The 57,671-nt window shown below is 52.9% G+C and carries 54 protein-coding genes (2 of these 54 only partly in view); 8 read left to right on the forward strand and 46 right to left on the reverse strand.

All coding sequences use genetic code 11. The annotated features are described in order from the left end of the window. The 12 genes from AB1I67_RS17505 to AB1I67_RS17560 all read right to left on the reverse strand — a co-directional run. Nucleotides 1-1,339, reverse strand: the 5' portion of a protein-coding gene (locus AB1I67_RS17505) for a hypothetical protein (RefSeq protein WP_367031268.1). Its footprint begins 47 nt before the window's first position; 1,339 of the gene's 1,386 nt are visible here — the first part of the coding sequence; it begins with the start codon at nt 1,337-1,339; the stop codon falls past the left edge of the window. Then, nucleotides 1,336-2,382: a phage tail protein gene (locus tag AB1I67_RS17510; protein WP_367031270.1), complete on the reverse strand. Its 1,047-nt coding sequence runs from the start codon at nt 2,380-2,382 to the stop codon at nt 1,336-1,338. Before AB1I67_RS17510 ends, AB1I67_RS17505 begins: the two co-directional genes overlap by 4 nt. Next, entirely contained in the window at nt 2,382-4,196 is a 1,815-nt protein-coding gene (locus AB1I67_RS17515) for a baseplate J/gp47 family protein (protein ID WP_367031271.1), read from the reverse strand. Before AB1I67_RS17515 ends, AB1I67_RS17510 begins: the two co-directional genes overlap by 1 nt. Then, the gene (locus tag AB1I67_RS17520; protein ID WP_367031272.1) at nt 4,172-5,389 is read right to left on the reverse strand and encodes a baseplate J/gp47 family protein; all 1,218 of its coding nucleotides are present in this window, start codon (nt 5,387-5,389) and stop codon (nt 4,172-4,174) included. The genes AB1I67_RS17515 and AB1I67_RS17520 overlap by 25 nt, the downstream gene beginning before the upstream one ends. Nucleotides 5,390-5,391: 2 nt before the next feature. After that, the gene (locus AB1I67_RS17525; RefSeq protein WP_367031273.1) at nt 5,392-5,805 is read right to left on the reverse strand and encodes a GPW/gp25 family protein; all 414 of its coding nucleotides are present in this window, start codon (nt 5,803-5,805) and stop codon (nt 5,392-5,394) included. Between the two features lie 33 nt (nt 5,806-5,838). After that, entirely contained in the window at nt 5,839-6,696 is an 858-nt protein-coding gene (locus AB1I67_RS17530; RefSeq protein ID WP_367032639.1) for a phage baseplate assembly protein V, read from the reverse strand. A 74-nt stretch (nt 6,697-6,770) separates the two neighbouring features. Then, a complete protein-coding gene (locus AB1I67_RS17535) occupies nt 6,771-7,805 on the reverse strand; it encodes a hypothetical protein (RefSeq protein ID WP_367031274.1) in 1,035 nt (344 codons plus the stop codon). Nucleotides 7,806-7,829: 24 nt separating this feature from the next. Next, nucleotides 7,830-8,498 (reverse strand): hypothetical protein, encoded by a 669-nt coding sequence (locus tag AB1I67_RS17540; protein WP_367031276.1) that lies wholly within the window; start codon nt 8,496-8,498, stop codon nt 7,830-7,832. A gap of 7 nt (nt 8,499-8,505) precedes the next feature. After that, nucleotides 8,506-8,922 (reverse strand): phage tail protein, encoded by a 417-nt coding sequence (locus AB1I67_RS17545; RefSeq protein ID WP_367031277.1) that lies wholly within the window; start codon nt 8,920-8,922, stop codon nt 8,506-8,508. Nucleotides 8,923-8,941: 19 nt separating this feature from the next. Continuing rightward, the gene (locus AB1I67_RS17550) at nt 8,942-9,373 is read right to left on the reverse strand and encodes a phage tail protein (RefSeq protein WP_367031279.1); all 432 of its coding nucleotides are present in this window, start codon (nt 9,371-9,373) and stop codon (nt 8,942-8,944) included. Between the two features lie 45 nt (nt 9,374-9,418). Further along, the gene (locus AB1I67_RS17555; protein ID WP_367031281.1) at nt 9,419-11,146 is read right to left on the reverse strand and encodes a phage tail sheath subtilisin-like domain-containing protein; all 1,728 of its coding nucleotides are present in this window, start codon (nt 11,144-11,146) and stop codon (nt 9,419-9,421) included. Between the two features lie 34 nt (nt 11,147-11,180). After that, entirely contained in the window at nt 11,181-11,582 is a 402-nt protein-coding gene (locus tag AB1I67_RS17560) for a DUF4157 domain-containing protein (RefSeq protein ID WP_367031282.1), read from the reverse strand. A 268-nt stretch (nt 11,583-11,850) separates the two neighbouring features. Here AB1I67_RS17560 and AB1I67_RS17565 point away from each other — a divergent pair, with 268 nt between their 5' ends. Then, on the forward strand, nt 11,851-12,573 hold the full coding sequence (locus AB1I67_RS17565) for a LytTR family DNA-binding domain-containing protein (RefSeq protein ID WP_367031284.1): 723 nt from the start codon (nt 11,851-11,853) through the stop codon (nt 12,571-12,573). Here the strand turns inward: AB1I67_RS17565 and AB1I67_RS17570 are convergent. The 11 genes from AB1I67_RS17570 to AB1I67_RS17620 form a co-directional block, all read right to left on the reverse strand. Beyond that, nucleotides 12,568-13,908, reverse strand: a complete 1,341-nt coding sequence (locus AB1I67_RS17570) for an MATE family efflux transporter (protein WP_367031285.1) — start codon at nt 13,906-13,908, stop codon at nt 12,568-12,570. The two genes, AB1I67_RS17565 and AB1I67_RS17570, sit on opposite strands and share 6 nt — an antisense overlap. A gap of 124 nt (nt 13,909-14,032) precedes the next feature. Then, nucleotides 14,033-14,641, reverse strand: coding sequence for a SprT family zinc-dependent metalloprotease (locus AB1I67_RS17575; RefSeq protein ID WP_367031286.1), 609 nt, complete (start codon nt 14,639-14,641; stop codon nt 14,033-14,035). A gap of 37 nt (nt 14,642-14,678) precedes the next feature. Next, nucleotides 14,679-16,001: an amidohydrolase gene (locus AB1I67_RS17580; RefSeq protein WP_367031288.1), complete on the reverse strand. Its 1,323-nt coding sequence runs from the start codon at nt 15,999-16,001 to the stop codon at nt 14,679-14,681. Nucleotides 16,002-16,004: 3 nt separating this feature from the next. Then, entirely contained in the window at nt 16,005-16,964 is a 960-nt protein-coding gene (locus tag AB1I67_RS17585; protein ID WP_367031290.1) for an ABC transporter permease, read from the reverse strand. Then, a complete protein-coding gene (locus tag AB1I67_RS17590) occupies nt 16,964-18,154 on the reverse strand; it encodes an ABC transporter permease (protein ID WP_367031292.1) in 1,191 nt (396 codons plus the stop codon). The genes AB1I67_RS17585 and AB1I67_RS17590 overlap by 1 nt, the downstream gene beginning before the upstream one ends. Continuing rightward, nucleotides 18,144-19,682 (reverse strand): ABC transporter ATP-binding protein, encoded by a 1,539-nt coding sequence (locus AB1I67_RS17595; RefSeq protein WP_367031293.1) that lies wholly within the window; start codon nt 19,680-19,682, stop codon nt 18,144-18,146. The genes AB1I67_RS17590 and AB1I67_RS17595 overlap by 11 nt, the downstream gene beginning before the upstream one ends. Before the next feature lie 157 nt (nt 19,683-19,839). Continuing rightward, the gene (locus AB1I67_RS17600; RefSeq protein ID WP_367031295.1) at nt 19,840-21,048 is read right to left on the reverse strand and encodes a BMP family ABC transporter substrate-binding protein; all 1,209 of its coding nucleotides are present in this window, start codon (nt 21,046-21,048) and stop codon (nt 19,840-19,842) included. A 155-nt stretch (nt 21,049-21,203) separates the two neighbouring features. After that, nucleotides 21,204-22,298, reverse strand: a complete 1,095-nt coding sequence (gene mtnA, locus AB1I67_RS17605; protein WP_367031296.1) for an S-methyl-5-thioribose-1-phosphate isomerase — start codon at nt 22,296-22,298, stop codon at nt 21,204-21,206. Between the two features lie 82 nt (nt 22,299-22,380). Continuing rightward, nucleotides 22,381-23,337, reverse strand: coding sequence for an alcohol dehydrogenase catalytic domain-containing protein (locus AB1I67_RS17610; protein ID WP_367031297.1), 957 nt, complete (start codon nt 23,335-23,337; stop codon nt 22,381-22,383). Between the two features lie 89 nt (nt 23,338-23,426). After that, nucleotides 23,427-24,035 carry a class II aldolase/adducin family protein gene (locus AB1I67_RS17615; RefSeq protein ID WP_367031299.1) on the reverse strand — a complete coding sequence of 203 codons (609 nt, stop codon included), beginning with the start codon at nt 24,033-24,035 and terminating at the stop codon, nt 23,427-23,429. A 206-nt stretch (nt 24,036-24,241) separates the two neighbouring features. Beyond that, the gene (locus tag AB1I67_RS17620; protein ID WP_367031301.1) at nt 24,242-24,562 is read right to left on the reverse strand and encodes a cyclic-di-AMP receptor; all 321 of its coding nucleotides are present in this window, start codon (nt 24,560-24,562) and stop codon (nt 24,242-24,244) included. A gap of 228 nt (nt 24,563-24,790) precedes the next feature. Here AB1I67_RS17620 and AB1I67_RS17625 point away from each other — a divergent pair, with 228 nt between their 5' ends. Further along, entirely contained in the window at nt 24,791-25,570 is a 780-nt protein-coding gene (locus tag AB1I67_RS17625) for an SIMPL domain-containing protein (protein ID WP_367031303.1), read from the forward strand. Between the two features lie 125 nt (nt 25,571-25,695). Here AB1I67_RS17625 and AB1I67_RS17630 read toward each other — a convergent pair whose 3' ends face one another. From AB1I67_RS17630 to yfcC, 3 genes are all read right to left on the reverse strand, one after another. Next, nucleotides 25,696-26,463, reverse strand: a complete 768-nt coding sequence (locus AB1I67_RS17630; protein WP_367031305.1) for a hypothetical protein — start codon at nt 26,461-26,463, stop codon at nt 25,696-25,698. Nucleotides 26,464-26,545: 82 nt separating this feature from the next. Continuing rightward, nucleotides 26,546-27,613: an HRDC domain-containing protein gene (locus AB1I67_RS17635; RefSeq protein ID WP_367031306.1), complete on the reverse strand. Its 1,068-nt coding sequence runs from the start codon at nt 27,611-27,613 to the stop codon at nt 26,546-26,548. A gap of 174 nt (nt 27,614-27,787) precedes the next feature. After that, nucleotides 27,788-29,302 (reverse strand): putative basic amino acid antiporter YfcC, encoded by a 1,515-nt coding sequence (yfcC, locus tag AB1I67_RS17640; RefSeq protein ID WP_367031308.1) that lies wholly within the window; start codon nt 29,300-29,302, stop codon nt 27,788-27,790. 253 nt (nt 29,303-29,555) lie between these two features. Here yfcC and carB point away from each other — a divergent pair, with 253 nt between their 5' ends. Together carB and AB1I67_RS17650 are read left to right on the forward strand one after the other, a co-directional pair. Beyond that, on the forward strand, nt 29,556-32,783 hold the full coding sequence (gene carB / locus AB1I67_RS17645) for a carbamoyl-phosphate synthase large subunit (protein WP_367031310.1): 3,228 nt from the start codon (nt 29,556-29,558) through the stop codon (nt 32,781-32,783). A 164-nt stretch (nt 32,784-32,947) separates the two neighbouring features. Beyond that, nucleotides 32,948-33,535, forward strand: a complete 588-nt coding sequence (locus AB1I67_RS17650; protein ID WP_367031311.1) for a biotin transporter BioY — start codon at nt 32,948-32,950, stop codon at nt 33,533-33,535. A gap of 12 nt (nt 33,536-33,547) precedes the next feature. Here the strand turns inward: AB1I67_RS17650 and AB1I67_RS17655 are convergent, their stop codons facing one another. After that, nucleotides 33,548-34,006, reverse strand: coding sequence for an Lrp/AsnC family transcriptional regulator (locus AB1I67_RS17655; RefSeq protein WP_367031312.1), 459 nt, complete (start codon nt 34,004-34,006; stop codon nt 33,548-33,550). Between the two features lie 221 nt (nt 34,007-34,227). Between AB1I67_RS17655 and AB1I67_RS17660 the strand changes: the two genes are divergently transcribed. Beyond that, nucleotides 34,228-35,565: an MATE family efflux transporter gene (locus tag AB1I67_RS17660; RefSeq protein ID WP_367031313.1), complete on the forward strand. Its 1,338-nt coding sequence runs from the start codon at nt 34,228-34,230 to the stop codon at nt 35,563-35,565. On the opposite strand, the gene AB1I67_RS17665 is transcribed toward AB1I67_RS17660, so the two are convergent. From AB1I67_RS17665 to AB1I67_RS17745, 17 genes are all read right to left on the reverse strand, one after another. After that, nucleotides 35,531-35,950, reverse strand: coding sequence for a MerR family transcriptional regulator (locus AB1I67_RS17665; protein ID WP_367031315.1), 420 nt, complete (start codon nt 35,948-35,950; stop codon nt 35,531-35,533). The genes AB1I67_RS17660 and AB1I67_RS17665 overlap by 35 nt on opposite strands. A gap of 59 nt (nt 35,951-36,009) precedes the next feature. Next, nucleotides 36,010-36,426 carry a YjdF family protein gene (locus AB1I67_RS17670; protein ID WP_367031317.1) on the reverse strand — a complete coding sequence of 139 codons (417 nt, stop codon included), beginning with the start codon at nt 36,424-36,426 and terminating at the stop codon, nt 36,010-36,012. A 231-nt stretch (nt 36,427-36,657) separates the two neighbouring features. Further along, nucleotides 36,658-37,650 (reverse strand): alcohol dehydrogenase catalytic domain-containing protein, encoded by a 993-nt coding sequence (locus AB1I67_RS17675; RefSeq protein WP_367031319.1) that lies wholly within the window; start codon nt 37,648-37,650, stop codon nt 36,658-36,660. A 4-nt stretch (nt 37,651-37,654) separates the two neighbouring features. Then, nucleotides 37,655-38,704 carry a sugar ABC transporter permease YjfF gene (locus tag AB1I67_RS17680; protein WP_367031321.1) on the reverse strand — a complete coding sequence of 350 codons (1,050 nt, stop codon included), beginning with the start codon at nt 38,702-38,704 and terminating at the stop codon, nt 37,655-37,657. Continuing rightward, entirely contained in the window at nt 38,691-39,740 is a 1,050-nt protein-coding gene (locus AB1I67_RS17685; RefSeq protein WP_367031322.1) for an ABC transporter permease, read from the reverse strand. Before AB1I67_RS17685 ends, AB1I67_RS17680 begins: the two co-directional genes overlap by 14 nt. A 23-nt stretch (nt 39,741-39,763) precedes the next feature. Next, complete coding sequence (locus AB1I67_RS17690; protein WP_367031323.1) at nt 39,764-41,296, reverse strand: sugar ABC transporter ATP-binding protein; 1,533 nt, start codon at nt 41,294-41,296, stop codon at nt 39,764-39,766. 24 nt (nt 41,297-41,320) lie between these two features. Then, nucleotides 41,321-42,400, reverse strand: coding sequence for a substrate-binding domain-containing protein (locus tag AB1I67_RS17695; RefSeq protein ID WP_367031325.1), 1,080 nt, complete (start codon nt 42,398-42,400; stop codon nt 41,321-41,323). A gap of 19 nt (nt 42,401-42,419) precedes the next feature. Then, complete coding sequence (locus tag AB1I67_RS17700; protein WP_367031326.1) at nt 42,420-44,111, reverse strand: FAD-dependent oxidoreductase; 1,692 nt, start codon at nt 44,109-44,111, stop codon at nt 42,420-42,422. 15 nt (nt 44,112-44,126) lie between these two features. Then, nucleotides 44,127-45,653, reverse strand: a complete 1,527-nt coding sequence (locus tag AB1I67_RS17705; protein ID WP_367031328.1) for a CoA-transferase — start codon at nt 45,651-45,653, stop codon at nt 44,127-44,129. Further along, nucleotides 45,650-46,111: a MaoC/PaaZ C-terminal domain-containing protein gene (locus tag AB1I67_RS17710; RefSeq protein ID WP_367031330.1), complete on the reverse strand. Its 462-nt coding sequence runs from the start codon at nt 46,109-46,111 to the stop codon at nt 45,650-45,652. The genes AB1I67_RS17705 and AB1I67_RS17710 overlap by 4 nt, the downstream gene beginning before the upstream one ends. Continuing rightward, nucleotides 46,104-47,120: a 2-dehydro-3-deoxygalactonokinase gene (locus AB1I67_RS17715; RefSeq protein WP_367031332.1), complete on the reverse strand. Its 1,017-nt coding sequence runs from the start codon at nt 47,118-47,120 to the stop codon at nt 46,104-46,106. The genes AB1I67_RS17710 and AB1I67_RS17715 overlap by 8 nt, the downstream gene beginning before the upstream one ends. Continuing rightward, nucleotides 47,095-47,781, reverse strand: coding sequence for a bifunctional 4-hydroxy-2-oxoglutarate aldolase/2-dehydro-3-deoxy-phosphogluconate aldolase (locus AB1I67_RS17720; protein WP_367031334.1), 687 nt, complete (start codon nt 47,779-47,781; stop codon nt 47,095-47,097). Before AB1I67_RS17720 ends, AB1I67_RS17715 begins: the two co-directional genes overlap by 26 nt. Beyond that, complete coding sequence (locus AB1I67_RS17725; protein ID WP_367031335.1) at nt 47,778-48,527, reverse strand: SDR family oxidoreductase; 750 nt, start codon at nt 48,525-48,527, stop codon at nt 47,778-47,780. Before AB1I67_RS17725 ends, AB1I67_RS17720 begins: the two co-directional genes overlap by 4 nt. Before the next feature lie 41 nt (nt 48,528-48,568). Continuing rightward, nucleotides 48,569-49,513 (reverse strand): C-terminal binding protein, encoded by a 945-nt coding sequence (locus AB1I67_RS17730; RefSeq protein ID WP_367031337.1) that lies wholly within the window; start codon nt 49,511-49,513, stop codon nt 48,569-48,571. A gap of 29 nt (nt 49,514-49,542) precedes the next feature. Further along, on the reverse strand, nt 49,543-50,325 hold the full coding sequence (locus AB1I67_RS17735) for an IclR family transcriptional regulator (RefSeq protein ID WP_367031339.1): 783 nt from the start codon (nt 50,323-50,325) through the stop codon (nt 49,543-49,545). Nucleotides 50,326-50,723: 398 nt separating this feature from the next. After that, complete coding sequence (locus AB1I67_RS17740) at nt 50,724-51,080, reverse strand: nucleotide pyrophosphohydrolase (RefSeq protein ID WP_367031341.1); 357 nt, start codon at nt 51,078-51,080, stop codon at nt 50,724-50,726. Between the two features lie 12 nt (nt 51,081-51,092). Then, the gene (locus AB1I67_RS17745) at nt 51,093-51,887 is read right to left on the reverse strand and encodes a DNA/RNA helicase domain-containing protein (RefSeq protein ID WP_367031343.1); all 795 of its coding nucleotides are present in this window, start codon (nt 51,885-51,887) and stop codon (nt 51,093-51,095) included. Nucleotides 51,888-51,913: 26 nt separating this feature from the next. Here AB1I67_RS17745 and AB1I67_RS17750 point away from each other — a divergent pair, with 26 nt between their 5' ends. Next, entirely contained in the window at nt 51,914-52,042 is a 129-nt protein-coding gene (locus AB1I67_RS17750) for a hypothetical protein (RefSeq protein ID WP_367031344.1), read from the forward strand. Nucleotides 52,043-52,060: 18 nt separating this feature from the next. Here the strand turns inward: AB1I67_RS17750 and AB1I67_RS17755 are convergent, their stop codons facing one another. Together AB1I67_RS17755 and AB1I67_RS17760 are read right to left on the reverse strand one after the other, a co-directional pair. Beyond that, nucleotides 52,061-52,501, reverse strand: a complete 441-nt coding sequence (locus AB1I67_RS17755) for a hypothetical protein (protein WP_367031345.1) — start codon at nt 52,499-52,501, stop codon at nt 52,061-52,063. Continuing rightward, nucleotides 52,498-53,562: a hypothetical protein gene (locus AB1I67_RS17760; protein ID WP_367031347.1), complete on the reverse strand. Its 1,065-nt coding sequence runs from the start codon at nt 53,560-53,562 to the stop codon at nt 52,498-52,500. The genes AB1I67_RS17755 and AB1I67_RS17760 overlap by 4 nt, the downstream gene beginning before the upstream one ends. Before the next feature lie 267 nt (nt 53,563-53,829). Between AB1I67_RS17760 and AB1I67_RS17765 the strand changes: the two genes are divergently transcribed. Together AB1I67_RS17765 and AB1I67_RS17770 are read left to right on the forward strand one after the other, a co-directional pair. Further along, a complete protein-coding gene (locus tag AB1I67_RS17765) occupies nt 53,830-55,581 on the forward strand; it encodes an EAL domain-containing protein (RefSeq protein WP_367031348.1) in 1,752 nt (583 codons plus the stop codon). Then, on the forward strand, nt 55,581-57,671 hold the 5' portion of the coding sequence (locus AB1I67_RS17770; protein WP_367032641.1) for a diguanylate cyclase. Its footprint extends 2,907 nt past the window's final position; only the first 2,091 of its 4,998 coding nucleotides appear in the window; its start codon is at nt 55,581-55,583; its stop codon lies off the right edge, out of view. Before AB1I67_RS17765 ends, AB1I67_RS17770 begins: the two co-directional genes overlap by 1 nt.

Consider the following 57,671-nt stretch of genomic DNA (forward strand, 5'->3'; position numbering starts at 1 on the left):
GGTTCCTCAGGCATATCTCATAAACTCCCGGACGGTTGGGCGCACGGTAGACGCCGTCTTCCCCGACCGTTCCGCCCTCCGGCGTCACTACGCTCCAGGAAAGCTCCGGATCTTCTATATTCACGCATACCGCCTGCAGTCCTGCGCTCTCCCTCACCTTGATGTGGAGGAGCTGGGGCGTTATGAATATCCTGCCCTCCCCCGCCTTAAATTCATTGCGGCTCCGTTTCCGGATTGCCGTCCATCCCACTTCCACCGTATCGGACGCCCACTTTTCCTTCAGGCGCACGGCGATCACAAATGTTCCGTCCGATGGTTTTAAGCGGTAAGCGGATTCTGCGTATGCCGCCTCCGGGAAGGATTCCTCCTGCTGTCCCTGCGCGTCTGCAAAGATACCGGCCGCGCCTCCGAAACGGTACTGGCCCTGTTCTATATGCAAAATGATCTCCGTCTCACCCAGTCCCAGTCCATGGGCGATCTCAGGGGAAAATGCAATGTCCCCCGCATGTCCTCCGCCGGGAAACGAAAGCTTTGCCCTTCCCTGGGCAAACTGCCAGTCTCCCTCCATATCTTTTCTTTTTCCGCTGTTTTCTTTAAGTCCGCCCGCATTTTTACCAGCTGCCCTGTCCTCCTGCCGTGCCATTTCCAGATCGTCCAGCCTCTCTGCCAGTTCTCTGATGCGACCCGCCAGAAGCGGCTGACAGCAAATGTACTCCCCAAAGGGCACCGGCTCCACCCGGTCTATCATGTAGAACTCTCCGGCCTTTACCAGCCCGATCCTGGCCAGATAGATACCCTGGCGGTATTTTTCCTGATGGATGCGCTCCGCCCTGTCATAAACATAGCGCAGTTCGTCCATCCCTGTCTCCCATCTGTCCACGCTCTCCGGCTCATCATCCGTCACGTACAGGGCATAGCCCTCCCGCACCTTATTGCAGGTCTCTTCCTCCAGCGTGTGCACGGCCCGGTTCGCCGCGTTCTGTACCGGCTCTATCGGTTCTTCCGCATAGGAGATGCACAGGTACAGGGACTCCTCCCCCTCCTCCATGGTGGCCTCCTCGTAGCCTTCCAGGGAAGACAGCTTTAAGATCTCCGGCGTCTCCACCGCGATCTCCCGCCCGGTGTTATCGAGCGCCAGCCCCATTTCCAGGGAAATGCTGTAGTCATCCACACGGATCACCTCCAGCCCCGACACGATCCCCGCGCCGAACAGCCACCGGTTGATCATGCGCCGCTTATCGTTCCCGTACTGCTGTTCCTGCGAAAAATCCTCCGCAGTCAGCAGCTTTCCATAAAAATACCGATTACGGATAAACGGCAGATATGTCAGATTCTTCATATGTCCTTCCCTCCAAACATGGCGCTCCCCATCATTGCCTGTCCGTCAAGGACCGCCTCCTGATAGTCATTTAAATAGCTGTTTACCCCCAGATAGACATGCTGTCCCAGCACCGTCCATGGCCTGAGGATAATGAGATCCGCCTCCATATCAGCAGGCTTTCCCTCCCGGATGATCCGCCCCAGAGCCAGATAGGTTTTCTGGTCCGGGACCGCCTGCTCCGATAAAAAGATCCGGAACCGGTATGCCGGCTCTCCCCATATCCCCTCCTGGATCATAGGTTTTTCCCCTGCGAATATCTCTACCTTCCGCTCCAGCGCAGCTGCCGTCCCCCGGTTTTCATAAGTTCCTGCCCCGCGCTCCAGATACCGGCGCAGGTGCTCTATCGTCCAGAGATGGCTGTTGTCCACGTGCAGCCAGTCCCCCAGGATACGCAGGCTCTCCGGCGGAGCCGACTGCAGGTCTAAAAGCCGGGCGCTGCCGCGTATCTCCCGCTCCAGCCTGTCGTATAAAGTCTGGAAGACCGCAAGAAAACGGACCAGGAATCCAGATTCCCCCGTCTGATAGATCTCCGGGAGATACTGGTTCCAGCTCTCCCTGGGGAAAAAAATCTGCACAAGGGATACCTCCGGCCCCTGGGCGCCATCTCCCCACAGCGTCATGCCGATCCAGAGATACCGGCCCTTCACCTGGTGCAGCAGCAGATCCTGCGGATTCCTTGTGGTGAGCTGTTCCATGGCCGACATGGCCGACATACGGCTCTCCAGGCTCATATGCCGCGCCGCCTGCTCCTCCGTCATAAGCTTCGCCGCCTCGGAATCCGTGGCATAGACGCTTATGACAACCGCCATATTCCCTCCGACTGTCGAATGGACCAGCAGACGGTGCCATACGGTCTCCTTCTCCCAGGAATCCAGGGTCCTGGATAAAAAACGTCCCGGCTGCCCGGCTCTTAAAAGCTTCAGCCTTCTCTCATCAAAATCTACATTCTCATACTGTCCGCGCCGGTAGTCCTGCTCCTTGTTAAAAAGATAATAGTCCATTATTCCTGCCCCATTCCGCTCATCACCTGACATTCAGCCTGTACAAACACCATCCGCCCATCCGGAGGAAGCAAAAGGTCACCCTTAGAATTGCGGCGGCCCTGCCGTCCACTTACAATGCTTAAGGAATGTACCTCTAAAACCCAGGGGAGCGCCTCCAGTCCTCCGGTCAGCTCTCCATAGGAAATCCCCTGCCCAAAGCCGCGCGTTCCCATCCATTCCCGTATCCAATCCTCCACCAGTTTTCCAGCATTCCGGTACTGAGGCTTAACCAGGCACCGGCATACAATGGACACCGGGCAGTATACCGGAGAACGGACAAAAAGGCGTGTACCCAGCATCCGCTTTTCTTCCAGATACCGGTACAGGTTCTTTCGGTACGCCTCATTTAACTGCCCCTGTCCGTCCGGTGCCGCGGGCTTTACCACTACCACAAGCTCACGTTTCTTAACATCCCCTGCAAATACCACGCAGGAATCCACTAAAAGCCCCGGTATGCCCATCACAAGCTCTTCATAATCCTCCGGCAGCACCGCCCGTTTTTTCCGCTCTGTGCCGGACAGGAACCGTTTGAAAACATCATCCGGACTTTCCTCGTCCATCCCTCCGGTCACTTCATCCTCGTTTATGACCGGAACCGGGTTTTCCCCTTCCATACAGGTGATCGCCCCGGCCTTTACATTGCCTGCCTTCCCAAGCGTCCGGACCCGGCCGCTGACCCGGATGCGTCCCTCCGGCATCCTGCCGCAAAAACCATCCCCGAACAGAATACATCCGTCCTTCACCCGGTAATGCCGGTCCTCACAGGAAGAATGATGGAAGTCCTCCACCTGCCTCCAGACTGTCATCCGCTCCGGAGCTTCCTCCAGGGAAGTCTCCACAGTCAGGCTTTCGCAGCACAGATCCCGCATCCCGCAGTCAAACTGCTGGCCCGGCAGCCCGCGCCCGAAAAATTCCAGGGCTTCCGTTACCGTTTCCTGCTGCCATACCTCCGCCATAGCCAGGCTGATTCTGGTGATACAGGGCGGCCACAGATAATCGCACCGCTCCAGACGAAACCGCAGCCGGTGATCGCCCTGCTTCATGGGCATTCTCAGAAAAAAGCAGATACTTCCGTCCTGCACCATCCCGTAAGTGTCATCCCGCTCCACATCTGCCGCCCTCCAGCCCTGCTCTGTCAGATACTCCAGTCGGATTTCCGCCAGGGGATAGTAGCCGTGTCCGTCATAAGCCGTTTCATCCACGGGATTCTTCCTTCCCGGCGCAGACTCCAGGGCATCCGGCGCCGGACCTGTTTTCAAAAAAAGGCGGTGTCTCCTGTCGGTCTTCAGACACTCCTTAAGAGTTATCTCAAAGCAGTCGCCGGTCTCCGGAGAGGCCCCGAAGGGCAGAAGACAGATCCCCCTGCCTTCCGCCATCCAGCTTCCTTCCAGCACCGTGCGGGATCCTCCGCAAAAAGTCTCAAGCTTTAAAAACACTCCCTCCAGGACCATCTGGCTTTCCCGGGTCTCAAACCGGATGGTATCTGCATAAAATCCAGTCCCCGCTTCCAGATAAAGGGCATTCTCTGTCCTCACCGTGACAAGTGTCTTTCCGGGACAGCGCCTGCGGCGGCTGATCCCCAAAAGCTCCGTATACTTCCTTCGGTGCTCCTCACTGATCTGTTCCCCGTGGTACAGCTGGTTCTGCTGCATCCAGACAAGCATTTCCAGGATGGTGATACCCGGGTCATGCAGGTTATGATCACTCCACTCCGGATCCATACCTGCGATCTTTAGTCTGAGCCGGTCTATGGTATCCTTCCATGTCTGCATGATCCATCCTCCCCTTCCTCCTGAAACGGTATCGCCCGAAGCCTGTGCTGTCCGCTCACCGGAAGCGTCCAGGGAATCTCTTTTGCCGCCCCGGGCAGCACGTCCTCCCACTGGCCGTCCCGCATCCATTTCCACTCTACCGTAATGCGCCGCTGCTGAGATATCCCGGGGACCTGCTGCAGACAGGTCTTTATCTGACCGTAGGACGGCAGGCCGCCAAAGCTCCAGCCTTCTCCCATCACACCGCCGTCCACCGGGTCCAGAAAATGTTCCAGAGCCTCTTTCGCCAGCCGCTTAGCCTGGCTCCCCGCAACTCCCGGCAGGCACAAAAGTTCCGCCGAGACATCCATCCTGATAAATTCCGGCAGGACCACAAAAAGCCCGTTTTCCCGCACCATGGCTCCGCTGTGCGCATATAGATACGCCTGGATCTCCGCCGTTTTTCCGTAATAATAATGGTTTTCACCCATCCTGCCCTTCTGCAGGACCGCCACTGTCACCGCCCCCGGATACCTGCCTCCGCCGCCGTCATATCCCGGAAAGCACCGGACCCGCACAACCTCCTGGCACAGCTCCCGCACAAGGCTTTCGTAATCCCCCGGTGTTACCGCCCGGTACTGGTGGCGCAGGGCTGCGCCGCACCGTTTTATGGCGGTTTCCAGGGTCTCCTGATCTGCGCCTCCCGTCAGCGGCAGCGGGTTTGCGATCTCTGAGACAAACCCGGCAGAGCGTTCCAGCTTATAACCGGTCCCTTCCGGCAGATTGCCCCCGCTTCCGGTCTGAAGCGCCCGCACCCGGCCTCTGCCCGGCCGGTTTCCCACCACATAAACAGCCTCAAGCAGTTCATAGGCTGTCTGGCCTTTGGGTCCTCCCGCCAGCACCACCGTTTTCTCGGGCACCACCGCATCCGGCATATCCGGCTTTACCAGGCCAAAGGTCATTTCTCCTGACGCCCGCTCCCCTTCCCTCGGGCACATTCCCAAAAGCTTAAAAAACTCTTCCCGGTTTCTCAAAAGGAACTGTCCAAACGAAGCCTCTGATTCTGCAAGCAGCCCGGCAAAAAGCGCTGCGATCACGCTCCCCGGTTCCTTTAGATCCTCTGCAAACCTCCAGTCCGGCGTGTAGGACAGGGCCAGCTGCCTGATCTCCTCCAGTATTTTTTCACTCTCCCGCAATGGATCTGACACATCCATGGTCAAACACCTCCGGCTCCCTCGCTCATATAAAATGGAAACACCAGATTGTACTGGTTATTTGTGCTCCGCACCCTGTAAGCTACCGTCAAGAGCACGGTCCCGTCCCTGTCCGGATCAGGATCTGCCCGGACCTGGATCTCTTCGATCCTCGGTTCCCACAGGATCAGCGCCTCAGTGACGGCGCCTTCCATCTGGCGAAGGGTATCATAATCCATGGTCCCAAATACATACTCGTGGATCCTGCATCCGAATTCCGGGCGCATGACCCGCTCCCCTTTTCTGGTACCCAGTATGATCCCGACCGCTTCCCGGATATCCTCCTCACCGCTCCGTTCTCTGAGCCGCCCGGTCGCCGGTTCCGGCGCCACCGGGAATGCCAGGCCCTTTCCGAGAAATCCCTTATACTCCGCCATATTTCCACCCTGTCCATTCCATCAGCCTGCCCGTCAGTTCAGCTTCAGCATCTGCCCCTTCACCTGAAGGATCCCACCCGACTCCACCTTGCCGCTTGCAGACGCTTTTATCTCCAGGGACATACCCTCCAGCTTCACCTGGCTGGTCTTTAAGGCATAACCCTGTCCGGGCTTCACTTCCACATTCCTGCCCTTGATCTCCGTCTTGTCATCCGGGTTCAGCAATACACCTTTCCCCTTCAGCTCCAGGTTCTTTCCCGCCTGGATCGTCACCGCATCCTCCGATGCCGCAGTCACCGCTCCGGAGACCGTAAGCTTTGCCGCACCTTCCACCTTAGCCGTCATATCCTTTTCCGTCTCAAACCCAATGCTTTCCGCCTTCACAGTCACCGGCCCTGCGATGGTGATCATGCCTTTTTCTATGGTGAGAAAATCCTCCCCTGCAAACTGAAGGACCGTCTTTGTCTTGAGATTCCAGGTCAAAAGCCCATCCTCCTTTGAGGACAGCGTCATGGTATGCTCCCCTGCCGGGTCGGAAAAGGAAAGCTCCAGGGCGTCCTCATCCTCGTTTAGGAGCACCTGATATCCCTCCCGGCTCCTCCACAGCTTTTTGCTGTTCTTCTCATTGGAAGTCTGCTCCGGCGGCGTATTTGTCTGATTCCACAGACAGCCCAGTACGATCGGACGGCGGGAATCTCCGCTGTGAAACCCGATCACCACCTCGGCCCCGATCTCCGGCATCTGATAGCCTCCGTATCCCGGCCCTGCATATCCTGTCATAAACGGGAGCCACCCGGTCTCCATCTTTCCGGCTTCCCCCAGCGTGTACTCCACCATCAGCTTTCCTGGAAAATCCTCGCTCCAGTTATTCTTTACAATCCCCGTAACCACGCCATCCAAGGTCTGCACCTCCTGTCTGTTTCCTCCGCTTCGCCGGTGGCAGCTCTGCCGTCCGGCGCCCACGCTCAGCCGCCCTCCAGCTCAGCCTCCGTCCGGTAGCCCTCTTCATCCAGCACATGGACCGCCTTAACGATCCGGTACTGACCGTTGACATAGCTGTCAAATTCCTCCAGGCTTACATAGTTCCCCGCCAGCAGCTCCGGCGTTCCCGCCAGGCTTACAGACGCTTTTTTCGTCTTCCCCTTCAGGCCGTCCGCCTCCGCCGCGGCCCAGGCTTTCACCTTTTCCCCGCTGTCCAGACAGGGAATCCTCCGGAAATATGCACCAGCCCCCGCCTTTTTATCCAAAACCGCAGCCTTTGCCGCGGCGTCAGCCGTATATAGCGTATGATCACTGCCGCAGCCCTGCACAGTGACCGTTGTATTTAAAAAGCTCCAGAAGGCAGACAGCTTCCTCACGCCGCTGTCCGGCTTCAGGGTAAGGGAAGCATCCGGGCTTTCCTCACTTTTTGCAAAATATGCCGTCCCATTCTGCACGTAGAATTCCCAGCCTGCCGTCTCCGCTCCCACAAGCTCCTCAGTCACAAATCCATAATCTTCACCATCCTGCATCCTCACCTCACCCGCAGCCATCGCTTCCGTATCATCCGCGCTCACACTGCACAGCCACGCGTAAGGCTTCATCACCTCCCGGAAAACAGCAGAATGGGTATCATTCTGGAAACATCTCGTATGCCGGGACTCCTTCATCAGACGCACTACATCACAGCCCTTAAGGAGGACGGTATAGCCCTTCTCCGATATGTCCAGCCCAGCCGAGTAAAGATACCCGGAAAACACTTTTTTCGTGGAAGACTGATATCCCAGAAACACCTCTAAAAGGCTTCCCGGCATCAAAGCCGTTTTCAGCCCGGACGTGACCGTATGCCCGTCCATATCATAACAATCCCAGAGAGCGATCTCTGCACTGCTCTCCCCGCGCAGGTCAAGCTCCACTTTTACCTGCTCCAGGCACGCGCCCAGCTCTTCCACCAGATCACGTCCTCCCAGCGTCACCTTTACCGCAGGAACCAAAAAATCTTCCCCACCATGCCCTGCCACAGTACCATTCCTCCCATATGCCTCTTACTCCCCGTCCGTCAGTGCAGGAAGCCCCAGCTCCTGTCCCGGCCGGATATCCAGAGGGTTCTCCAGATTGTTATACCGGGCGATCTCCTTCCATTTTTCACAATCCCCATACTCCTCCCACGCCAGTTTCCACAGGCTCATCCCCTCCGTCACCACCCGGTACTTACTCCGGTCCGGGGACTGGTTGGGGTTCTTCTTATCCTCTGTTTGGGGCGGGACCCGGTCGATCGTCAGATCCAGCTTTGCCCTGAGGGGCTTTCCGCTTACGGCAAAATAACTGTACTCCGTATTCAGGGAGGACAGTACTCCCCGGAAGGAGAATCCGCCCCACGCAAATTCGATCTCCGGCGGCCTGTGCAAGTTCCCCTCGATCTTTAGCAGCTCGCTGATCTCCGCCACATAGTCCAGCACATCCCGCCCCTTCTCCTCCGCGGACAGCCCGCCCATGTTCTCCGTCACATCATAATAAAGACTTAAGCTTAAGCTGGCCCTCCGGCCTCCCACGAACTGCCTGGACGACCGGTTTTTCCCTCGCTCCCCTTTTTCTGTATATCCGGCGCTCTCTGTGATCTTATATTCCGCCGGGTTAAAAAGGCAGCTAATGGTCTCCGGGTCCGATGGTTTCCCCCGGTAGACCCGGATCACTGCATTCTGTAAAGATGACATGCTCTGTTTACACCTCTGTCTCATAAAGGCCCGAATGGGCGATCTCCAGCCTCTTGATCAGGATCTCATTGCTTAAGGCGTTCAAATCCCCGTAGTCGATCTTCGTGATGATCCCCTCATCAAATGTGAATCCCTTAAAATTCGTTTCATTCCTTCCCAGGATGATGACCACGCCTGCCAGCTTCATCCCCCGCTTCAGCCGGTTGATGCTGCGGGTGACGCCGAGGGTGCGGACGCCGCCCTCCAGCGTGAGCATATCCGGTCTGGTCTTCCCCTTTTCAAAAAAGAGAGGGCTCCAGTTACGGCCGCCCTCCCTGATACTCTCATATTCCGTTTCTTCCCGGAGGCCTGATATTTTGGAAAAACCGTAGCTGTCCTGTCCGATATACACCTCAAACCGGCTGCTGGTCACAAACCTTTCCATCCTTCATCCTCCTGTCCAATTACGATTTTTTCGTCATCCCCTCATGGGCCAGCTCCAGCGTCTCAACAGCGATCTCATTGGAGGTGGCGTTGAAATCCGGCGCTGTATATTTGGTAGGCCATGCGTTGATCACCTGCCAGGAAGCCACCACCGCCTGCGCCTCATCCAACAGGCTGACTGTCACCGTCTTGCGCTCCACGGCTCCCGTCAGTCCTTTCACAATCCAGTCATACAGGACCTGTCCGGAAATGATGCCTTTCTTGAGCGTGATATTGCCGTACTTGCGCAGGCCGGCCACCTTCAGGGGCGTCTCCGTCGCCATGTCGCCCTCCCGGTATTCGATCGGCTCAATGGTCGCGTCAAAGCCTGACACCTCCGAAAATCCTCCTGCCTCCAATCCATCTATCTCCAGCTTAAAGCGGAATTTTGCCCGCGGGTATCCGTCTGCCATATGCTACTGCTCCTCTCCTTCATATTTTCCAGGTTCCGCAAAAACCTACTGGGCGTCCCCGGTCTTCTGGGTGATGCGGAAGATCACAAACTCGGCCGGTTTCACAGGCGCCACGCCGATCACACAGATCAGCCGCCCATTGTCAATATCATCCTGGGTCATGGTGCTGCGCCCGATGTTCACAAAGAACGCCTGGTCAGGAGCTGTCCCTGCCAGGGAGCCGTTCCTCCACAGATTGGTCAGGAACACTTCTATGGTGCGCTGTACCCGCACCCAGAGCACCTCGTCGTTCGGCTCAAATACCGCCCAGTTGGTGTTTGCCTTGATCGACTCCTCTATAAAAATAAACAGCCGCCGCACGTTGATGTATTTCCAGCTTCCGTCGCTGCTGGCAGTCCTTGCGCCCCACACCCGGATGCCCATACCGGGGAATGCCCGGATCAGGTTAACCCCTTTTGGATTTAAGATGTCCTGTTCTCCTTTGTTGAACTGCACATCCAGACCCACGCAGGAGCGCACCACCTCATTGGCCGGAGCCTTGTGCACGCCGCGGGTATTGTCGCTGCGGGCGTAGATCCCCATCACAGAACCGGACGGCGGGATCGAGATATTCCGTTTGTCCAGAGGATCAAACACCGTCAGCCACGGATGATACAGCGCCGCATAGGTCGTGTCAAAGATATTCCGGTGATTGATCATATCCTGCACCTTCTTGGCCTCCTTCGGAATATCCAGCACCGCAAACCGGCTGGCAAGATTCTCACAGTGGGCCACCAGGGACAGCTGTACGTTGGGGTCGGTAACTCCCGGGACCGCAATGATGGAAACCACATCGTTGTCCACAAAAGCCTGGATGCCGGTACGTTTCCCCGCCCCGTTATCGGTGCCGATAAAGTCAGCCGCTGTCATGCCAAGGGCATTGCCGTTGCTGCCGCCTGCAAAATCCACCGAGAGGACCGCCGCGTCGCCTGCAAGACGGGTATAGGGAGGCACCGCTGCCGCATCCGCGCCGCCCAGATAGGAGACAGAGACCAGATCGGATTTCGCCAGCTTCTTTTCCACGTAATTGGGCGTTTCAATGTTGAAGGACAGATTCTCATAGTTCTCCACCATATCCTCGTAGCGGACCTCCATGTTGAACTCACAGGTGGAGATCGTCTTTTCCGGGAGCAGCTCCCTGTCTACCACATCCACGGCAAACGGTTCTGCAAAGGTCATGATATTGTCCTGGCTTTTTACCACCCGGTTATAGACCACCTGGGTCCCGTCATGAAAAGCCACCACGTCCCCCGGAAAGAATCCGGCTCCGCTCTTCACCGAATAGCTGGTGCCCGAGGCTGTCTCAAGCACCTCGAAAATCTGTGTTTTCGCCTTGGCTGAGGGAGAGATCAGTACACGGAGGCTGTTGCCCCACATGCCCGGATTTGCCGCCGTCATGGCGAGGACCGGCCCTTCTGCAGGTACCTGGGCGGACGCGCAGGTCGCATCCCCCGGCGAGACCCTGGCGATAAAAGCCCGCGCTCCGCCGTTGATAAAGAAATGCTCCACCGCATAAGCCAGAAAACGGTAATCCCCGTACTCATTGGCGGACAGATATCCTCCGTAGATCCGCTTGAAATCGGAGAAATTCGTTACCAGCTGGGGCAGCCCCTCCACAGGCCCTTTTTCCGCCACGCCGATGAACCCTGCCGTACTGGTCCCCACTCCCTCCATGGGCTTGCCTCCGGAATCAAACTCTTCCACGTACACGCCTGGTGATAAATACTCTGCCATACCTTACTCCTTTCCTTTCATGCCTTCTGGCATATTATCGATAGGTATCCGCTTCCCGCTCCAGCGCGGGATCGTCATTGAGCGGCAGTCCGTTCACAATTCCCGTCGGCCTCACACGCCCCTGCATCTGCTGCACCACATGCCCCAGCTCGTGCCCCAGATGCTTCTCCTGTCCCGGTCCCAGATACACCTGGTCCCCACTGGTATACGCCAATGCCTGGACCGCAGCGGGCTTGGGGGAATCATAGTGCACCTTCACCGTATCCAGGGATATGCCGCTCTGAGCCTCCACTTTGGCCTTAAGCGTGTCCGGGATCCCTGTCCGGTTCAGCATCGCCTGGTTTCCCAACACTTCCATCTGGTGCATTGGTATTCCTGATGCTCTCCCGCTCTTCCTGTCCTGTTTTTCCTGCATCATCCGTCTCTCTGCTTCCATGACATCTCCCCTTCTGCACCGCACGGAATTTGCGGTTATTTTTAGACAGTTTGTGTTTCTATTTTTATTTATTTGTAATTTTCTTTGTTTATTATATTTAATTTGACACTTTATTTCAAGATTTTCTTGTGATTGACCCACCAGACTAAGTGAATGACAATAAATTGTAATTATGGTAATAATACGGCCTATTTTCCTTTTCAGATATTTTAGAATTATGTAAACAAAACAAAAAACGGGCATTCAGCCCGCAAACGGAGGTACTTCTATGAAACCACAGCAGCTGCAGTTCATTTACCTTACCACGCTTCATTCTGTACAGAACTTCTACAAGAATGACCCTTCTCTCCTGATCCCCTTCCTGCATCCCGATATTACCTGGATCCGCAGCAAGGACAACCAACTCCTGACCGGAAGGACTTCTGTGACAGCATCCATGTCTGCCTTTCTGATGCCTCGTCCAGTCTGCCCGTCTTCTTTATGCTGCCGTATTCTGTACTGTGACCACGTATCCTGTACGCTTCTCTGCACCTGCAATGCCAATCCCAGTCAGATACACTGCGTCACCTTTCTCTGGAAACTGGAACATGACCAGCCTCAGCTCCTCCACATTCACGGCACCATATCCACAGAAACGGCAGCAGGCTCCGGCAGCCCAGAGCCAAACCTGGTATTTACCGGACAGCGAGCAGAGCGGTATTATCTTAAGCCCCGCGACATTCTCTATGTGGAAGCCGACAATATCAGTTCCCGCCTGATCTGTGAGAACCGGGTGCTGCATATTTGCCAGCCTCTGTCCTTAGTCCAGGAGATCCTGCCCGGCTATTTTCTCAAGATCCACCGCAGCTTTTTAGTCAACGTAAACTACATCACTGCCCTGCGCCGTTATACGGTTGAACTCCATGGCAGCATCACGCTCCCTGTTCCGGAGAAAAAATACAAATGGCTGCGGGAATATTTAGACCAGTACCAGGGACGTCCCGGCCTATGACACCTGCGGCATGATCTTTTTTATCTTGTAAAAATAATATGGCACGATCGGGATCAGCGCCGCCACCCATGCAGCCGGGTCGGAGGCGCAGGTTCCCACAAAGCCCCAGCCCGCGCGGGCCACAAAAGCCACCACCACAGAACGGGCGATCAGCTCAAACACTCCGCCCATCATGGGCATAAAGCCATACCCCAGCCCCTGGAGCGCATTCCGGTAGAGGAAGATGCTGCCCAAAAACGGATAACACCATGCCACCGTCGTAAAATAAAGCTTCGCCGCCGCGATCACCTCTGTCTGGGAGCTGTCCACAAAAATATAGGTAAGCGGCTCTCCAAAGAAATGGATGATCAAAAACATAAACGCGCTCCCGATCAGGATCATCACCTGGGTACTGCGCACTCCCTGACGGATCCGCTCCATCTGTCCCGCGCCGCGGTTCTGGCCCACATAGGTTGCTATGGTTGCGCCGAAGGCGATAAACACCGACGTCACCAGGCTCTGGATCTTTCCGGCAGCCGAGAAACCCGCGATATAGACCGCGCCGAACACATTGACAGCCCCCTGCACGATGATGGTTCCGATCGCTGTGATGGAAAACTGCAGGCCCATGGGTACACCCATGGCAAGAAGCTGTCCCATGGCCGCAAAATCCCGCCTGAAATCCTCCCTGCCAAGCTTCAGGATCTCAAATTTGCGGACAATATAAACCAGGCACAGAAGCGCCGAGATCCCCTGTGCGATGACCGTTGCATAGGCGCAGCCCTCCACTCCCATGCGAAACACTACGATAAACACCACATCCAGCACTACATTGACCAGGGCAGAAATGATCAAAAAATACAGAGGGGACTTGCTGTCCCCCAATGCCCGCAGCACCGCCGCGAAGGCATTGTAGGCGGCTGTCACCAAAAGGCCGGCATAGATGATCGCCATATAGGCAGCCGTGTCGCCAATAATATCATCCGGCACGTTCATCATCTTCAGAATTGGGTAGTTGAGCACCAGAAGCCCCGCCGTCATCACCACCACAAACGCCAGGCACAGGATCACAGACATGGCTACAAAATGCCGCATTTTCTTGTAATCCTTCGCTCCGAAGCTCTGTGCCACCATGATGGCAAATCCGCTGGTGATGCCGTTTAACCATCCGATCACCAGAAAGATCAGCGAGGTGGTGCTCCCGATCGCTGCCAGGGCATTGACACCGATATAGCGCCCGGCCACAATGGAATCCACCAGATTGTAAAACTGCTGAAAAATATTCCCAAGATAAGTGGGGATCATAAAGGCCAGAATGAGTCTGACCGGATTTCCCTTTGTCATGTCGTTTGTCATGGGAGTTTATTCCTTTCTTATATGGATTCCGTCAGCAGCCTGCCGCTGCTCACGCCCATCCATCTGCTTTTTTGCAAAACTCCCGACATTTTACCACAGGTGCAGACGGGACGCAACTGTTTTTTCAGCGCCCCATCAGCATATCCCCGTTTTGCTTCAGCCAGAGCCGGTGTTTGGCAAAGTCAGGCATCACCGTCTCCACCTGCTTCCAAAACCGCCCGGAATGGTTCATCTCTTTTAAATGGGCCAGTTCATGGACCACCACGTAGTCCAGCACCTCCGCCGGCGCCAGGATCAGACGCCAGTTAAAGTTTAAATTGCCCTTCACGCTGCAGCTTCCCCACCGGGTCTTCTGGTCCCGGATGGTGATCCTTTTATAAGTCACCTGCATCTGGCGGGCATACTCCTCTGCCCTCCGGGCAATCACTCTGCCAGCCAGCTCCCGGTATCTCTGATATTCTGCTTCAGAAAGCCGGGGCTGCTGCTCTTCCTTCTCCTGCCGGAGCGCGGCGCGCTCCCGAAGCTCCACCTGCTTTCTCATGATCCACTCCCGCTTTTCCGCCACAAACTCATCCAGAACCGCCCTGCTGCACCGCCTGGGCGCCCGGACCGCCACACTGCCGTCCGGGGAGATCTGGATCGCAATGGTTCTTCTGGCGGAGCGGACCAAAGTACAGGAGACACCGCCAAGCTGCGTCTCCTGCATGATCATTTTCTCTGTCTTTTTTGTCATTCTTCTGTTTTGTCCTTCTGTCATCCGCCTTCTGACATCATGCTTTTGCCGTCATCCGTCCTATGATCTCGTTGGCCTTTGCATAGACCGCCTCAGGATCCACGCCGATATCAAACCGCCCATCCTCATAGAGGATCTTTCCGTTTACCATGGTCAGCTTCACATTCTGCTTGCTTCCGCTGTAGACCAGGTTCTTTATGATATTGTTAAGCGGCTGCATATTGGGCTGGTGCAGGTCGATCATGATCAGATCTGCCAGCTTCCCCTCCGCCAGACAGTCGCAGTCAGTGAGTCCCATGGCCTTTGCTCCGCCGCCCACCGCCATCTCAAGCACCTGGTCCGCTGGGACCGCCGCCGCATTCTCCTCCCGCAGCTTCCCAAGGCCGGTCACCAGAAACATCTCCCGGAACATATCCAGACAGTTGTTGCTGGCCGGACCATCCGTGCCGACGGCAAGTCGGATTCCCCGCTTTAGCATCTCCGTCACCGGCGCAATGCCGCTGGCAAGCTTAGTGTTGGAGCCCGGGTTCGTCACCACCGTCAAGTCCCTTTTCCGGAATATCTCAAGATCCCCGTCGCTCATATAGACGCAGTGGTATCCTCCGCCCCCGTAAGCGAACATTCCAAGCGCATCCAGATACGCCGTCGGCGTCATGCCGTGGCGCTCCACGCACTGCTCCACCTCCGCCTTCGTCTCGGAATTGTGGGCGAATACGGGAGCTTTGTATTTCTCCGCCAACGCCGCAACCCCCTTCAGCCGTTCCTCCGAGGTGGTATACTCGGCGTGAAAGCCCAGGCAGTAGCTGATCAGATCGTGATACTGGTTGTACTTTTTATAGTTCTCCTCCATCTCCTCCAGGCTGGAGACAAAATCATTGAAGCTGCTGACCATCACCGTGCGGAACCCGCAGTCCACCGAAGCCTTTGCGATCATCTCCGGATGGAAATACATATCGAAATTCGCCGTGACGCCGCTGGTTAAATATTCCATGATGGCAAGCTTGGAGAGCCACAGGATATCCTCCGGCAGAAGCTTCGCCTCCATGGGAAATACCTGCTGGTTGAGCCAGTCCAGAAGGGGCAGGTCATCCGCGTAGGAGCGCAGAAACGTCATTGCAGAATGAGTGTGGGCGTTTTTAAAGCCCGGCATCAAAAGGTTGCCGCAGGCATCGATCTCCCGGTCCCAGACGGGCGTTTCAAGAGCGTTTAAAGAATCCCCGGCGCCGCAGACGCTTTTCTCCCTCCCCACATAAGTGATCCGGCTGCCTTCCACCCAGACCTCTCCCATGAAAATCTCCATGGGATCTTCTGCGCGTCCATCCATCGTAAGAATCCCTGCATTATAAAAACGAATATTCATCCCTTACCTCTTTCCTTTATCATAGATTTCGCCCAGCGCGCGGGGAGCACGGTTGTACTTGGAGAAGAAGATCAGCAACAGCAGTGTCACCACATAGGGCAGCGTCATCACCAGATCCGAATAACTGCTGGGCATCTGTAATTTCTGTACCAGGAAGTATCCCCCAGACCGGGCGAACCCAAACAGCAGGCAGGACCCCAAAGTCGGCAGGATCGTCCAGTTGCCGAAGATCAGGGCAGCGATCGCCAGATAGCCGTATCCCACATAAATGCTGGAAGAAAAGTTTGCCGAAATGGAATAGGCAAAGCTGATGCCCGCCAGTCCGGACAGCCCTCCGGATACCATGACTGCGATCAGGCGCACCCGGCCCACATCCACACCAGCCGCGTCCACCGCATGGGGATTGTCGCCGCATGCCCGCAGATTCATGCCGTAACGGGTCTTGTACATCACATACCATGCCACAACCGCCGCCACAAGGATGATCAGCTCAAAGGGATAGATATCTTTAAATACCGCTCCCAGTACCGGGATCTGTGACAGCCCCGGCACCGTCCATTTTGCCGACACTCCCAGCACGAACTTGTCGGAAGCCGCGCCGAACACACTGCGGTTTAAATATTTTGTCAGAAATGCCGTCAGCGCCATAGCCAGGATATTGATGACCACACCGCTGATGACCTGGTTTGCCTTGAACCGGATGCAGAGCAGCGCATGGAGCAGGGAATAGGTCATCCCTCCCAGCACCGCAAACAGCATCGCCATATAGTAGGGGATCTGGGAATCACTGGAAAACTTTCCTGCGATCAATACCGCCGCCAGCGCGCCCGTAAAGGCGCCCACGCCCTGAAGCCCCTCAAGAGCCAGGTTGGTCACGCCGCTCTTCTCACTGTAAATGCCTCCGATCGCCATGATAAAAAGCGGCAGGGAAAAGGCAAGCCCGTCAATGATAATCCGTTCCATCAGCCATTCCCCCTTTCTTTATCCTTCTCCGGCGCATTTGGCATTGCCGCGGCCTGCGCCGCTTCCTCCTCCAGATCGTCCTTCGCCGTCTTCACCTTATAGCGGATAAATGCTCCGCAGGCGGAAAACAGTAAGATCACGCCGGTGATGACCGATGCGATCTCCGACTCCAGGCCAGATGCAGAATTCATGTAAGTACTCCCCTTGCTGATCACCGTGATCAAAAAAGAGGAAAAGATGATCCCGATGGGATTGGAATTGGCGAGCAGCGACACTGCGATCGCATCAAAACCGGTGCTTGCCAGAACCCTCGGCTGGATCGAACCGAAATATCCCAGATAGTAAGTAACGCCTGCAAGCCCTGCCAGCGCGCCGGACACCACCATCGCCATGATCATATTCTTTCCCACGCGGATGCCTGCATACTTTGCCGCATTCCGGCTGGTTCCCACGCATTTTAACTCGTACCCGAAGGTGGTCTTATCCAGCAGGAACTTGATAAACACAGCGGTGATCACCGCCAGCACGATCCCCAGCGGAATATCCATTTTCAGATTCCCCACCGGCGTATCCATCAGGGTCAGCCTTGCCGCTTTGGAGACTGCATTGGACTGGCGTGACACCGGATTGACAAAATAGGTATTGATAAAAAAGCTGATCACATACTGGGCAATGTAGTTGATCATGATGGAGGAAACCACCTCATTGATGTTGAACTGGTGCTTCAGCCAGCCGATCAGACCGCCCACCATCGCGCCGGTCATGATACCGATGACCAGCACCAAAGGCTTCGCCGCAGGGGCAGCCAGGGAGCTGTAACCAACCACCAGCGTAGTGACAAAGCCCGCCGTCAGCATCTGTCCTGACACGCCGATATTAAAAAGTCCCGCCCTCAGCGCCACCGCCACGGATAGAGATGCAAACAGCATGGGCGTCCACGCATTCATAAAGCTGGTAAAATCAGTCAGCATGCTCTTGTATCCCGCATAGCTGGCTTTCGGCAGAAGGCCGGAGCCCTGCAGCAGGTTCTGGTAAGCCGTAAGCGGATTCTTCCCCAGGCACAGGATCACCACAGCTCCTGCCAGGAGGCTTAAGACAATCGCAAACACCGGGATGGAAACCGCCTGATAGCGCTCATTCCCCAGCAGGCGGACCATACCCCGTTTGATGGTATGTTTCTTATTTTGCATCCGACTTCACCCCCATCATAAATTCTCCCACCTCATTGGTGGTCAGCGATCTGGCATCCGCGATCTTCTGCATCCGTCCGTTATAAATGACGCCGATCGTATCGGCACAGTTCATGATCTCGTCCAGCTCTAAGGAGATCAGAAGGATCGCCCTGCCTGCATCCCGCTCGCTGATGATCTGTTTATGGATATTTTCGATGGCCCCGATGTCCAGGCCGCGGGTGGGCTGCACGAAGATCATCAGCGGAGATTTCAGTTCGATCTCCCTCCCGATGATCGCCTTCTGCTGGTTGCCGCCGCTCATAGAACGCACGACCGTCTTAATGCCCTGTCCGCTCCGGATATCATACCGGTCGATCAGCTCCTGGCCATACCGGTCAAACTCTGACTGATTCAGGATGCCTTTTCTGGAAAACGGTTCTTTAAAATAATTCTTGAGGGCCAGATTCTCCTCCAGCGTAAAATCCAGCACCAGTCCAAAGTTCTGCCGGTCCTCCGGGATATAGGAGATCCCTTCCAAGGTCCGTTTGCGGATACTGTAACCGGTGATATCTTTTCCGTTCAGGAAAACAGAACCCTCCGCCGCCTTCTCAAGCCCGGCGATCGCATCGGCGATCTCCACCTGTCCGTTGCCCGATACGCCCGCGATCGCAAAGATCTCCCCTCCACGGATGGAAAAGGACACGTCCTTCACCACCTCAAAGCCATCCTGGTTCTTTACGGTCAAATGCTTCACCTCAAGCACCGTCTCCCGGTACTGCGGCTCACTCTTTTCCACCTCGAAGCTGACCTCGCGCCCCACCATCAGATTGGCCATCTGCCTGGTGGAGGTGGACGCCACATCCAGCACATCCACCAGCTTTCCCCGGTTTAAGATAGCGCAGCGGTCTGCTACTTTCTTGATCTCTTCCAGCTTGTGGGTGATCAGGATGATGGTCTTGCCATTGTCCCGCAGGCCCCTTATGATACCGAGAAGGAACTCGATCTCCTGGGGAGTTAAGACCGCTGTCGGCTCATCAAAGATCAGGATCTCCGCCTCCCGGTACAGCATCTTGAGAATCTCCACACGCTGCTGGATCGACACGTTGATATCCTCGATCACGTCGGTGGGGTTGACCTCCAGGCCGTACTGTCTGGACAGCTCCGCGATCTTTTCATCCGCCTTTTTTATGTCCACGCAGGGCAGAAACCCAAACAGCTTATCCTGGCTCTTAAGCCCCAGAATGATGTTCTCTGTGATCGTATAATTCTGCACCAGCTTGAAATGCTGATGTACCATGCCGATATTCAGCTTCGTGGCATAGCTGGGGGAGGTGATCTGCTCCTTCTTTCCCCGGATATAGATCTCTCCCTCATCCGGTTCATACATTCCGAACAGCATACTCATCAGGGTGGATTTGCCCGCTCCGTTCTCGCCCAGAAGCGCAAAGATCTCCCCCTTTTTGATCTGCAGTGTCACATCGTCATTTGCCACTATGCCCGGAAACCGCTTCGTAATGTGTTTCATCTCAATGATGTATTCCGACATGCCCGTCCTCCTATAAACGGCACAAAGAGTTCCGCCCGCAAAACTCTCGTGCTGCCGCGCAGTTATTTCCTATGAATTAAAAACTCCGGCTCATAGAACATCTACAAGCCGGAATCATAATCGCTCATGCTGTCCTGATCCTGGTTGATCCTTTCACTTATTTCAGGCCCGGAAAATCATCCGGCTGGATGTCGTTGAAATTCGCCGCCGGAACGATCGTGCCGTCCTTCACCAGCGCGTAAGCTTCGTCCAGCTTCGCCACGGTATCCGCGGACATCTGGTGTCTGCCTTCCGCCTTTACGAAACCGGTGGAATCGGTGTCTGCGCCCAGCAGAACATTCTCGCCCTTGAAGGTGCCGTCCTTGATGGCGTTCAGCTGCTTCTCAACGTTCATGCCCATAATCTTTAAGCCGGAGGTCATGATGATGTTGTCAGAACCGTTAGCGCCGTCGTCGTACTGGTCTACGTCACAGCCGATCACCTTGACGCCGGCTGCCTCTTTTGCTGCGGTGAACACGCCGTTGCCGGAACCGCCGGCCGCTACGAAGATCACGTCACAGCCCTGGTCGATCAGCGCCTTGCCCACAACCTTGCCGGTTGCCTCGTCAGCAAAGCTGCCCACATAGTTGCCGCCTACATTGGCATTGGTCACGTCGGTGCCTGCGTAGGAAGCGATCTCCACGATCTCCACACCGGTATCGAATTTTGCGTTTGCATAGTTCACACCGGACTCAAAACCATACTGGTAGTTTACATTGGACGGGTAAGCGATACCGTTTACCACTGCAACCTTCTTGGACTGAGACTCCAAAGCTGCCGCCATACCTGCAAAGAAACCGCTCTCCTGCTCCTTGAAGGTCATAGCGTAAATATTGTCACAGGTCACTTCGCTGCCCTCTGCGTCTGCCGGATTGGAATCCACCAGGATGAACTTCACATCCGGGTTGTCCACCGCGATGCTGCCGATGCCTGCAAACTGGAAGCCACAGCATACGATCACGTCATAATCTGCCACGATGTCCGCCACTGCCTGGATCGCCGCCGCGGTATCGCCTGTCTCCTCGCGGACCGGGGTAACATCTGCTTCCGGGTTATTGGCGATAAATGCCAGGATACCGTTGTAGTTGTCCTGGTTAAAGGAACCGTCGTCCACTCCGGACGGGCTGCTGACAATGGCGATCTTCATCGCACTGGCTGCCGGCTCTCCGTCTGACGCGTCTGCAGACGGACCTGCCGCCTCCGCGGTTGTCGCCTCAGCAGCCGGCTCCGCGGCCTTCGTGGTCTCGGAAGCACTGCTTCCGCCGCATCCTGTCAGCAGTGCGCCGACCATAGCTGTGCTCAGTAATACACTCAGTATTTTTTTCATAATCTGTCCTCTCCTTTGTTTAGAAATAGCATCTTTTTTACATGCCACACTTATATTTTTACTACAAAATGACGGGAATTACAACCAATTCTTATTTTTTCCGTTCTATTTCCACACTCATTGCCCTATATGTTCATTTTTGCCGCTTTATAGCATTATGATTCCTCAAATATTTTTGCAAGGCTCTCTGTGTACGGCGCGCGGCAGATCCCCTTTTCCGTGATGATCCCGCTGATCAGAGTGTGGTCCGTCACGTCAAAAGCAGGATTGTAGCATTTCACCTCCGGAAGAGCCATGGGCTGCTCATAAAACTTTTTCCGGATCTCATCGGGATCACGCAGCTCAATGGTGATGTCCTCCCCTGTCCTGCAGCTTAAATCGATGGTAGAGCTTGGCCCCAGCACGTAGAACGGGATCCCGTAATGCTTTGCCAGGATGGCTACGCCGCTGGTGCCGATCTTGTTGGCCGCATCGCCGTTGGCAGCCACCCGGTCGCAGCCCACAAAGCAGGCCTGTACCCAGCCGTTTTTCATCACCAGGCTCGCCATGTTGTCACAGATCAGGGTCACGTCGATCCCCGCTTTGCAAAGCTCATAGGAGGTCAGCCTGGCTCCCTGTAAAAGCGGCCTGGTCTCATCCGCAAACACTTTAAATTCCATGCCCCGCTCTTTTCCCAGGAACAAAGGCCCCAGCGCCGTCCCATAGTGAGAGGTCGCCAGCGGACCGGCATTGCAGTGAGTCAGGATCCCGTCCCCGTCTTTGATCAGAGAGAGGCCATATTCCGATATCGCACGGCACATCCGGCGGTCTTCCTCCTGGATCTCAATGCATTCCTTTTCCAACAGGTTTAAGATTGCTTTTACCGGCAGATCCCGATGCCCGGTCACCACCTTCTCCATCCGGTTCAGCGCCCAGCTCAAGTTGACTGCTGTCGGACGGGAAGAATTCAGGTACTCTTTATATTCTGCAAATCTGTTGTAAAATGTATCGTAGTCCTCCGCTCCGATCGTGCGGGCCAGAACATAGATGCCAAAGCCTGCACAGATCCCGATCGCCGGAGCCCCCCGTACCTTCAGTTCAAAAATCGCGTCATACAGATCCTTAGGGGTCTGCAGGGTCAGATACTCAGTAATATTGGGCAGCTTAGTCTGGTCGATGATGATGACGGATGATCTGTCGTCACTGAGCTTTACATTGTCGATCATCGTCACCTGTTCGATCTGTCTGAGATTGTTCTGTTCGTTGTTCATAGAGTGATGCTCCTCCTGTTATGTAATATCCTGTAAATATCTGGAAAAGTTTTTCTTCAGCTTTTTAACTGATTTTGTCCGATCAATCCCCGCCGATATCAAATCCGGCTTTGAAGGCCCGTGATGCAAAGGCGGCCTCAAAATCTTTCAGGTCATAAAATTCTACATCCGGCAGCTTTACCAATCCGTTTTTGAGCAGCCGTAAAGCCGGTTCAAAGGGGCCGCAGCGGCTCCCCACGATCGTGATCTCATTGACCACAAAATAACTCATATCCACAGAGACCTTTCCGGCATAGGTGCTTTTCAAGACAATGGTCCCCTGCTTGCGCACGAGCTTTGACGCCAGCTCCAGCCCGGACGGGGAACCGGTAGCCTCAACCACGATCTCATAGGTATCGGGAAAATCCTTCCCGCTCACAACAGCCGTCCTTCCAAGACCCGCAAATTGTTCCAGCTTTTCTTCATGCTTTCCATACACGGTTAAATCCACTCCATATAAATACAGCACACTGGCGGTCTGATAGGCCAGCCGCCCATCTCCGATGACCGCCACGCTGGTCCCAGGGTCGATGTGCACCTGCTTCGGGATCTGGATTGCAGCCGCCAGCGGCTCTGTCAGAAGCGCGGTCCGGGGTGACAAACCCTCCGGCACTTCATGGAGCAGATGAGTTTCCAGCGTCATATATTCACCGAAGCATCCGTCCTTTCCCTCCATGCCAATGACCTTCCGTTCTATACAGTGTTTCTCCCGTCCGGTCCGGCAGTAGATACAGTGTCCGCAGCCTGCGTTCAGCTCCCCCACCACATATTTCCCGATCCACTCCGGTTCACTTGACTTTTCTACAACACCCACAAATTCATGCCCCATAACGCCCTTGAAATCAGGCCTGTAGCCTTTTAAGATCTCACGGTCCGTATTGCAGACCCCTGCGCAGAGAATGCGTATCAGGCTCTGAGTATCTGTCGGTTCCGGCATGGGCAGGTCCGCTCTGTAGACGGCCCGCTCTCCGTCAAAATATATTCCGCGCATCGGCTTCATCCATCCTCTCTGTCTATGTCTATTTGTCTATGTCTACCATCTATTGACTGCTCGTTTATCTCCTGGTTCTATCTTTCTATCCTGCTTCGCTATTCTTCATAGCCGGAGATTCTCACCGGACGTCCTGTACAAAGTGCCATGTGATAGATCTTGGCGGTATCCTCCACATAAACACTGTTGATATACGCCTCCTCTATGGTGGCTCCCACAGCTACCACACCGTGATTCGCCATCAGACAGGCGTTTTTACGGGCCAGGATCGGAACCGCATTTAAGCCCACCTGCGCGCTGCCCTGTTCTGCATAATCGCTGACCTCCAGGCTGCCCTTGAGAAACGGGATCATCTCGATCAGGATCACCGGGATCTCCTGGTGGTTCACCGCGAAACTGGTCGCGTAGGGGGAATGGGTATGCACGACGGCCTTCACATGCGGAAGGTGCCTGTAGATCTCTGCATGCATCTTCCACTCTGAAGACGGCTTGTGACATCCTTCAATCACGGTTCCATCCAGGCCGATCACCACGATATCCTGTTCCTCCATGATGCGGTAGTCATAGGAACTGGGCGTGATGACGATCCGTTTCTGTTCCGGTTCATAGACGCTCATGTTCCCACTGGTACCCGCCATCAGTTTTTCTTCATACGCCTGTTTCGCGGTATAGAGTACTTTTTGTTTCAACTGGGTCAACTCGTTCATGTTCTATCCCCTTTTCTTTGGTTTGGCTGCACAAAAAGGGCGGTGCAGATTATTTGTGCAGGCACAATAAAAATCTGCCTCCGCCCTTTTGCACTGCTCACTGCTCTCATGGATTCCTATTATATCATATCCATAAAAGATTTGCAGTTGATTCTTTTACCGGAAGGCTGCTGTTTTTGTTATCGGTTTCTGTTATGTATCCGTTATTAATATTTCAATACGCGGTCCACATCCGAAATAAATATGGTGGCGCCGCCTATTTTAACATTCCTGACCACATCTGTCATGATCTTCCCATTATATTCCCACACCTGGCGTTCTTCGTAACGCTCTGTGCAGCTCTGCCTGATATATTCCAGGATCTCTTCTTCCCGCTCCTTCTCAATACAGATCATCAGCGTGACATTCCTCTTATTCAGATATAATCCTTCTGTGACAAATTTGGTCGCCAGTATTTTATTCTTCACAAGGATTCTGGCCAGACTCTCATAATCCTGCTCCTGCACAACAATGATCATCAACTCCATAATAAACCCCTTTCCCCACAGTCCGGAACCCACAAATCCAGACTGGAAAACATAATAAATAAGACTTCATTATAAAATGTTTTTAGCAGAAGAACAAGTTAAGATTTATTAACAGTGTCCTGGTTTTTGTAATAAATCGGACCCTGAATATTAAGAGAAAAGAAATACCAATTTCTGTATTTTCTGATAATATGATATCAAAGCAAGAAGAAGAAAGGGAGAATAATTATGAAGCAAAATATGAAAAAAACCATTTATACCGCCGGGCTTACCGCAGCTGTGGCATTATCTGCATTAAGTTTAAGTGGATGCAATGGGGCAACCCAGATCCCAGGCACGATAAAAGTTGAAAACGTCAACAGCGAGGATCATGTGATCACCGTAGCCGGACGTGAGGAAGTAAAGGTAGTGCCGGATATGGCACAGATCATCTATTCTGTATACACGCGGGAAGACACTGCTGCCGCCTGTCAGGAGAAGAATGGAAAGGACTTAGATTCTGCCATTGAAACCTTGAAGGGACTCGGTGTCGAGGAGACTTCCATCCAGACCTCCTCCTACGGCTTAAGCCCGATCCGCAACTGGAATTCCGGCAACCAGGAGATCACCGGTTATGAGATGACCACCACGATCACGGTCTCCGATATCCCGATCGATAATGCAGGCGCCATTATGTCCCAATCCGTAGCCGCCGGAGTCAACAGCATCGATTCCGTCAGCTATTTCTCCAGCAACTATGACGCCAGCTATCAGGAAGCTTTAAAAGCAGCCATGGCAGTGGCCCAGGCAAAAGCTGAGGCGATCGCGGAAGCCAGCGGGATGTCCATCGACGGAGTTGTCCGCGTCGTGGAGAGCGGATATAACCCCGACATACGCTACTCCTCCTACCGGAGCGCAGGTTCTGCCAATAAAGCAGTAGAGACTGCTGCCGCCGCCGACATGGCAGTTATGCCGGGACAGGTCAGCGTGGAGGCATCCGTCAGCGTGGAGTATAAGCTGGTTAAATAATCATAGGAATAACATGCAACAGGGGATCTGCCTGGGGACTGACAGGTGATCCCCTGTTAGTTTTTATAACCAAACAATCAACACCTCTTCGATCACACTATAATTTATAAGCAATCCCACAGCTATTACTTTAAATTCTTTTTATGTTGTTTCAACCATGATACAATTTTTCCAATTATAATTTTTACTATATCGTCCTCCTTTACTCGATCCCTTTCACCAGAATATTGAATTTTCACGACTTGGCTATACGGAATCACCATATAGAAATCACTACAATCTATTTTAATTATATTCTTCAAGTTATAAAAATGCATTGTTCTGCTCTCAGTATAAATACTTTCCCCATTTATTAATTTTATGTCAGCATACTTATGTATATATTCTATAACAAATTTTTGAAAATGAGACATACCTGCTATCTCGGCAAAAACCAATAATATCCCGGAAATGGAAAGCAAAACTATATTGTTATATACTACATGTAAATATATTAATGTTGCCGCAACAAACGGCAACAAAAGTAAACATATTGTTATGTTATCTCTTTCTCTAAAATATAATTTAATTATTAAAAACAAAACAATTATGTAAACAACAGTAATTATTGTGAACAAAATAATAGTTTTATATGTAATAATTACTCTTATGTCTGCACACATTATATAAATACTGTACGCCCATATTGAAAAAACAAAATAGTTAAAAACGAGATATAAAACATACACTAAATCTTTATAACTATGCTTTTTTTCTGCCATAAGACCTGATGATTTTAACCATCTAAATAGGGTATTAACTGCTGGATACATAAATGTAACTACACTACCAGATATAATATCTTTCACATCAATATTGTTTATAAAAATTTCAATAAACTTATTAATAATCATTTTATCCTCCAATAGCTAATACAGCGCTCTTAACAGAATAGATCTTTTGTATTTGTCAGCACTTTATCGCATTTCGCTTTCTTTATCTTTCCCTGCACTCTGCAATGATTTTTAAAATATCATCCCCATACTTCTCAGCCTTTACCGGCCCAAATCCAGACACCTTTTGCAGTGCCTGCTTATCCACCGGCATCTTCATGATCAGATCTTTCAGCTGACTGTCATTATAAATATAATAAGGTTTTATTTTCTCTTCTCTGCTCTTGCGAAGCCTGTAAGCTTTTAGTTCCTGATAAAGTCTTGTTCCCTCAATCGTTTTCTCCTCCATCATGGAAGTCTCTTCGGCACTGCCTGCAGGCGGCTCTAAAACTGGACCATCCATCTCTGCCGCAGTGTTCTGGATCACATACGGTTCATACTTTTTCGTATAGTCTTTCTCCACTGCTTTATGCAGTTTCAGATAGGACTCTGCCCATGTTTTCATGTCTGCATCGGAATTTTCTACTTCCTTTGACAGCTTGTACTGCTCTTTTATAAAGGACACCAACTGGTCAGCACGAATCACCTTTTGCTTTATATCCTTTTTTGCGTATTTGGCATTGAGGACTGTTTTGGAATTTGACAACACAACAACCGTTCTGTAAAAATCATCAAAATATCTGGATGTCATAAATTTTGAAAATAGATTCGTTCTTGTCTCTGTTTTCATTTTTTTCATTAACTCCAAATGCCGTTCATTCTGCGTGATCGGAGAATATATCCCTTCTTTTTTCTTTCTTCCGTTAAACTCCATCGTGCGGATAAAATCACCATTATTATTGATTTCGATATTTCCATACAAATTTTTACACTCAATTACAAAACAGAGCTTTTTGGTAAACACAAGATAATCAATCTGCGCACTCAGTTCACCATCCTCTAAATAGATATCATGAAGGATATACATTGGCATATGGCTGTTCTTTAACTCAAAAGCAATTTGATTCTCTCCCTGGATTCCATATTCCAGATATCTGATATCCTGACGCAGTTTCTCCCTGCCCTCCTGCGTCAGCTTAGATTCCAATGCTCTTAACACTTCCAGTTGTCTCTGCGCATCACTGCTCTCTTTTAAAAAAACCGGTTCTTTCATTTTATCAAACAATCCCATATCTGCTGCTCCTATCATTGGACTTTTTTTAATTTTACCAAAGATCCCCTATAAAATCACTTCTTTCGGCATTATTTTCCTTATAATGTCAAAAGAGGACATCTCCAAAGCTGAAAACAGCTCAAGAGACATCCTCTTTCCTATGTTTATCTGTCAAACAGGACCTTCACGGATTTATGACAATCCGATCGCCACGCCCAGCACGACTGCCATCGAAGCAAACACAAACAGCACTGCCTGGAACTTGATCTGGAACTTTGCCCACTGGCCCCACTCCAGCTTTGCAGCAGCCAGCGCACCCAGAAGGCATCCGCTGGTCGGCACGATGAAGTTGGTAAACGCGTCGCCCAGCTGGTAAGCCAGCACCGCCACCTGACGCTGCACGCCTACCAGGTCTGCAAGGGGCGCCATGATCGGCATGGTGAGCGCTGCCTGTCCAGAACCGGATACTACGAAGAAATTGAATATGGACTGGAATACATACATGCACCACGCGGAAATGACCGGTGGGAAGTTCTTCATACCGTTGCTGATATTATACAGGATCGTATTCAGTACCGTACCATCCGTGGCGCTGGTACCGCCCAGGATGATGATGATCCCCTGCGCCATACCGACACACATGGCTGCGCCCAACAGATCCGCGGCTCCGCGGTCAAAGGAGCGTGGAATGTCATTCAGCTTCATATCGTTTAAGTGGAACACAACGCCGATGATACCGGACACCAGACCCATCACAAAGAACTGGGATGCGATCTCCGGGATATAGTACCCTTCCGATATAACGCCCCAGATCGTCCATGCCATGCAGCCTGCAATGGTCAGGAGCACCAGCTTGTGGCCCAGGGTAAACGGCGGCATCTCATTGCCTTTCTTAGCAAACTCCTCGCGGTACTCTGTATCAGACTCATATGCTACCGAACTCTGCGGGTTTTTCTTCACCTTGACGGCATAACGCATGGTAAATACACAGGCCAAAGCCGTGAAGAAGATCCAAAGTGGGATACGGAACCATGCGCCGGACATGACCGGGATCCCTGCAACACCCTGAGCCACCGCCAGCCCAAAGGGATTCTGCCAGGAAGAACCGAATCCGATCTGCGTCGCCACGTAGGTGCACATGATCCCGACTACCGCGTCATAACCCATGGCAATGAACATGGGAACCAGGATCATCACGAACGGGATGGCCTCCTCTCCCATGCCAAACACGGCTCCGCCCAGGGAAAACAGTGTGATCAGGATCGGGATCAGCAGGATCTCCCTGCCGTTCGTCATGGCGATGACCCGCATGATCCCACTCTCCACCGCCCCGGTCCTCAGCACGATACCGAAAGCGCCGCCCACTACCAGGATAAATGCAATAATACCGACTGCGGTACCATTTTTATCCCCCACAGTCATGCCCTCAAATACATAGTTTAAGATACCCTGTCCGCCGAAATCCTCTGTTCCGAACAGCGGGGCAACCTTTGTAATCCTGTTCCCGTTCTCGTCCAGGACGTACTCAAAGCTGTCCGGGTCCAGAACGGTTCTGGTCTTTTCCGCACCATTTATGGTGTATGTGATTTCCTTTGTCTCAAACCTCCCCAGCGGAATGAACATGGTCAGCACCGCCGCAAACAGGATCACACCAAATATGATAATATACGTGTGCGGCATCTGAAACCCCTTTTTCTTTTTTTCCATTGTCACTGTCTCTCCTTGCGTATTATTCTCATATTACTAATAATGTTTAATTATGCCATGGTCACTAAATTCAGCCTTCGCCTCCGGCTCGCCTTCATTAAGTGTCCAGGCATGCATTCTCACTAAGCTCGGCCCTGCCTCGCTAAGTGTTCATAGTATACCATATTATGCATAAAAAGTCATTCTCAAATATCCTTGCGGTTTTTCAATTTTCTATTATAATAAGTATAAGAAAACAAGGAGGATGTAATTTATGCCACAGAGAACTGATATTCACAAAGTACTTATTATCGGATCCGGCCCGATCATTATCGGACAGGCATGCGAGTTTGACTATTCCGGGACTCAGGCGTGTAAAGCGCTTAGGAATCTGGGCTACGAGATCGTGTTGGTCAATTCCAACCCCGCTACCATTATGACCGATCCGGAGACAGCAGATGTCACTTACATTGAACCACTGAACGTGGAACGGCTGGAACAGATCATCGCCAAGGAGAGACCGGATGCCCTGCTGCCCAACCTGGGCGGTCAGTCCGGCTTAAACCTTTGCTCGGAACTCAGTAAGGCCGGTATCCTGGACAAATATAACGTCAAGGTTATCGGTGTCCAGGTTGACGCCATCGAACGGGGCGAGGACCGCATCGAGTTTAAAAAGGCCATGAACGAGCTTGGGATCGAGATGGCGCGCAGTGAGGTTGCCTACAGCGTGGAGGAAGCCTTAAAGATTGCCGACGAGCTCGGCTACCCGGTTGTGCTTCGCCCGGCCTACACCATGGGCGGCGCAGGCGGCGGTCTGGTCTACAACCGCGAAGAATTAAAGACCGTCTGCTCCAGAGGCCTGCAGGCCAGCCTGGTTGGACAGGTGCTGGTGGAGGAATCCATCCTGGGATGGGAAGAGCTGGAGCTGGAAGTAGTCCGCGACGCAGAGGGCAACATGATCACCGTATGCTTTATCGAAAATATCGACCCGCTGGGCGTACATACCGGAGATTCCTTCTGTTCCGCACCGATGCTGACCATTTCTGAGGAATGTCAGAAGCGTCTCCAGGAACAGGCTTACAAGATCGTGGAGTCCGTACAGGTCATCGGCGGTACCAATGTGCAGTTTGCACATGATCCGGTTTCCGACAGGATCATCGTGATCGAGATCAACCCGCGTACTTCCCGGTCTTCCGCGCTTGCATCCAAGGCCACCGGCTTCCCCATCGCACTGGTATCTGCCATGCTGGCAACCGGACTGACCTTAAAGGATATCCCCTGCGGCAAATACGGCACCCTGGACAAATACGTGCCGGACGGCGACTACGTTGTGATCAAGTTCGCGCGCTGGGCATTTGAGAAGTTTAAAGGCGTGGAGGACAAGCTCGGCACGCAGATGCGCGCAGTCGGTGAAGTCATGAGTATTGGTAAGACCTACAAGGAGGCATTCCAGAAGGCGATCCGCAGCCTGGAGACCGGACGTTACGGTCTGGGCCATGCCCGGGATTTTGACAGCCGCTCCAAAGAGCAGCTCTTAAAGATGCTGTCTGCTCCGTCCAGCGAGCGTCATTTCATTATGTACGAGGCGCTGCGCAAAGGCGCTACCGTTGAGGAGATCCACGAGATCACCAGAGTAAAGGCCTGGTTCATCGAGCAGATGAAGGAGCTGGTTGACGAGGAAGAAGCGCTGGCCTCCTGCCGCGGCAGCCTGCCCTCTGATGAGATGCTGGCAAGCGCAAAAAAGAACGGCTTCTCCGACAAATATTTGAGCCAGATCCTCGGCATTGATGAGAGCGCTGTCCGCGGCCGCCGGATCGAGCTGGGTGTGGAGGAAGCCTGGGAGGGCGTGCACGTAAGCGGCACCGAAAACAGCGCTTATTATTACTCCACCTACAACGCTGCCGACAAAAATCCGATCGGGACAGACAGACCCAAGGTCATGATCCTGGGCGGCGGTCCGAACCGGATCGGCCAGGGCATCGAGTTTGACTACTGCTGCGTCCATGCTTCTCTTGCACTGAAAAAGCTGGGCTTTGAGACGATCATCGTCAACTGCAATCCGGAGACGGTTTCCACGGACTACGATACCTCCGACAAGCTGTATTTTGAACCTCTGACCCTGGAGGATGTTTTAAGCATTTATAAGAAAGAGAAGCCGGTAGGCGTGATCGCACAGTTCGGCGGACAGACCCCGTTAAACCTGGCTGCCGACTTAGAGAAAAACGGCGTCCGGATCCTTGGCACAGCTCCTTCCGTCATCGACCTGGCGGAGGACCGCGACCTGTTCCGCGCCATGATGGAGAAGTTAGAGATCCCCATGCCGGAATCTGGTATGGCTACCACCGTAGACGAAGCCCTGGCGATCGCCGGAAAGATCGGTTATCCGGTCATGGTACGTCCTTCTTACGTGCTGGGCGGACGCGGCATGGAGGTGGTCTATGACGATGAGAGCATGGTCAGCTACATGAATGCGGCTGTCGGTGTCACTCCGGACCGCCCCATCCTGATCGACCGGTTCTTAAACCACGCCATGGAGTGTGAGGCTGACGCTATCAGCGACGGGGAGCACGCTTTTGTTCCTGCAGTTATGGAGCACATCGAGCTTGCCGGCGTTCACTCCGGCGACTCCGCATGCATCATCCCGTCCGTCCACATTTCTGAGGAAAATGTGGCGACCATCAAGGAATACACCCGCAAGATCGCGGAGGAGATGCATGTCAAGGGACTGATGAACATGCAGTACGCCATCGAGAACGGCAAGGTCTACGTGCTGGAAGCCAATCCGCGCGCATCCCGCACGGTTCCGCTGGTATCCAAGGTCTGCAACATCCGGATGGTACCGTTAGCTACCGATATCATCACTTCAGAGCTGACCGGACGTCCCTCCCCGGTTCCCACCTTAAAGGAGCAGGACATTCCATATTTTGGAGTGAAGGAGGCCGTATTCCCGTTCAATATGTTCCAGGAGGTAGACCCGATCCTTGGGCCGGAAATGCGTTCTACCGGCGAGGTGCTGGGACTTTCCCGCTCCTACGGCGAAGCATTTTACCGCGCGCAGGAGGCTACCCAGACCAAGCTTCCTCTGGAAGGCACTGTGCTGATCTCCGTGAACCGCAAGGATAAGGCTGAGGTCGTTGAAGTTGCCAGAAGCTTCCATGAGGACGGCTTCAAGATCGTGGCCACCGGCAACACCTACGAGCTGATCTCCCAGGCCGGCATCCCTGCAGAGCGTGTGAAAAAGCTCTATGAAGGACGCCCCAATGTCCTGGATATGATCACCAACGGGCAGATCCAGCTGATCGTCAACTCTCCGATCGGCAAAGACAGCTTCCACGATGACAGCTACTTAAGAAAAGCCGCCATCAAAGGGAAGATCCCCTACATGACCACCATTGCCGCGGCAAACGCCACCGCTAAGGGCATCCGCTACATCAAGGAGCACGGTCAGGGCGACGTCCACTCCCTGCAGGCCCTGCACAGCGAGATCCGGGATAAGGATTGACCGCTCAGGCTTCTGATCCGCAATAAAAGTCAACAGAAATAAATCAAAAAACGAATTGTTAACCATTGTTATCAAAGTGGTTGACAATTCGTTTTGCTTATGGTATACCTTTTTTATGTTTAAACATACAGTAAGCAAGTCATTACATAAAAGGAGATATTACTATGAGTACAACCTATGCGGATTCATCGAAATGCACCTCCGGCGCCCGGCGCGGTTTTACCACGAAGGAGCTGGTTTTAGGGGGAATGTTTGCCGCACTGCTGGCGGCGATCTCCCAGATATCCCTTCCCATGCCTACCGGCATGCCAATCACCGTCCAGGTGTTCGGCGTTGCCCTGATCGGCGTTGCCCTTGGCTGGCGTCTGGGGCTGCTGGCTGCCGTCACCTATGTCCTGATCGGAGCGGTAGGCCTCCCGGTATTTGCCAATTTCCGCGGCGGCATGGGTTCCCTGGTGGGACTGACCGGCGGCTACATCTGGTCCTGGCCGATCATGGCTGCCCTAAGCGGCATCCGTCCCAAAACCGGCAATCCTAGGCTGAACACCCTGCTTACCGTAGCATTTGCCCTTCTTGGCCTTGCCATAGCCGAAACCATAGGCTGCCTGCAGTGGGCCGCCTTGTCCGGCGACATGTCTGTGGGCGCTGTATTTACCTATGCAATGGTCGCATTCATCCCCAAGGACATTATTCTTACGATCCTTGCGGTGTTTGCCGGGATACCACTGCGGAAAATGCTCTTCAAGATCTGACACCGGGTCCCGTTACAGGCGCAGTCCTTTGATGTCCTTGATACGGGATAATATCATATTGCAGCTGCTGCTGATGACGCCCGGAAGCGGATCTATCACCTCCGCCATCAGGCGCTCCATCTCCTCCCCGGATGCCGCGACCGCATGGACATGCAGTTTGTTCCTGCCGGTTACGCGGTAAATCTGGGTGATGGTCTCATGGCTGCTCAGGATCTCCGTCACCTGTGCAAAGGTTTCCGGGCTTGTCTCAATCTCAAAATAGCAGGACACAGCACCGTTCATCTTCTGAGGATTGATGATGGCGGTGTATTCCTCGATCACACCGCGCTTTTCCAGGGATAAGATCCGCGTCTTGACCGCCACGCGGGAGATCCCCACCTGCTGCCCGATCTCTGAATAAGACATGCGCGCATTCTCTATCAACAACTGGACAATCTTCTGGTCCAGCTCATCCAAACCATCCAAAAACATAAACTCACCCCGTCTTCACTTTTATTTTTTAGTACGCTGACAGGGCGGGATCACGCAGCCCCGGCAGACTGTACATGGCTTTATTATATATGCGCCACATATAAAATGCAATCCGTCTGCTGTACAAAATGCAATCTATTAATTGACATATATTTTTCTAACCCTTATAATACTTACAAAACGAAAGTTTATTATTACGTTAAGAAAGGTATGTGGGGATAATGAAAGGAGATTTAACACAGGGACCGGTGATGAAGACCATGCTGCTTTTTGCCGTGCCCATGATCCTGGGAAATCTTTTACAGCAATGCTACAATGTGGCCGACACACTGATCGTGGGCCGTTTTCTTGGACCGGATGCACTGGCGGCAGTTGGCTCCGCGTTTGCGCTCATGACATTTCTGACTTCCATCCTGCTGGGACTTAGCATGGGCAGCAGCGCTGTCTTTTCCATCCACTTTGGACGGAAAGATTTTGACGGGCTGAAGAACAGTATCTTCACGTCCTTCTTACTGATCGCCGCCATAAACATCCTGCTCAATATCCTGGTCTTTTTATCCATGGATAAGATCCTGGTCTTCTTAAATGTCCCGGAATCCTTACTGGGCATGATGCGGCAGTACCTTGTGGTGATCTTCTGCGGCATCACCGCGGTTTTTCTGTACAACTACTTTGCCTGTCTCCTGCGCGCCCTGGGCAATTCCATCATCCCGCTCTTATTTTTAGCGGTATCGGCCGCGCTGAATATTGCGCTGGACCTCTGGTTTGTGCTGTCGCTCAAACGCGGCGTTGCAGGCGCTGCGGAAGCCACGGTGATCGCCCAGTATGTCTCTGGTATCGGGATCGCCCTGTATGTCTGGGCAAAATGCCCGGAGCTACGCATCCAGAAAAAACACTGCCGGATCACCCGCTCCGGCCTAAAAGAGATCGCCGCTTTTTCTGTATTGACCTGCGTCCAGCAGTCTGTCATGAATCTGGGCATCCTGATGGTGCAGGGACTGGTCAACAGCTTTGGAACCACCGTCATGGCCGCTTTCGCCGCCGCTGTGAAGATCGATTCCTTTGCCTATATGCCGGTGCAGGATTTCGGCAATGCCTTTTCTGCCTTTATCGCACAGAACTACGGCGCAGGCCAAAAAGAACGGATCCGCGCGGGATTCAAAGGCGCCGTCCTGACCTCCGTCGTCTTCTGCCTTTTTATCTCTGCGGTCATCTGGATCTTTGCCCGCCCGCTGATGCTTCTTTTTGTCAACGAAAGGGAGACTGCCATCCTGGCAGAAGGCATCCGCTATCTGCATATTGAAGGGGCGTTCTACTGCGGCATCGGCTGTCTCTTTTTACTGTACGGACTTTACCGGGCGCTGGGAAAACCAGGGATGTCGGTCATCCTCACGGTTGTTTCCCTGGGTACCCGCGTGCTGCTGGCCTATACCCTGTCCTCCATACCGCTTTTCGGCGTGGCAGGCATCTGGTGGTCCGTCCCCATCGGCTGGATCCTGGCGGACATCCTCGGGCTTGCTTATTTCAGGCATCATTACAGGCGCGTTTTTCAGGAGTGATATGGAACTCCCGCTGAAGCTGCTGCTCCTTCGCCGCAAGATCCTGATCATACCGCTCAATCTTATCATTGAGCCGCTCCAGAGACCGCTGCATGTCCTCCATGCGTGCCAAAAGCCGCTCCCGCTGCTCCACCAGCAGCGCTTTGCGGGCATCCAGCGTCTCATCCCCCTTTTGGAAAAGGGCTACATATTCGATCAGGGCTTCGATCTGTACGCCCGCCGCACGCATGCATTTCATCAGTTCGATCCACATGCAGGATGCCTCATCATAATCCCGGATGCCGCTCCTGTTTCGCGGCACGCGGGGGATCAGCCCAATCCGTTCATAATATCGCAGGGTATCCGCAGTCATATCATATTTTTTACTCACTTCAGCTATGGTCATATCTTATTCCTCCTGTCCTGCACTCCGCTCTTTCTGCGCAGATAAAGTTCGGGGCAGGATTACCTGCCCCGATGCTTTTCTTTCTTTTTCTGCTGCTTCAGCTCAAACCGGCGCTGCTTTTCTTCCTCCCGCCTCTCACGGCTGAGAGTCCTGCGCTCTGTCTTTGCCTGCTCCTGCATCAGCTTTAACGCCTGCTGCGACCTGGTGCCGATACCGGTATCCTGTACCTGCCGGTGCACCTCACGCTGCATCCGCTTGGGACTTCGTCCTGCCGCCTTTACAGCCGCCTCCACAGCCGGACTGAACCGCAGATGAACATAGTGTTTCCGAATAAAGTCATACACCTCATAATCCTTCGGCTCCGCACCAAAAGTAACCTTGCAGGCCGTCAGCTTCCCATCTGCCACACGCTCAAACACGCCGATCCAGAATGGGTCCTCAAAAACTACGTTCAATGTCTCCGATACTTTGTCCATAACAATTCCTCCTTAAGAATGTAATGCACAAAGAACGGACGACCAAGGAGGAGGGTTACTTACATTCCGGCAGCGCTCAATCCTGATGGACTGGCGATGCAAAAGAATGCGGCTGGACTACCTACCAGCTCTGCAAGAAGTATTCCTGTGAAATACTCCTGCGTTGTGTTTTTATCTTTGTTCTTCTATTTTAGCATGAACGTGAGGAAAATGCCAGTGGTTATGGATGCATCACAGGACCTGAAACATCACCTTGCAGGCGGACGGCGGAGGTGCAAACCCCTCTTCTCCACGGCTGAGAGGCAACGTATAATTGAGCAGCTTTTCATATCCAAGTCCCCTCCCTACGAGATCCGTAGCGATCTCAAAATCCTGTCGGGTGCAGTTGCGGACAAACTGGATATCAAACTCCCGGAACATACCCTTCTGGAAATTAATAACGGGAGGTACCTTGTACCCTGCCACCACAACGATCCTTCCATTGATCTTTACCACATCCGGCAAAAGATCGGCCACCGGCTGTACTCCCGCGCAGTCATACACATAGTCGGCCCCCATTCCGTCTGTTCTGCTGTAAACCTGCTCTACAATATCCTGCTCCGGGTCAAGCACTTCAAATCCAAGCTCCTCCGCCATAACCCGGCGCAGTAGATTGGGCTCACAGATCATCAGCTTCTCCGCACCGAAGCTGCGCAGAGTGATCGCCGTAGAAAGCCCAATCCCTCCGGCTCCAAACATCAGCACCCGGTCCCCCGGCCGGTATCCCCCTTTCCGCGCCGCATGGACAGAAATGCCCACCGGCTCGATAAATGCCGCCATCTGAGTGTCCACTCCCTCAGGAACCGGACAGATCATCTCATCCGGTACCTGCACATATTCTGCCATCCCGCCGTCTAAATCAATCCCGATCAGCTTCAAAGACTCACAGACATGAAACTGCCCATTCCTGCACCGCTCACAGACACCGCAGGATAAATAGGGAAATGCCGTCACCAGTGTCCCCCTGGCATATTTTGGATTCTCCGATGCAATATAACCAGAAAATTCATGTCCCATGATCAGAGGCGCTTTTGCCCTGGGATGCCTGCCCTTTAAAATTGTCACGTCACTCCCGCAGATCCCGGCATAGGCTACCTGAATCAGCGTCCATCCCTCCCGCGGTTCAATCATGGGAACCTCCCGATAAACCACCCGGTCTGTCCCCTCAAAAACCAATGCTTTCATCTCTCTATAATTCTCCCTTCTCTTCCATCAGGTTTCCGCCCTGGAGCAGCTTTACCGGTTTCATCTTCCGGTTCCGTTTTCTCTGCCAGATAATGAAACGCTGCAGTAAGATAAACGACAGCAGCAGCACTGCAATTGTGATCTTCGACCATCCAGAGGTCAATGTCCCCTGGAATGTGATGATCGTCTGGATGATCCCGGTAGTCAGCACCCCAAACAATGTACCGATCACACTTCCCACACCTCCCGTGGTCAATGTCCCGCCGATCACTGCCGCAGAGACCGCATCCAGATGCAGCGACTGCGCGTGCAGCCCATAGGATGACAGGATATACACTGCAAATACCAGGCTTGCCACAGAGGTTGTAAAGCCTGACACGGCATACACATACATCCTGGTCCGTTTCACGGGAATTCCCAGCATTTTAGCTGAAACCTCATTTCCCCCGATCGCATAGACGTTCCGTCCAAATCTTGTCTTTTTCGTAAGGATATAAAACAGGACCAGCATCACCAGCGACACCAGGACGCCAAAGGTAATATATCCGCCCGGCAGCCTCAGTTTAAAAACAGAAAGCTTAAGGACAGACGGATGGCTGATCACGATCGTGCCTGTGCTGATCATATAACAAGCCCCTCTGGCAAGAAACTGGGTTGCCAGCGTAGCGATAAACGGCTGAAATCCTTTGTACGAGATCAGATACCCATTCAGGAACCCGACCAGCGTCCCCACCAGCAGGACCACAGCTACCACCACCGTCAGAGGAAGGTTCATCACTGTCAGCATGTATGCAGACGCCGTGAAATTAAAAGCGATCAGCGCGCCAACGGAAAGATCGATCCCGCCAGAGACCAGCACCAGAGTTTCTCCGAGGGCTACGATCAGCAGATGGCTGTTATCCATCAGAATATTGCAGATGGTCTGGACCGCAAAAAAGTTTTTATAGCGGAGGCTTCCAAATGTGAAAAATGCAGCAAAGACGATCACAGCAGCCCACAGCGTAATATGTTCCGTGTTAATACTATATTTCCGTAATGTCTTAAACAGCTTCACGCTTATCCCTCCCCCGTTTTAAAACCAGGCTCCAGTCCGTCACCTGGATCAGCCCCACCAAGATCACCACAAGAGCCTTATAAACCAGAATCGTCTCGGACGGTACCCCTTTTGAATAAATCGTCGTAGTCAGTGTCTGAACCAGAATCGCGCCAATAATACTTCCTGCCAGATTGCATCTGCCTCCCTTCATGGAATTACCGCCCAGATTACAGGCCAGGATCGCGTCCAGTTCCAGGTACAGGCCCAAATTGACCGGATCAGCCGCCCGTATCTCAGATGATGTGACAATGCCTGCGATACCCGCCATCACCGCGCTGAACACAAACGCACTCCACACCACCATCCGCGTTTTGATCCCGGAAAATGCAGACGCTGTTTTGTTCAGACCGATCGCAGTCAGATACATCCCATATGCGGTCTTCCTAAGGAGCAGCCATACAAGGCCCCCAAGGACCGCCACCAAAAATATAGAAGCCGGAAGCCCAAGCAGCCACCCGGAACCAATATAATAAAATGGCTTGTAGTAGATCGTAAGGATCTTCCCGCTTGCGATCAATTCTGCGATCCCGCGTCCAGCCACCTGCATCATCAGCGTGGCGATCAATGGCGGTATCCCGATCCGTTCCACCAAAAAGCCATTCCACAGGCCGATCATCGCAGCCACCAGAAGTCCTGCTGCAATGGCTGCCCCCAGCGGGATTCTGGAACCACTCACCGCCCCCGCCTCAAAAGCAAAATCACCGCCGATCAGCGAAGCTGTGAAGACGCCTGTGATCGCCGCGATGGACCCCACAGAAATATCAGTCCCGCCTGTAGCGATCACCATCGTAAGCCCCATAACGGTGATCATAAGCGGAGCGCCCCTCTTTACAATATCGATCAGAGATCCATAGAGATGCCCGTCCCGGATCTGGATACTGAAAAATCCTTTCGTAAAGAACAGGTTAAACAGCAGAAGGCCAAGTAACGCTGCCAGAGCCAGACACTCCGGACGCCGCAGAAAACTTCTCCAAATACTTTGTTTTTGCTTCATTTTCATTCCCCCTTCCCCGTTTTCTAACTGGCGCCGGAAGCCGTACTCTCCGCGATACAGCTTAAGACGCGCTCCTCCGTCACCTGCTCCCCCTCCAGTTCCCCTACAATATGGCGGTCCTTATAAATATAAACCTTGTCAGAACACCGGATCACCTCGCTGATCTCCGAGGAGATAAACACCACTGATTTTCCATCCTCTGCCAGCTTCAGCACAAGATTTAAGATCTCCGCTTTGGCTCCCACGTCAATCCCTCTGGTCGGCTCATCCAAGATAAACAGGTCTGGATCCGTTGCCAGCCACCGGGCAAGCAGTACCTTCTGCTGATTGCCTCCAGACAGATTTCCCACCAACTGGCTGCTTCCGGGCGTAGCAATCCTCAGCTTCTTTATGTACTCATCCGCCAGCTCCCGCTGCCTGCGTTTCGGGATCAAATGAAACATCCCCATTTTCCCCTGAAGCGCCAGGATAATATTGTCCCGCACTGTCATTTCCAGGACCAGGCCTTCCGTCTTTCTGTTTTCCGGACAAAATGCCATGCCATGATGGATGGCGTCCTGAGGCGAAGCATTTCTGGTCTTTTTCGTTCCCAGATAAAAGGTCCCGCTGTCCGCTTTGTCCACGCCAAACAGCAGCCTCGCTGTCTCCGTGCGCCCGGACCCCAAAAGCCCTGCCAGCCCCACAATACTCCCCTTTTCCACAGTCACGTCAAGAGGCGGGATCATGCCCTTTTTCCCCACTCCCTCCATCCTGAAATAAACGGGTGTCTGTTCCTTTTTCCTGTGCTTTTCACTCTCTGCCGTCTCCGTAAACGCTGCCAGCTCCCGTCCCAGCATCTTTTCCACCAGCGACCGGCGGTCAATCTCCTGAATATCATAGGTGCCGATCTTTTGCCCATTGCGTAGCACTGTAATGGTATCCGACAATTCAAAAACCTGCTCGAAGAAATGGCTTATGAAGATGATGCCCATCCCGCGCGCCTGAAGCTTCCGGATCACATCAAACAGATTTGCCACCTCGTTGGCATCCAGGGAGGAGGTCGGTTCATCCAGTACCAGCACCCTGGCCTCCATATCCACTGCGCGTGCTATGGCAACCATTTGCTGTACCGCCACAGAATATTCCTCCAGGTGGGCGTCTACATCAAGTTCCATGTTCAGTCTGGCCATAGCAGCCACTGCGCCCTTTCTCATCCGGCTCCAGGAGATCTGTCCAAACCGGTCCGCCGGCTGACGTCCAATAAAAATATTTTCCGCCACAGACAGGTTGGGACAAAGGTTCACTTCCTGATATACCGTGCTGATCCCGGCCTTCTGCGCCTCCAGCGTAGTTTGCGGAGCGATCTCCTTTCCTTCCAGAAAAATGCTGCCGCCATCCTTGTGCTCATATCCGGTCAGGATCTTGATCAGCGTGGACTTTCCTGCGCCGTTTTCACCGCAGAGAGAGTGGATCTCTCCCTCTCTCAGCGTGAAAGAAACGTTAGAAAGTGCCGTCACTCCGGGGTATTGTTTGCATATATCCTTCATTTCCACAAGCACTTTTCTTTTTTCGTCCATACCTGCCTTCTCCCTTGATCATCATTACCATGTCCGTTTTGGCAGCTCCTCTGCCGCCTGCTCCTGGAACCACACGATATTGTCAAGTACTACCCAGGAGTCCGGAGCCTGGCCTTCCAGGAAATAATTCTGGCAGATCTCCAGAAGCGCCGGCCCGTATCCCAAAGGATTTTCCACAGTGGCATTGTATTTGCCTTCCGCCATAGCTTCAAAGGAACCCCGGGCGCCGTCCACACCCATCAGGAAAATATCCCTGCCCGGTTCCAATCCGGCCTCCTGGATTGCCTGGATCGCCCCCAGCCCCATATCATCACTGTGGGCGAGGACACCCTGGATCTTTACGCCCTCTGCCTCTGCTGACTTTAAGAATGCTTCCATAACCTCTTTGCCCTTGGTCCTGGTCCATTCCGCAGACTGGGAACCGTAGACCACCAGCTTATCCTGTTTGCCGATCGCATTTAAAATACCGGTATTTCTCTCTGTCGCCGCCGATGCCCCCACGGTTCCTTCCAGCACAACAATATTGACCGGGGCCTCCAGTGCCTCACAGCATTGCTCCATAGCCTCCACAAGATATTCCCCGGCTCTGACATTATCTGGTCCCACATAGCAGAGAGAGTAGTCCTCTACGTCACCCGTAGCCATTTCTACCCGGCGTCCAGCCAGAATCACCGGAATCCCTGCCTCCGACGCCTCCATAAGAACAGAATCCCAGCCAGTTGTGACTGTGGGCCGCAAAACGATTAAGTCCACGCCCTGCTGGATATAGCTGCGGACTGCCTTGATCTGGTTTTCCTGGATCGCCTGGGATTCAGAGAACAGCAGTTCAAACTGCGGGCTTTCCTTAAACGAGTCTATAATTTCCGCCGACATGGCAGTAACCCACTCCGTTTCCGTGCCGGTCTGTGAAAAACCGATCACATATTTGTCCTTTCCCGCTTCAGCCGCTGCCGTCCCTGTCGTTTCAGCCCCTGCCGCAGAGCTTCCCGCTGCCCCTGCATCAGGAGCTTTCTCTGCCCCGTTCGCGCCGCATCCCGTTACCATCCCTGCGGTCATCATGAACGCCATCATCATTGCCGTTAACTTTAATACACTTCTCCTCATGATACTCCTCCGTTCTCTCTCATCTTTCGATTTTATTTGTTTTTTGTATGGCCATTTGATCCTGGTCATGGTCCAGCTCAGGATAATCCTCACGGTAATGGCTGCCCCTGCTCTCTTTCCGGGCATCCGCCGCTCTGGCCATCAGTAACCCCGTATTCATCATATGCCACAGACTGACCATCTGGCTGACCGGGAGTTCCCCTGCATATTTACCGTCCAGACATGCTGTTTTCAAGCTGTCCAGATAGTCCATATACCTCCGAAGCCGTTCTTCATTCCTGATGATCAGCAGGCTTTGGTCCGTCTCCGCCTGTATCTGCCTTTTTATGTCCTCAAACGCCGCTCCACCCGGCAAATGGAGACCTTTCCAAAAACTGCGGCGGCGATCCAGACCCGGTATATCCGCCGGATATCCTGTTTTTCTTTTTGCCCGCAATGCACTGTGTTCTCCTGCAATCCTTCCAAACACCTGTGATGCAGCTGACATATTGCCGCCTAAGCGGTCTGCCCCATGAGGTCCGGAGGCAGCTTCGCCTACCGCATAAAGCCCCTCTACCGAGGTCATCCCGTGCTCGTCGATCAGCGCTCCGCCATTGACAGCATGGGCAAAACAGGCAATCTCCAGAGGAGTACGCCCGATATCGATGCCCTTAGCCAGATACCATTGTCTGGTGGTCTCCCACATCAGCGAAAATTGATTGTGGCAGCTCAAGCATTCGCGCATTTCCGGTGTGTCCAGCCGCAGGAACACATTTCCCCGGCTGTTTCCCCGCCCTGCGTTGATCTCCTTCTGTACTGCGATCTCCACATAAGCAGACCGGTCCCGCACACTGAATGGGAAATGTCCTCTTTTATCACGAAGCACTTCCTGCTCCGTAACCCCGTTGGGCAGGTAGTTTTTGAGAAAACGCTCCCCGCTCCCGTTCTCCAGGATGGGAAAACACTCCCACAGGTAATTCTCAAACAGATTAATGAATGGATATGCAACTCCGATCCCCATCTGCACAAATTCCAGGTTTGCCATCTCGGCTCCCGCCTGATATGCCAGGGCGTAGGCATCTCCTGTCACATCATGGGGATACATGTTGTGGGCAAACAGCTGTCCTGCTCCGCCTGCGGCCAGAATGACGCATTTAGCCAGGACAACCACCTCCCGGTTCTCCTGATCAAAGCCATACGCCCCATGGCACCCCTCATGATCCGCCAACAGCTCCGCTACCGTGATCCCGTCCCTGGTCCTGACGCCCAGCCTTGAGGCCTCCCGGCGCAGTACTTCTAACAGGGGACGGAAATGATCCTTCATGACATGTGCTCTGGGCTTACTGGTAAAACAGCTCTGGAAGACCTTATAACTGCCGCCGATACGCTCAAAGACCCTGTCCCCTCCCGGAAGCCCTGTCAGATATTCCAGGGTTTCCGACGCCTGTTCTGCCAGTATCCGGCTCAGCTTCGGAACAGACACCCCAAGAGAGGCGCGGTCGATGTCCTCATAAAAACACTCCGGGCTGTCCCCCTGTCCGGCTTCAGGTGCATTGTACGCCCCTATCTCCGCCACATCATAGTAAGTGGCTCCGCTTTTTCCGCTCTCCCCCTTGCTGACTATCAGGACATCCACCCCCTGTCTGGCTGCGCTGATCGCAGCCGCCAGTCCGGCGCCGCCTCCGCCGATCACCAGGACGTCACAGGTTATCTTCTCATACAATTCTTTCAATCTGACCTCCTAACATCATCGGAAAATATCATCCGGCATCCGTTTTACCTGATCCGCCTTTACAACAAACGGGAGACGATCCAGAATATCTTTTTCAATGTCAATCCCCGGCGCCGCCTCTAAAAGCTCCAGTCCGTCTTCCCCATACCGGAATACACACCGCTCAGTGATATAAAGAAGCTCCTGTCCATGTTCATAAGCCATGCGCCCGTTTAAGGTGATCTGCTCCACCTGGTCCACGATCTTGGGCTGCTGCCCTTCTTTTAATATGGTCAGCTTTCCATTTCCGATCTCAAACTCAGCCCCTACCGCAGAGAAGGTTCCACAGAAAACAAGTTTTTTCGTCTTGTGCGTGATATCGATAAAACCGCCGCATCCAGGCACAATATGGTTGAATTTGCTGACGTTCACATTGCCGTGACGGTCCATCTCTCCAAACCCCAGGAATGTAATATCCAGCCCGCCGCCCCTGTAATAGGGAAACACAAACGAGGAGTCCAGGATCGCGCTGGGATTCCGGTTCACGCCGAAGATCTTCCGCTCTGCCGGAACCCCGCCGATGGAACCGTGTTCCGGGAAAAAGGTGCTCTCAATCCCCCCCTTCTCTTCCACCTGGATCATGGGGATATTGGCCGGGATTCCAACTCCCAGATTGATCACACGATCATTTTCCCCGATCTCCATGGCTGCCCTGCGGGCGATCACCTTTTTGCAGTCCAGACTGAGGGCCGGAAGCTCCGACACCGGGATCTTTATTTCCCCGGTCAGGGACGGATTCACGCTGGCTCCGCCCGATATGCCCTGCTCCGGATCGATGACGATATAATCCACCATGATTCCCGGTACCAGCACCTTTCTGGGATGCAGGGAACCACGTCTGGCAAGGCGCGACGCCTGCACGATCACTTTGCCGCCGCTGGCTTTCGCCGCCATGGCTGCCGAGAGGACCCCCGCATTGACCGGCTCCTGCTCCACAGTCAGGTTGCCGTCCTCATCCACCGTGGTTCCGCGTATGATCGCCACGTCAATCCTGGGATTCTGGTAGCAGAGATAATCATTCCCTTTTATGGTTATCTTCTCACAGATCGGTTCTGATGATATCTCATTCATTCTGCCGCCTTCCACGTCGCAATCCACAAATGTTCCGATCCCTGTCCTGGTAAATGTGCAGGTCTCTCCCGCCCCAGTCTGGTGCAGGATCTCAAAAAGTGTTCCCATGGGGATCACATAGGCCTCCACCTTGTTCTCACGGAGCATCGCTGTCATTTTGGAGGTTTTGAGAAAACTGAAGCCGCTCCCAATGACTCTCTTTACCATACCGGGATGGGCAAAACGCTCCAGTCCCACACCGTCCCCCATCCCATGGATCGTCGTGTGGATCTCCGTCATCCCGCAGGGATGCCCCTCAGCCAGGAACCTGTCCTCCAGTGCCTTCAAGGTCCTGTCCGGAAGCATGATATTCTCGATCCCGCAGACAAATACGGTACTGTTATCCTCAATCCAGGAAACCGCCTGTTCAAAGGAAACTACTTTTTCTGTCATTTCTGTCCCTCCCCTGCCTTTCGTTTCATCATCAGGACTTTCACACCAGACTGGCATACCTCATCCTTTTGGTTGATCACTTCAAAAAACAGCTTTAAGATCCCCCGGTCCTCTTTGCTGCGGCTGAACCGGATCTCCTGGACTGTGATCCTCACATGGATGGTATCGCCCAAAAGGACCGCCTTATGGAATTTCCAGTCCTCAATCCCCAAAAGCGCGATGGAATTATCCGTGATCAGGCCCAGCCTCATCATTAACCCGTGGGCAATGGACAGCCCCAGCAGCCCGTGGGCAATCCGCTCTCCAAAAATACTGTCCTTCATGTAGACCGCGTCCGTATGGTTCTGGTGGTAATCCCCCGTCAGTCCGGCGAAAGCGGAAACTTCATACTCCCCGATCGTCCTTCCCGGCGTGAGGAATACCTCCCCCACCCTCCAGTCATCCAGATACTTACTCATTCTTTCCCTCCTCCTTAAGTCTTGCTATGACATACGCGCCTTTTGCGGAATACGGCACTGCTCCCGCAGACTGGCACAAAGTGACCTGCGTAAAAACCTGTTCCTCTTTTAGAATATCTGCGAGACCACGGCTGTAAGCGCCGTCCCCCATAACAAGCGCCGTCATACTGCTGTCCGTCTGGATCGCCCGGCTGTTTTGAACCGCAAATATATCATTCTGCATCAGGATCCCATAAAGGAAATTGGCAGCTGCTTTGGTCCCCACCCCCGCAAACTGACTGAGGATCCTCGTTGAGAAACAGGCCCGCCCGGTTCCGCACCGGCAGGCAGCGCGGTAACCCCGAAGCACCATCTCCCTGTCGTATTCTTCTCCTTCCACAAACGCTCTCCCCACTGCATCAGCAATGATCGTATCGTGAATAATGGAAGATAAGAGTTCACCTGACAGAGTCGTTAAACATCCTCTCAGACTGCCGTCTTTATCCACCGTCACAAATTTCGTATGGGATCCGGGTATAATGATCACATAGGGGCGGCCTGTACCATACAGCTCTAAAAGCGCACAGCACTCCACCTCCTCTCCCCTCATAATATCCATCGCCTCAAAACACGCTTCTGTCACCGATGGGACATCATTTTTCACCCCCGGTATAAACAGGATCGGCAGCGGGCATACATCCTTTAGGAGCACTTCCACCGCTGCCTCAGCCAGGCCTTTCCGGCTCACCGGAGCTGTACAGTGAGGAATCTCCACCAACCCGACATTGGATGTGATCATTCCGCTTGCAGCGACCCGCGCCACCTGATCATATCCGATCCTGAATTCTGAAAGCAGGGACTCCATACATTCCCGCACTCCCCGTTTCAGCCTTTCATTGCTGCCATCCCGCGCAGTATCCCGGACTCCGACCGCGGCACTTTTCATCCCAAGCGCCTGTCCATCATCTTTCCAGAGTACGGCACGGGTATTGGTCGTGCCTGTATCAACGGTTATCCAGTATCGCCTCATCCCCCGCCTCCTTTATCCTGCTCAAATACGTCCTGGCCAGTTCCGTCACAGCTTCATAATCCTGGTTCCTGATATATTCCCGTTTCAAAATATTGCTTCCTACACCAAAGCTTACAGCTCCTGCCTTAAGGAACTCACCGATATTATCCTCCGAGATCCCGCCTACCATCATAAGCGGAATATGGCTCAGCGGCCCCCGGACCGCCTTCAGATAACCGGTTCCCATAACGCCCGCCGGAAACAGCTTGACCACATCAGCCCCCCATGCGTAAGCCTCATAGATCTCGCTTGCGGTGAGCGCTCCCGGGATCGAGACGAGTCCCATAGCTCTGGTAAGCTTTATGACCGCCTCATCAGCCCCCGGCGACAGGATAAACTCTGCTCCTGCGTCCCGTGCACAGATCAACTGCTCCTGCGTCAGGACCGTCCCAGCTCCTACGGTCATATCATCAGGCAGATGTTTCCGTACAAGTGCTATGGACTCTGCCGTAGCCTCCATCCTTCCTGTTTCCTGGGAAAATGTGATCTCCATCAACCTGATGCCGCCCTTATATAATGCCTTTGCTGATTCCAACACATCTTCCGGAATAATATCTCTTGCTATGACAACCAGCCGGTTTCTTCTTATGGAATCCAAAACTTCTTTTTTTCTTTCTGTCATCTGCCCAGCCATCCCCCATCTACCGGAATCACAATGCCATCTATGTAATCAGACGCTTTTGACGCTAAAAAGACTGCTGTTCCCACAATATCCTCCGGCTGACCCCAGCGCCCTGCCGGGATACGCTCCAGGATCTGCCTGTTTCTCACCGGGTCGTTTAAGATCGCTGTGTTTAATTCGGTTGCCAGATACCCCGGGGCGATGCAGTTCACATTGACACCCTTACCAGCCCATTCATTCGAGAGGCTTTTTGTGAACTGCATGACGGCTCCCTTGCTGCCGGCATAGGCCGGAACCGTCAGACCTCCCTGGAAGGAAAGCAGCGAGGCCGTATTAATGATCTTTCCATATCCCCGTTCCAGCATGTGGCGGCCAAAGACCTGGCATAAATAGAACACCGCTTTGCAATTGACATCCATTACAAAATCCCATTCTTTCTGCGGGAATTCGGCACACGGATACCGTCTCTGAGTCCCTGCATTGTTGTAGAGAATATCAATCCTCCCGTCCTGCTCCCTGATGATCTGCTCGGCAAGTGCTTCTATCTCATCACATTTTGATAAGTCAAACCGGTAGGCGCTGCACCGGACTCCGTAGCTCTCTATGGCCTTTACCGTCTCCTCAGACACCTCCAGGTCTATGATCGCCACATTGGCTCCCGCCTTCGCATACCCTTCTGCCACAGCCCGTCCGATCCCCCTGTTGGCTCCCGTCACTACCGCATTGCATCCCCTGATATCAAACATATTGATCCCCCCTTCTCCCTATAGCTGCCTCCGCAGCTTTCTCAATTCAACCGATACTGTAAAGGCTCCCCATCCAGGTAGCGCACAAGCTCTTCTGCCAGCTTACGCTTAAGATCCACAGACGCCTGTTCTGAATACCATGCCATGTGCGGGCTGAAGATCACATTGTCAAAGGCCATCAGAGGATTCTCCGTCCCCACCGGTTCTTTTTCAAACACATCCAGCCCCGCGCCTGCGATCCAGTGTTCGCGGAGCGCCTGCACCAATGCCTGTTCATCAATGATCCCCCCTCTGGAAACATTGATCAGAACTGCATTTTTCTTCATGAGCTTCAGCTCCTCCAGACCGATCAGTCCCCTGGAGGTCTCAAGCGGTGTATGGATGCTGATCATATCCGACTCCCGCAGCAGCTGCTCAAACGGAACCACTGTCACATGTTCCGGTACCCTCTTTTGAGACCGCACGTCACATGCGATCACCCGGCATCCCAGACCTTTTATGATTTCCGCCAGGCAGGTTCCGATCCGGCCTAATCCGATGATCCCTACGGTAAGGCCGCTGAGGCGACAGATCGGTATACACTCCTCATATGCCCATCTTCCCTGCCTCATAGCGCGGTCCGCATGATATATTTTTCTGGTAAGCCCCATCATCATGGCCAAAGCATGTGCCGCCACCTCCTGTACCCCGTAATCCGGCACATTGCACACGATAACATGATTTCTGGTTGCCGCATCAATATCAATATGATTGACGCCCACACCATAGCGGACCACCAGTTCCAGATCCTCTGTCTCATCAAAAAACTGCTCCGTCAGCGGCGTGTACTGATTGGCAATCACCTTCACTCCCTTCAGTTTCCGGATCAACTGCCCCGTATCACCGCAATCCAGGAATTCAAACTCTACCTGATTTCTGCGAAACACCTCCTCCTCCTGCTTTAAATCCACATGGTCGCAATCCGTGATCACTACTCGTCTTTCCATTCCTCTCCTTCCTCCTGCATAACGATACCTTACTCCGAATAGATCCATTTATCAGAATCCTGATTAATGATCCGTTCAATAACTGACGCATTACTTCTTAAGCTCTCTTTTATTTTTTCCTTCTCCCTCCTGCTGTCTATCATGATTGGAAAGGCTACACTTACCGCGGCGATCGTTTTGCCTTTCATCCTTATGGGACATGCAATACACTGGATATATGGTGAGGACTCCTCCCTCTCATAACTGAAGCCGGTCTCCCGGACCTCCTCCAGTTGTTTTGCCAAAACATCAAAATCCGTAACTGTGTTTTCCGTGATCTTTTTCATTCCTCCCGGATACATCGATTTTATCTCGTCAATATTCTTCTCTGCGATCAGCGCTTTCCCCAGCCCAGTGCAGTATGCCGGCAGCCGGTAACCGGGAATCGCCGTCACCTGGAGATTGACAGGCGCATTCTTCTTCATCAGATAGAAGACCTCATTATCAGAAAGTACACCAAGGAAACAGGTTGCCTGTACTTCTACAGAAAGCTGCTTCATCACCTCATCAATCCGGTTCAGGATATTGGAGTCATCCACATAACACCGGCCCAGAGAGAACAGGGATTCCCCAATATAGTATTTCTGATTTTTTTTGTTCAGGTAAAGAAACCTCCGGTTGCACAAGGTGGAAAGAAGCGGCGAAAGGCTGCCCTTCGGAATATCAAGTTTCCTGGATATATCGGAAAATGACAGTCCCTCCCTGCTGTTCTGTGCAGTAATCTCCAAAACGTCCAATATCCGTTCCGTTGTTCTGTGATTCCCTTCGTTCATAACTCATCCATCCTTTTCTTTTTTATCCTATGTATCTTTCAATGTGTTCGTATATAAAAACCAGTTCTTTATTAAGAACATTATATCATTATATGGTACTATATTCCATTCTCATAATGGACAATATATCGCCATATATTTTGTGGCATGTGACGGTTTTTTGTTCGGTTTTTCGCATATTATTGGTGCTTTTTAAATATAATGTTCTCTGTCGGACTGTTTTTCTTTGATTCCAGGCACAAAAAATGCATCCGCCAGAATATCTAAGCGAATGCGTTTTGGGATTGCCTTTTTCACTTCATATATTATTACTCATCTCTAATATCCAACACACCAGGCCCACTCATATGGTCAAGCCTCATTTCTGTCAAGCAAGCCAGACCTTTAAGATTCCCCGCCTAAGGAAGTTCCGTATATTTCAGATTACTTCCTTTTGACTTTTCAACAGGATATTTTTTCTCATTTTTATCCAGTTTATCCATCAATATCTTTGACAGATCCATCTGATTCATCTGGGCAAAGCGGAGTACAAAAAACAACGTATCTGCCAGCTCCTCCTCGATCTGCCTTCTCTTGCTGGAATCATTTAACATGGATTTCATGTCCGATTCCGTCTTAAAACGAAACAGATCGAGCAGTTCGTTCGCTTCTGTTGAAATACCAATGGCCAAATCTTTCGGTGTATGGAATTGATCCCAATCCCTCGCCTGGCAAAATCTTGCAACCTGATTCTCTAATTCTAAAATGTCTGACATGGCTTTTCCTCATTAAATTATATTGTTATCTTCACTTCCTGCCGCTCTGTCTGCCGCCTTCAAAGCTGCCCTGAGAGCTTCATCCTGAGCATAAATATAGAGACCATTAACACCTCTTGTAAGCAAAACATTGATCTCATTTCTCAATAATAATTCAGCAAACTGTCTGCTGGTCCCATCGCTCAAAGTTCGTTTTTGAATTGCCCGCCTGTTCTCACTGCACTCCCAGTCAAAGACCACTTTGTCATCTCTGTATTTGACGGACGGCCCCAGAATCACGCCTGCAAAATTCAGATCAAATCCCTGTATGGTATAGGTTGACCCTACTTCTCCAATGGTATAAGGTTTTTCTGCCCAAGCCAGATTTTTCATCTGAGTTTTTTCTTCTTTAGCAGGTGCCAATTGTTTATTCCACGGCATTTTCCACCCGCCAATCATCACCTCCCAGTATCGTTGAAGGTTGGACGGCATTTTCTTATCGTTATAGGCCCAATCAAAGGTTGCTATGATCCTGGACAAGCTGGTGTCTTTTTTCTTAGCCTTCTTTTCTATCTCTCTCTGCAATTCGTCGGGCGTATCATAGATCGTGATCTCATACCCCTTGCTGTCACGGGGAATCTCCGCAATTTCACCCTTATCGATAAAATTGCGTATCCAGTCAATCGTTTTTTCATCAGCATTTATCCTAAGCTGATTCTTCAACTCGATATAGCTGTCATCTGCTTTAGCCTGATCAACCAGTTCTCCAAGCAGCTGCGCTTCCCAATACTGCTCTGTTCTCAGTATCTGCTTTTCATCAAATATCACAACTACTACTTTTCCAGGATGCTCTTATGCGGTTTGACAAGATTGCTGCCAGATTCCATTGTGCGTTGGCAACCGTGTCCGTCGTGGAGACCACCTGTGACGAGATCTCTGTCATATATGCGGCGCACGCTGCGCTCCCGTCCGAAGTTCATTAAATTATCGTTGTTCATGTGTCACTCTTCCAGCTCCCGGATCAGTTCCCGGAGCCTGGACTTAATCTTCGTTCGGTGAATACCCTTGTATCCCACTTTCTCCGCCAGGCGGAGCAGGTACTCCCGGTATAGGGACACGATCTCAGGCTGGGAGATCTCAAAGACGGTAAAGGGTTCTGAGTTATGCACCAGTAGCGCTCTGTGATTTTCCTTGACCATAAGGGAGCTTTCCTGTTCAACAGGCCCTTCTAAGGGGACAAAGTGATAATTCTCGTGGGTGTCCAAAATATGGAGAATCTTCTTCAAGTGCAGGATATAGGTCTCCGGGGTGTAGCAAAGGACGCCGACCGACCAGCAGGTGGCGGTGATGGGCACTGTGCCGGCACGGACCTGGTCAGCGCTGGCCAGATGAACGATATCGATCAGGTTGTACTGGTCCTGCTCCTGTTCCAGCCGTTTCATTTCCTGAAGGTAAAGTTCACCCAGGCGTTTCTGCTCGGATCTTCTCTTTTTTCGATGGAGTCCGCTACAAGCTCAAAGGGCGCGGTCACTGCAGACAAGGAGATCAGCTTTTGTATGCGGAAGCCCTGGGGCGACAGGAATTTCATAAAGCACTGGAACAGCCTTTGGGGTTCCGAGTAGGTATTCAGCATGGGCCGGCACAGGGCGAGGTAGGCCTGAAACTCTGCTTCCGTGGCCCGGAGCACCCCCGGGTCTGTGGTCAGCATTGTGGCGTAGCTGGTGGGATCGCCCGCCATGGAATGGGACGCGATCGCGATCTGTCCGGGCATCATGATGATGGTGTGCCGGCAAAGACGGTCTCGGATATGAGGATAAAAATAGGCTTTTACCTTACCGGTCATGTAGAGCGGAATCCAACGGGCCAGGGATTCCAGGATCTGATCGCCCGAGTAGATCGGCGGAATGATGTGGCAGATCTCATACCCCTTCCGGATACAGTCCAGCAGCCAGGCCTGCATTTGGGAGGTAAAATCAAAATCTTCCATCAGCCAATCATCGGTCTCATCAGCAAGAATGCAGAGTGTGCCCGGCTCCTGCCGGGCCAGCAGGTGTTGGTACATGGACCGCACCGCGGCACGCTTACCCTCGTTTCCAACATAAATAAAATTCCCTTTACGGCTGACTGTTACTGCCTCCAGGGCAGGGTTGGCTGCCACCCCCTTAATGGTCAGCGATTCAAAGTTGCGCATGAAACGGTCCACTCCGTCCGCGTCACCGCACAGCCAGCAAAATAAAAATTCTGACAGCTGATCCTGCTTGTCCATGAGGACCCGCCTGACCCCCGCCATCTCTGAAAGAGCCCTTCTCTGATATTCGCCGGTACAGCGTCCGGCAAGGAAATCCGCTATGCTGCGCAGCGGCTCCAGATTGCGCGGGAGCCCTCTCTTCCCACTGCGGAAACGGCTGATAATGGAGGGGTCTACCTGCGCTGCCAGGGCCAGCTCCCGGTTTGTCGTTTGAGTCAGATTCATAACAAAAATCAGTTTTTCATAGAACTGCACAGTCTGATCCTCCTTTTTTTATACCAGTATACCGTAAAGCCAGTAAGTTTGCAACAGAAATCATATTGTTTGTCATTTAAAATGACTATAAAATGTCATTGTCAATTGCGGATAATCTCTTGAAATTTGCTTAAAAAAGAAGTATTCTATAATACAAGAGTTTTATTATCCAATATTTGTCATTTAAAATGACAAATATATGTCATCTGCAATTAAAATGGCATACCTGTTTATCAAGTAGATCATCTAAAGGATTGAGTGTGGATCATGTTATTAGAGAGAAAAATTTTAGTGGTTGAAGACAATGAGATCAACCGGGCGGCGCTGTGTATCATCCTTTCTTCCAAATATACGGTTTTGGAGGCGGAAAACGGGGAGCAGGCCCTGTCGCTGCTGGAGAAATACAGAGAGGGGATCTCTCTGATCCTGTTGGATATTGTTATGCCGGTCATGGATGGCTACACCTTCCTGAAGCATCTGAAAGCAGATCACAGGCTGAATTCGATCCCGGTCATTGTCACAACATCCAACAACAGCGAGGCGGATGAGGTGGCCGCGCTTTCCCACGGAGCCACAGACTTCATCACCAAACCCTACCGCGCCCAGGTCATTTTACACCGGGCAGCCAGCATCATCCGCCTGCGGGAGACCTCCGCGCTCATCCATCAGATCCAGTATGACCGGGTCACCGGGGTGTACAGCAAGGAATACTTCTGCCAGCAGGTCAGGGACATCCTGTTTCGGAATCCGGATGTGAAATATGATATCCTCTGTTCCGACATTGAGGACTTCAAACTGATCAACGACACCTTTGGCATGGCCGCGGGCGACCGTCTGCTGCGGCAGGTGGGGGAGCTCTGCATCCAACGGCTGGGGGATCTCGGGATCTGCGGCCGCCTGAGCGCGGACCAGTTTGCCTGTCTTCTGGAGCACCGCGAGGACTATGCGGACGAGATGTTCACCCAGTCCGACAGCAGGATCAACAGCGGCTTCGGCGATCAGAAAGTGATCATGAAATACGGCATCTACACGGTGGAGGACCGGGAGGTTTCGGTAGAGCAGATGTGTGACCGGGCCCTGCTGGCGGCGCACAGCATCAAAGGGAAGTATGGCAAGCACTTTGCCCTCTATGACGACAAGCTGCGGGGCACGCTGCTGCGCCGGCAGGCCATCACGGACGGCATGGAGACAGCCCTGGCCACGGGGCAGTTCGAGGTTTACTTACAGCCCAAGTACCAGATCCGGGACGGCCGTCTGGCGGGAGCCGAGGCGCTGGTGCGCTGGAACCACCCGGAATGGGGCCTGCAGCCGCCTGCGGAGTTTATCCCCATCTTTGAGCGCAACGGCTTTATCACCAAGCTGGACCAATATGTCTGGGAGCGGGTCTGCGCTTTGCTCCAGGAATGGGATCGGAAGGGCTATCCCAGCATCAACATATCTGTCAACGTCTCCCGGATGGATATCTACAACGCGGACCTGGCTGACGTCCTGACGGGTCTCGTCCGGCGGTACGGACTTTCCCCCTCCCGTCTGCACCTGGAGATCACGGAGAGCGCGTACACGGATACCTCAAGACAGCTCATTGAGACCCTGGGCGCTCTGCGCAGGCTGGGTTTCGTCATTGAGATGGATGATTTTGGAAGCGGCTACTCTTCGCTGAATATGCTCACGGAAATGCCCGTCGACGTGCTGAAGCTGGATATGAAGTTTATCCAGACGGAGATCACAAGACCCACCGGCCAGGGCATCCTGCGCTTTATCGTGGACCTGGCCCGTTGGATGAAATTGAGCGTGGTGGCGGAGGGCGTGGAGACCCAGGAGCAGCTGGAGCGGCTTCAAAACGGCGGGTGTGACTACGCCCAGGGCTATTATTTTGCCAGGCCAATGCCTGTCGGGGATTTTGAGGCACTATTGACCGCTCATCCGTCCGCGGCCTCTGCGCCTGCCCGTGAGGCCATGTGTGCTGCAAAGGCCGGCGATAAGGACGAGTGGCTTTTCACGGAAGGGGTGAGTGTGTGATGTGTCAATATACGAATTTAGAAGTGATATACGTCTCTCCGTCCAGCAAGCTGCTGCGCGGAAAGGACGGCAGCACCGGCAGCCGGGTGGTACTTAAGACCGGAGGCCAGGAGCCCATGACTCAGGAGGAAGCAGCGCGGCTGCGGCGTGAATATCAGATCATGCAGCGGATAGACAGCCCCTATGTGGTAAAGGCCCTCGGCGAGATAACGCTGGACGGGCGCTGCTATCTGGTGGAGGAATTCTGTCCGGGGATCACGCTGAGCAGGCTGCTGAAACAGGGTGCCCTGGAGATGTCGGATTTCTACCGGATCGCAAAACAGCTGGTGATGGGCCTGCGGGACATACACAAGGCGGGCGTCATCCACAAAGATGTGAACCCCTCCAATATCATGTATGACGCGGAATCCGGCCGGGTGGTTCTGCTGGACTTCGGTATCTCCTCCATGTTTATGCATGAACAGATGTTGGGGACCCGACTTGAAAATATTGAGGGGACCCTCCGCTACATCGCCCCGGAACAGACCGGACGGATGAATACGGAGCTGGATTATCGCGCGGATTTTTATTCTCTGGGCATAACCTTGTATCAAATGTTGACGGGGCGTCATCCATTTGATGCAGAGACCCCCACAGAGCTGGTTTTTTCTCATATTGCGAAGACGCCGCCGGATCTTCGCGTGATTTTGCCCAATGTGCCGCCCATGCTTGCAGCCGTTGTAGACAAGCTCCTGGCCAAGATGGCGAAAGACCGCTATTTAAGCAGCGAGGGCCTTCTTTATGATCTGACGCGGTGCCAAAAGGAAAAGGAATTTGTCCTTGGCGAAAAGGATTTCAGCCGGCGCTTTGAATTCACCCACCGGCTGTATGGGCGGGAAGAAGAAATCGCCCAGCTGAAAAATGACTTCCAGGAAGTGGCGGCCGGTTCCAGGATCCTTGTCTCCGTCAGCGGCTATTCCGGCATTGGCAAGACCTCGCTGGTCAATCAGCTTCAGGAGGAGGCGCAGCGGACCAGCGGTATGTTTCTGCAGGGGAAGTTTGACCAGTATCACGCCAACGTACCTTACTTTGCCTTTTTCGAAGCTATCAAGCAATTTTGCAGCATGATCTTTATGGAGCCGGAGGAAAGTATCGGCAAGTGGAAGCAGACACTGTCGGAGCACTTGGGCGGCGACGCGGCTTTGCTGACCGGTAAAGTGGCGGAGCTGGCCCTGCTGACCGGCCCTCAGCCAACCCCTGAGGACATGGGGCCTCTGGAGGAGCGGACCAGGTTCAAAACCGTATTGGAAAAGCTCCTGTCCCTGCTGGCTGCGCCGGAGCATCCTCTGATTCTGTTTTTGGACGATGTGCACCGGGCGGATATGGGCTCCCTGGAAATTCTGGAAGAGCTGTTCAAAAATGAGGATATCCACGATTTAATGATTATCGTGTGCTATCGCGACAATGAGGTAAGCAGCGAACATCCGCTCACCCTCAGCCTGAATAAAATCATACAGCGGGGCGGCCGGGTCACTCAACTCAACTTAAAAGGGCTGGACCCGGAGAGCACCGCACAGATGTTGGGAGACATATTCAAAACGGAAGCAGAGACGACTTCTGTGCTGGCGGATATCCTTTATAGGAAGACAAAGGGAAATCCATTTTACATCAAGCAGTTTCTGCGGCTGTGCCATTCAAAAGGCTATCTGAAGCTGGATATGGACACCGGAAGCTGGAGCTGGAAGGAGGCAGAGATCCGGGCCTGCCCCGCCCAGGAAAATGTAGTGGACTTCCTGACGGAAAATCTGAACCAGTTTTCGGAGGAGACAATCTCTCTGCTGTCTTTTGGTGCCTGCATCGGTCAGAGCTTTTCCGTGGAGGATCTGTCCGCTGTCTGCGGCCTGCCGGAACGTGAAATCAACCGCAGGCTGATTACGGCGGTGGCACAGGAGGCGGTATATCCCATGGAAAAGGATGGGAAAACCGGTCTGCAGACCATGTATCAGTTTGCCCACGACCGGTTCCAGCAGGTGTTCTATACGGCCCTGTCTGAGAAAACGCGGGCAAGTGTCCATTACCAGCTTGGAAAGCGGTATGAAGAATGCTCGAGC

This window comes from Clostridium sp. AN503 (genome assembly GCF_040719375.1).
Classification (GTDB): domain Bacteria; phylum Bacillota; class Clostridia; order Lachnospirales; family Lachnospiraceae; genus Brotaphodocola.

Excerpts from the sequence above, each read along its gene's own strand:
- AB1I67_RS17510 (WP_367031270.1), bottom strand. The coding sequence starts at position 2,382 with ATGGACTATTATCTTTTTAACAAGGAGCAGGACTACCGGCGCGGACAG.
- AB1I67_RS17515 (WP_367031271.1), bottom strand. The coding sequence starts at position 4,196 with ATGCAGACATGGAAGGATACCATAGACCGGCTCAGACTAAAGATCGCA.
- AB1I67_RS17520 (WP_367031272.1), bottom strand. The coding sequence starts at position 5,389 with ATGGATGTGTCAGATCCATTGCGGGAGAGTGAAAAAATACTGGAGGAG.
- AB1I67_RS17525 (WP_367031273.1), bottom strand. The coding sequence starts at position 5,805 with ATGGCGGAGTATAAGGGATTTCTCGGAAAGGGCCTGGCATTCCCGGTG.
- AB1I67_RS17540 (WP_367031276.1), bottom strand. The coding sequence starts at position 8,498 with ATGTCATCTTTACAGAATGCAGTGATCCGGGTCTACCGGGGGAAACCA.
- AB1I67_RS17545 (WP_367031277.1), bottom strand. The coding sequence starts at position 8,922 with ATGGAAAGGTTTGTGACCAGCAGCCGGTTTGAGGTGTATATCGGACAG.
- AB1I67_RS17550 (WP_367031279.1), bottom strand. The coding sequence starts at position 9,373 with ATGGCAGACGGATACCCGCGGGCAAAATTCCGCTTTAAGCTGGAGATA.
- AB1I67_RS17555 (WP_367031281.1), bottom strand. The coding sequence starts at position 11,146 with ATGGCAGAGTATTTATCACCAGGCGTGTACGTGGAAGAGTTTGATTCC.
- AB1I67_RS17560 (WP_367031282.1), bottom strand. The coding sequence starts at position 11,582 with ATGGAAGCAGAGAGACGGATGATGCAGGAAAAACAGGACAGGAAGAGC.
- AB1I67_RS17565 (WP_367031284.1), top strand. The coding sequence starts at position 11,851 with ATGAAACCACAGCAGCTGCAGTTCATTTACCTTACCACGCTTCATTCT.
- AB1I67_RS17570 (WP_367031285.1), bottom strand. The coding sequence starts at position 13,908 with ATGACAAACGACATGACAAAGGGAAATCCGGTCAGACTCATTCTGGCC.
- AB1I67_RS17575 (WP_367031286.1), bottom strand. The coding sequence starts at position 14,641 with ATGACAAAAAAGACAGAGAAAATGATCATGCAGGAGACGCAGCTTGGC.
- AB1I67_RS17580 (WP_367031288.1), bottom strand. The coding sequence starts at position 16,001 with ATGAATATTCGTTTTTATAATGCAGGGATTCTTACGATGGATGGACGC.
- AB1I67_RS17585 (WP_367031290.1), bottom strand. The coding sequence starts at position 16,964 with ATGGAACGGATTATCATTGACGGGCTTGCCTTTTCCCTGCCGCTTTTT.
- AB1I67_RS17590 (WP_367031292.1), bottom strand. The coding sequence starts at position 18,154 with ATGCAAAATAAGAAACATACCATCAAACGGGGTATGGTCCGCCTGCTG.
- AB1I67_RS17595 (WP_367031293.1), bottom strand. The coding sequence starts at position 19,682 with ATGTCGGAATACATCATTGAGATGAAACACATTACGAAGCGGTTTCCG.
- AB1I67_RS17600 (WP_367031295.1), bottom strand. The coding sequence starts at position 21,048 with ATGAAAAAAATACTGAGTGTATTACTGAGCACAGCTATGGTCGGCGCA.
- mtnA (WP_367031296.1), bottom strand. The coding sequence starts at position 22,298 with ATGAACAACGAACAGAACAATCTCAGACAGATCGAACAGGTGACGATG.
- AB1I67_RS17610 (WP_367031297.1), bottom strand. The coding sequence starts at position 23,337 with ATGAAGCCGATGCGCGGAATATATTTTGACGGAGAGCGGGCCGTCTAC.
- AB1I67_RS17615 (WP_367031299.1), bottom strand. The coding sequence starts at position 24,035 with ATGAACGAGTTGACCCAGTTGAAACAAAAAGTACTCTATACCGCGAAA.
- AB1I67_RS17620 (WP_367031301.1), bottom strand. The coding sequence starts at position 24,562 with ATGGAGTTGATGATCATTGTTGTGCAGGAGCAGGATTATGAGAGTCTG.
- AB1I67_RS17625 (WP_367031303.1), top strand. The coding sequence starts at position 24,791 with ATGAAGCAAAATATGAAAAAAACCATTTATACCGCCGGGCTTACCGCA.
- AB1I67_RS17630 (WP_367031305.1), bottom strand. The coding sequence starts at position 26,463 with ATGATTATTAATAAGTTTATTGAAATTTTTATAAACAATATTGATGTG.
- AB1I67_RS17635 (WP_367031306.1), bottom strand. The coding sequence starts at position 27,613 with ATGGGATTGTTTGATAAAATGAAAGAACCGGTTTTTTTAAAAGAGAGC.
- yfcC (WP_367031308.1), bottom strand. The coding sequence starts at position 29,302 with ATGGAAAAAAAGAAAAAGGGGTTTCAGATGCCGCACACGTATATTATC.
- carB (WP_367031310.1), top strand. The coding sequence starts at position 29,556 with ATGCCACAGAGAACTGATATTCACAAAGTACTTATTATCGGATCCGGC.
- AB1I67_RS17650 (WP_367031311.1), top strand. The coding sequence starts at position 32,948 with ATGAGTACAACCTATGCGGATTCATCGAAATGCACCTCCGGCGCCCGG.
- AB1I67_RS17655 (WP_367031312.1), bottom strand. The coding sequence starts at position 34,006 with ATGTTTTTGGATGGTTTGGATGAGCTGGACCAGAAGATTGTCCAGTTG.
- AB1I67_RS17660 (WP_367031313.1), top strand. The coding sequence starts at position 34,228 with ATGAAAGGAGATTTAACACAGGGACCGGTGATGAAGACCATGCTGCTT.
- AB1I67_RS17665 (WP_367031315.1), bottom strand. The coding sequence starts at position 35,950 with ATGACCATAGCTGAAGTGAGTAAAAAATATGATATGACTGCGGATACC.
- AB1I67_RS17670 (WP_367031317.1), bottom strand. The coding sequence starts at position 36,426 with ATGGACAAAGTATCGGAGACATTGAACGTAGTTTTTGAGGACCCATTC.
- AB1I67_RS17675 (WP_367031319.1), bottom strand. The coding sequence starts at position 37,650 with ATGAAAGCATTGGTTTTTGAGGGGACAGACCGGGTGGTTTATCGGGAG.
- AB1I67_RS17685 (WP_367031322.1), bottom strand. The coding sequence starts at position 39,740 with ATGAAGCAAAAACAAAGTATTTGGAGAAGTTTTCTGCGGCGTCCGGAG.
- AB1I67_RS17690 (WP_367031323.1), bottom strand. The coding sequence starts at position 41,296 with ATGGACGAAAAAAGAAAAGTGCTTGTGGAAATGAAGGATATATGCAAA.
- AB1I67_RS17695 (WP_367031325.1), bottom strand. The coding sequence starts at position 42,400 with ATGAGGAGAAGTGTATTAAAGTTAACGGCAATGATGATGGCGTTCATG.
- AB1I67_RS17705 (WP_367031328.1), bottom strand. The coding sequence starts at position 45,653 with ATGACAGAAAAAGTAGTTTCCTTTGAACAGGCGGTTTCCTGGATTGAG.
- AB1I67_RS17710 (WP_367031330.1), bottom strand. The coding sequence starts at position 46,111 with ATGAGTAAGTATCTGGATGACTGGAGGGTGGGGGAGGTATTCCTCACG.
- AB1I67_RS17715 (WP_367031332.1), bottom strand. The coding sequence starts at position 47,120 with ATGAGGCGATACTGGATAACCGTTGATACAGGCACGACCAATACCCGT.
- AB1I67_RS17720 (WP_367031334.1), bottom strand. The coding sequence starts at position 47,781 with ATGACAGAAAGAAAAAAAGAAGTTTTGGATTCCATAAGAAGAAACCGG.
- AB1I67_RS17725 (WP_367031335.1), bottom strand. The coding sequence starts at position 48,527 with ATGTTTGATATCAGGGGATGCAATGCGGTAGTGACGGGAGCCAACAGG.
- AB1I67_RS17730 (WP_367031337.1), bottom strand. The coding sequence starts at position 49,513 with ATGGAAAGACGAGTAGTGATCACGGATTGCGACCATGTGGATTTAAAG.
- AB1I67_RS17735 (WP_367031339.1), bottom strand. The coding sequence starts at position 50,325 with ATGAACGAAGGGAATCACAGAACAACGGAACGGATATTGGACGTTTTG.
- AB1I67_RS17740 (WP_367031341.1), bottom strand. The coding sequence starts at position 51,080 with ATGTCAGACATTTTAGAATTAGAGAATCAGGTTGCAAGATTTTGCCAG.
- AB1I67_RS17750 (WP_367031344.1), top strand. The coding sequence starts at position 51,914 with ATGCGGTTTGACAAGATTGCTGCCAGATTCCATTGTGCGTTGGCAACC.
- AB1I67_RS17755 (WP_367031345.1), bottom strand. The coding sequence starts at position 52,501 with ATGAAACGGCTGGAACAGGAGCAGGACCAGTACAACCTGATCGATATC.
- AB1I67_RS17765 (WP_367031348.1), top strand. The coding sequence starts at position 53,830 with ATGTTATTAGAGAGAAAAATTTTAGTGGTTGAAGACAATGAGATCAAC.